Below are 48,132 nucleotides of genomic sequence, written 5' to 3' on the forward strand. Positions count from 1 at the left end.
ATGAACTCCAGATTGCCATCGTCATATACCTTGAAAAAGTCGCAGCCGTCCATTACCTGGCTCTCTGCATGGGACTTGGCAAAGTCGACCGTTGACGCACTGTAACGGGGGGCATCAGTCATTGTGGAGGCCAGCACAGCACCCTCCGGATCCGTAACAGCAAAATCCACCTTTGTGATAGCACATAATCCGTCTATCGTCTTTTGTAAAATCTGATTAGTGATCATTATAACCCCCATTGGTAAATGTGCACTAAAAATGCCTGTCATTTTTGAGCAATATTTACAAGTACTCCTTATAGTTTAATACAATCTGACGAAAAATAAAAGACCTTTTTGTTACTTTTTATGCATTATGCGTGAAAAACAGCATTAAAAAAGCACCCCCTGTGAGGGGGTGCCACCTTTATAGGATCAAAGTACACGACGGACTGCTGCTATGTTTCTGTAATTTGCATTAGAGATCTTGATACCGTCACGGGCATTTGATGCATGAACGATACGTCCTCCGCCGATATAGAGTGCTACGTGTCCGCTGTAGCAAACAATATCACCAGGCTGCATCTCTGATGTGGAAACTCCTCTTCCTACGCTTCTGTCAGCTGATGATGAATGAGGAAGACTAACACCGAACTTCCTGTATACACTCATTACAAATCCTGAGCAATCAGCTCCATTTGTAAGAGATGTACCGCCCCATACATACGGATTCCCTACGAACTGGCAGGCATAGCTTGCAACTGAGCTTCCGCTGCCGCCTGAAGGAGCCTGATATGATGAGCTTCCTGATGACTGGCTCGATGATGAAGACGAAGAAGATGAAGATGAAGACGAAGAAGATGATGCGGATGAATCTGAAACCTCATCTCTTACTACTGCTCTTGCTGCCTTTGCCTTCTTAGCTGCCTTAATAGACTCTATTGTCTTAGCATGTGAGAAGGTATCTCTTACTGTGACATAATCAGCTGAAACATATCCCTTGTCATCATCAGCCTTTACCTTGATCCAGCCATCCTTCTCATCTGCTAAAACCTTAAGTTCTGAGCTGCCAGGTACAAGATCTAAAACCTCTGAATCCGAATCAGCCTTTGCACGAACCTTGAGTGTTGTGGTATTTACTGTAGCTACAGGAACAGCTGCCTTCTCGACCGCGTCCTTGCTTCCTACTGTAAGATACTCATTCTTGACCCAGCCTGTAACCTTTCCGGACTTGATCTTGGTCCAGCCCTTCTTTGTATCGATGACATGACCGAGATTGTCATTGTAGATATGGCCTACAAGCTTTGAGCTCTGGCTTGCATGCTTTCTTACATTCGCAAAATCTGAAACCCTTGCGATCGCGAGCTTGTCATACTTCTGCTGCTCGGCTGCTTTCTCTGCAGCTGCCTGATCCTCCTCAGCATCAAGCTCATCTGATGTATCTGAAACTATATCTGCAAGAGCTCTGTTGACACCTGAAAGAGTACTTCCAGTACCTGTAACAGCCTGATCTGCTGTATCAGCCTGACTGGCATCCGTATCATTAGTTGCAAGCCTTACCATTGCGGAAGCTCCGGCAACCGGTGCTGCCTGTGTCGGAAGTGCTGCTCCTGCAAGCATGATCCCTGCTGAAAGTGTAAGTGCTGCCGCCTGTACCTTGCGATTACGATTCATTCTTATAACCTCTTATAAATTTGTTATATTGTCATTAACAGTTATTACAAATTTGTTACATTTGTTAATATACACTGGTAAGAGGTTTTTGTCAAGCTATTTCTTAAAAAAAAATTGAAAAAATTTCAATATTTACTACTGCCTTTACTGCGTTATGTAATCATAGGCCGATGTAGCGGCATTGGCTCCGTCCGCTGCCGCCGTGATCACCTGGCGAAGCTTCTTGGTCCTTATATCTCCGGCCGCAAAGATCCCTGGAATGCTTGTAATGCAGTCCTCGCCGGCCTTTATATAGCCTCTTTCGTCCATATCAGGAAGTCCATCAATGCCATCGGTTTTTGGCCTTGTCCCGACAGCCATGAACACTCCGTCTACAGGGATAAGCACGGTCTCTCCTGTCGTCCTGTTCTCTGTTTCAAGACCTCTTACCTTATCCTCACCCCCTACAGACTTTACTACAGTATCCATAACAAGTGTAACATTTGAGATCCCCTCCACCTGTCTTGCCAGGGACCTGGCTCCGCGGAACTCGTTTCTTCTATGGATCAGATATACCTTTTTTGCAAAGCGTGACAGATAGATGGCGTCACCTAAGGCCACATCTCCGCCTCCGACTACAGCGACATCCTTTCCTCTGAAAAAGGCCCCGTCGCAGGTCGCGCAGTAGGATACTCCCTTTCCTCTGAACTTTTCCTCTCCCGGCACACCGAGCTGCCTGTGATCTGCTCCCATAGCAAGGATAACCGTCCTTGTCTCTATCTCCTCCCCGCTCTCAAGGGTCACCTTAGAAGCTGTAACTGCCTTAGCAGTTCCGTCCATAAACTCGCATCCGAGCTTAGCTGCGTGTTCCCTGAATTTCATACCCAGCTCCATTCCGTTTATCCCCGGAAGTCCCGGATAATTATCGACTACATCGGTTGTAGCTATCTGCCCTCCTCCTACAGGAGTATTCTCTATAAGAAGAGTCCTAAGACCGGCTCTGACCCCGTATATGGCTGCCGAAAGCCCGGCAGGGCCGCTTCCAATGATCACTGTATCGTACATATGCTTCTCCTTTCTAGAATGCCTGATGCTTTACTACAGCATACTCATTATCAGATCTGTAAAACGGGCATTCCTTATAATGCGACGAAAAAAGACGGACCATATCATCCTCGTCTATATCCACATCGCAGACATAAGCCTCATCGTCCTCATCATAGACATAGTTATTACATGACTCACACATTCCGCTCATAGAAGGCCACCTCCATATCCACGCGTGATTAGTACCTTATCATAAACGAGGCTATTTTTCAAGAAATCCCAAGCCTTGTCACCATATATCATATCTGTTATTATTTTCATGTCTTACATTTGATAGGAGGTAAAGATGACAAAGCTTATCGATAGAAAAGATGCCGACAGGAAGTTTACCTGGGACCTAAGCTCCCTTTATAAAAGCGATCGGGACTGGGAGCATGCCTTTACGGAGCTTGATCAAAAGACCAGTGCTGTCATGGCCTTTCAGGGAAGATTAAAGGATGCCCCTACTATAAAGGGCTATTATGACAGCATGACAGACCTTTCACTTCTCCTTGACGACCTTTTCTGCTATGCCTCGCTTAGAAAGAACGAGGATAACGGAGCTGACAAGGGACAGAGGATGTATCAGAGGATCTATTCCGAGTATACACGTGTCTTAAGCGCGACCGCCTTTGCCGAGCCAGAGATCCTTTCGCTGGATCAGGACACCTTAAATGAAATAAAGGAAAGCGATGAGCTAAAGGACTACCGTTATACCCTGACCCTTCTTATAAGAAGAAAGGCCCACACCTTAAGCGCTGATCAGGAGAAGCTTCTGGCCTCATTTACAGCTGCACTTGGCGCTCCTAAGGATATAGCCAACACCCTTCAGGATGTGGATCTGACCTTTGATCCGGTGACAGACAAGAATGGGCAGCCCATCGAGGTGACAGGAGCTAACTATATCCTGCTCCAATCCTCTGACGACAGGATCCTGAGAAAGAATTCATTTGACAGCTTTTATAAGGGATATGAAAAGCATATAAATACATTTGCAGCAGCCTATCAGGGTGCCGTCAGATCTGCCTGCGCAAGGGCAGCTGCAAGGGGATATGTAAGCAGCCGTGCCATGTCCATGGCTGAGGAATGTATACCTGAAGATGTCTATGACAACCTGACCGCAGCGGTAAGGGATCATCTGCCAGCTATGTATGACTATGCTGCCTTAAGGAAAAGAATCCTTGGTCTTGATGAGCTTCACTACTACGACCTCTATGCCCCTCTTGTAAAGGGCAACGAAAAAAGCTACTCTCTGGATCAGGCAGAGGAAATGGTGCTTGAGGCACTCTCACCTCTCGGAAAAAGCTATACAGATACAGTAAGGAAGGCCTTCAAGGAAAGATGGATGGATGTCTATCCAAACAAGGGAAAGACATCAGGCGCATACTCATCCGGTACCTACAGGAGCAACCCTTATATACTTTTGAATTTCACAGGAACCCTTGACTCTGTTTCTACTATAGCACATGAGATGGGTCATTCCATGCAGACATATCTGTCAAACCATAAGCAGCCGCCTCAGTATGCCGACTATACGCTCTTTGTAGCCGAGGTTGCATCAACTGTAAATGAAAACCTGCTCGTATCCCATCTCCTGAAGACAACTGATGATCCGCGCGAAAAGCTTTGCTATCTGAATCAGTATCTGGAGGGCTTCAAGGGGACTGTCTACAGGCAGACCATGTTTGCAGAATTCGAGGATAAGGCCCACAGGCTATCTGAAAAAGGGGAGGCACTGAATGCCTCCGCCTTAAATGATATATATGAGAAACTGATAAAGGACTATTTCGGAGAAAATCTGACCTACGACAGTCAGGTAAGGCTTGAATGGGCGCGTATCCCTCACTTCTACAGGCCATTCTATGTATATAAATATGCGACAAGCTACTGTGCTGCAGTTGCCATCTCCGAGTCTATCCTTGATCATAAGGAGGGAGCTCTCGAGCACTATCTCGAATTCCTGTCAATGGGCGGGAGCGCCGATCCTATAGATGAGCTTCGCCATGCAGGAGTTGATCTGACAAGGCGTGATCCGATCGACGCTGCCCTTGACCGGTTCAAGGACTATGTGGATCAGGCATCTTCTCTTATTTAGTGAAGTGATCTCTGGCAAAGGTCATATCTGAAACGACCTCCATTGTTCCAACATATCTGCCTGTCCTGTCACGCACAGCCATATAGCGGATCAGGACAGGCCTGCCTTCGCGGTTGGTCCACAGATCAACCGAATCCTTTTCTCCGCTTTTAAGCTCACCTATCACCATTCTGACCATAGGCTCGACCTTTGGCGGATGGCAGGTATATACCTCCCTGTCTATCGCAGCAAGAGGTCTTTTGAAAAGCTTCTTTTCTTTTCCTGAATTGAAATATCTGTTTATATCATTTTCATCGATAAAGGAGATCTCTAGCGGGATCGTATCAAGCATGGCGTTAAGCTGCTCGACGCTCATATGACCTCCCGGGAATCTGACCTCTGACTCAGATGAAGACATCTCAAATGAAGGAGATGCCTCCTCCCACTGGGAGAACTCTACTCCAGGCAGGGACTCATAATCAGACAGATCCCTTGCAATGCCCTTCCAGACCTGCTCGCTGAAATTCTTTGCGCAGAGAGGGAAAAGGATATTATCCTCCTTATAGACCATCTCCTCTGCCCTGGTAAGGACCCTGTCTATCCTCTCCTGCCAGGCGGTCTCATCCATTCTCTTTGGATTTCTTTCTGCTTCGCCAGTCAGAGTACGGAGCTCATCTCTTATCTCGTCATCCACACCCCACATCACATCTGAGGGACCTCTGAAGCCATAATCCTTTTTAAGGACTGGATATATCAGGTCGCCTTTTTTTGCATAATGAAGAGCTATCTGTCTTGTTCTTTCAAGAACAGGGAGAATGTCCTTCTTTTCTGAAAGTGCCCTTCTGGCCTCCGAAAGCTGCTTTTCCACAGCACGGTTTTCAAGATAGAAAATATTCAGAGGATGTCCCTTTATCTCTCTTAGTCTGGTGAATTCCTCGCCGGCCCCGTCACTTCTCTTAAGCCTTTCAGATATTCCAAGCGATTTATTAACCGCTTTTTCCGCATTATCTATCCTCTCCTGGACAGTAGCTCCATGAAAAAGAGCCGAATGGACATCGCAGAGTCTCTGTACATCAGAGATCTTTGTTCCTGACTCTATCATAGCCTGCTCTGCCTTAGCAATCTCTGCCGCATCGACATCGCTGAAGTTTGCGATGAACTCGGCCTTTACCCTTTCAAGGTCCTCTCCCTCACTAAGTCTCTTTACATAATCCTTAAGTAGCTCTGCTCTGTCTGCCATGTTATTTTCCTCCATTTCTTATCTTCTGGAAAAAATATAACACCGCAGACTGACCTTGTACGTTGCAAATCCAACATTAAATTTTCCCGCTGGTTATAGAGACATTCTCCTCTCCTGCGAATTTCCTGACCTCTTCTATCAGATCCTGATCTATCCTTATATGAAGGCTTGAATATTTCTTCATAAGCTTCTGGTCTGCAATAAAGGCAACTATGGTATCATCGCCCCCTGGCCTTCCCTCAAAGATCGACAGGAAGCTTTTTTCTATATCAAGAAAGGTCTTCTTGTCAGAAAACCTGACCCAGAGCTCCTTTGTCAGATCCTTGAAGCTTATCACCTGATCAGCAATAAAGGTCGCGTCCTCCTCGTCATCAACAGAGGCATGACCCTTTATCAGATACTTGCCGTCCTCAACTATTGAATTCCTGTACTTATCAAAGCAATCCGGGAAAAATATGATCTCCATAGAGCCATAGAGGTCCTCAGCGGTGACAAATGCCATGGCTCTGTCTGTCCTTGTATATTTGACCGAGATCTCATTTACTACTACACCAATGACACCACGCTGATTCTGCACCACATCAACTGTCCCGGTCTCCTCGTTCCTGTGGAAATCCCTCGAATAAAGCGTTACATTCTTCTTTATCACAGGAAGATATTCCTCAAGAGGATGACCGCTTATATAGATACCCATGACCTCCTTCTCGAAGGAAAGCAGCATATCCCTGTCAAACTCAGGCGTGACAGGAAGTGAATGCTCAAGCTTCCTTCTGTCCTCATCCGAGGAGATAAGGTCCATAAATGACATCTGGCCTGTGACCATATCCTTCTGCTCACGGGAGATATCATCCATTATGGTGCTTATCCCTGCATACATTGACCTGCGGTTGGCCCCGAAGCAGTCGCAGGCTCCGGACTTGACCAGATTTTCCATGGTTCTCTTGTTGAGGCCAAGCGGAATGCAGCGTCTGAGGAAATCCTCATAGGAAATATATTTTCCTCCTCTTTCTCTTTCCTTTACTATATTGTCAGCCATCGCTGACCCAAGAGCCTTCACAGCATTAAGCCCGTATCTCAAGCTTCCATCGCTTACAGAGAACTCTCCTCTTCCCTCATTCACATCAGGAGGCAGGACCTTAAGTCCCATATCCCTGGCTGCATTCAGATAATCATAGAGCTTGCCTGAGGAATCGATCACAGAGGTAAGGAGGGCTGCCATATACTCAGCAGGATAATAATATTTTAAAAATGCTGTCTGCATACTGAGAACTGCATAGCAGGCCGCATGAGATTTATTGAAGGCATACTGGGCGAAATCCAGCATGGAATCGTAGATCTCGTTTGCTACCCGCTCCGACTCCTGATCACTGTCGCAGATATGGTTCTTGATGCAGCCCGGCACATATCCCTTCTCACCGGGATTTCCGCTTCCATATACAAAGGAGCTTCGGCCTGCCTGAATCTCATCCTGATGCTTCTTTGACATGGCACGCCGCATGATATCGGCCTGGCCCATCGAGTAGCCGGCCAGTGACTGCACGATCTGCATGACCTGCTCCTGATAGACTATGCAGCCATAGGTATCCTTAAGGATAGGTTCAAGAGCCTTACATTTGTATACTACAGAATCCGGATCCTTCTTTCCCTTTATATAATCAGGTATGAACTGCATGGGACCCGGACGATATAGGGAGATACCGGCGATTATATCCTCAAACGATGACGGAGCAAGCTCCTTCATGAAGGACTGCATTCCGGCTCCCTCCAGCTGGAAGACACCTGCTGTCTTTCCTGTGCCTATGAATTCAAGAGTCTTTTTGTCATTTAAGTCAATGTGGTCGATATCCACATCTATGCCACGGTTTTCCTTTATATTTTTTACAGCATCCTTTACAACTGTAAGTGTACGCAGGCCAAGGAAGTCCATCTTCAGATAGCCGAGCTGCTCGAGCTGTATCATGTTGTATTCACAGGCAGGAGTCCCGTCCTTTGATCTGCCCTGAGGCATGCACTGATCGGCCCTTTCAGGATAGATGACTACACCGGCTGCATGCACTCCTGTGGACTTTGGAATACCCTCAAGCTCCTCTGCTGCCTTAAACCATTTTATATTCTCGGGCGACTTTCTGGCCGTCTCAGCCAGATCCGGCACCTTCTTAAGGGCAGCCTCAAGTGTGATATTGAGCTCATTGGGAATAAGCTTTGACACCCGGTTTGTCTCGGAAAATGGTATACCCATTGCCCTTCCCACATCCTTTATCACTGCCTTGGCCTTCATATTCTGGAATGTAGTGATAAGGCTTACGTGGTCAGCTCCGTACTTGGAGAATATATAGTCGCTTATGACCCTGTTTCTCTCACGGTCCTCGAAATCCACGTCAATATCCGGCATTGATACACGCTCTGGATTAAGGAAGCGCTCGAAGAGAAGGTTATATTTCACAGGATCAATGGCAGTAATACCTATACAGTAGCAGACCCGGCTTCCGGCAGCCGATCCACGGCCCGGCCCTGTCTTGCAGCCATGGGTATTTGCCCAGTTGATGTAATCCCATACTATAAGGATATATTCGACGAAACCCTTCTCCTTTATTACGGAAAGCTCTTTCATCGTATCCATATGGATCTGCTGGCGCTGATCATCGTTATAATCAGGGTTGTTTACATATCTTTCAACGAAACCCGTTTCGATAAGTTCCGTAAGAAAGTCCAGAGCACTCTGTCCTTCATGTCCCTCAGGCAGAGTATAATTAGGTTTCTTGTACTGGTTGAATACAAAGTCAACCTGACATCTGTCCGCTATCTTCTGTGTATTTTCTATTGCATCGTCAAAATCCGGGAAGAGCTCCCTCATCTCTTCCTCGCTCTTGACATAATACTGGCCGCCCTCATAGCGGATCCTGTCCTGGTCTGTGACCAGCTTGTTCTCCTGCATGCATAAAAGCACATCATGGCTCTCTGCATCCTCAGGCAGTGTGTAATGGCAGTCATTTGTCACGACAAGCGGTATACCTGTTTCCTTACTTATCCTTATTACTGTCTGATTGGTGATCTTCTGCTCAATCGAACCATCCAGATGATTCTGCATCTCAAGGAAATAATTACCCTCTCCGAACACCTTCTGATACCAGAGCGCCGTCTCCTTAGCCTTGTCATAGCTTATCATCGCGCTTCTCGCGACCTCTCCGGCTATGCAGGCTGACAGGGCAATAAGTCCCTCGTGATATCTTTCAAGACATTCATGATCTATACGGGGCTTGAAATAAAAGCCCTCTGAATTGCTTATAGAAACAAGCTTTATAAGATTCTGATATCCGGTCATATTCTCGCAGAGAAGAATAAGGTGGTAATATCTGGCATCGCCCTTCCTTGCGTTCTTATCAAGCCTGCTTCCTGTGGCCACATAGACCTCGCATCCTATAACCGGCTTTATGCCTGCCTTTCTGGCCTTCTGGTAGAACTCTATGGCTCCGTACATATTTCCATGGTCAGTGATAGCAGCCGCATTCATTCCCAGGGAGCTTACTCTTGCTATATAGTTATCTATCTTGTTGGACGCATCAAGTATAGAATACTGTGTATGCGTATGCAGATGCACAAAAGACATTTGTTACCTCCGATTTTAACAGCTCAGGTAATTATACCATAAAAGCGGATTCTTTTGTCCTCTTGATCAGTTATTCTCCTAGTGACAAAATTCACAAAGTTTTCTATCTTCAAAGACCGCAATCAACAGAATTACATCTTGACGGATAATGAGTATTCAGGAATCTGTGGCATCACAGAGGATGAGCCTGCAGCAGGCTTTGATCCTTAGATAGAGCAGTTGTCTATAAAAAAATTTCGGAATGGCTATATTCGTTGTTATAACAACATAAAATCGTTTCATCCCAAACTATACTAGGGATGGTTACAAAAAAAGCAACAGACAACAGGAGGAATATTCACGATGGACAAAGTAATAAATTTGAAAGATAATGTTGCAGCAATCTGCGATGCATATCCTGAGGTAGTTGATGTTCTGGTAGGATTAGGATTTACTCCTCTCGCAGATCCAGAGCACAGAAGGATCATGGGAGTTCATGTAACGATCCCTGAGGCTGCCGGAAGACATGACATACCGCTGGAGACAATTCTGCATGCACTGAAAGAGAAGGGATTTACCTTTGAGGAGTAATCAGGATTTCATATAAATCCTCTGGCTACTAAGGCCGAAAGCACAGAGACAAGAGCGAACGTAAGCGAAGCTCTTGTCTCTATGCTTTTGGCCATAATGAAGTTCTGCTCGCTAAGCTCAAGCTGCGCCTACGGCTTGCTTTCGCTAACAAGGAAGTTCTTTTCGCTAAATTCGAGCTTCGCCTATGGCTCGCTCTCATTAACAAGGAAGCTGTCTTCGTTAAGCTCGAACTTCGTCTTCGACTCGTTCTCGCTAATCTCAGACAGCGGCCTCGCACCTCGCACCTCACACCTCTCACCTCTCCCCTTATAACTCCCTTATCAGATTTACCATCTCGATTGCGCTCTCCGCACAGTCTGCTCCCTTGTTCCCTGCCTTTGTGCCTGCACGCTCTATGGCCTGCTCGATCGTATCAGTAGTAAGCACTCCGAACAGAACAGGTATGTCCGTATTAAGCGCCACATTCGCAACCCCCTTTGATACCTCACTGCATACATAGTCATAGTGGCTTGTTGCCCCGCGGATCACAGCGCCAAGCGCGATCACAGCATCATAGTTTTTACTGTTTGCCATTTTCTGAGCTATGAGAGGGATCTCAAAAGCTCCCGGAACCCAGGCTACCGTTATATCACCAGCGTCGACTCCATGACGGAGCAGGACATCCTGGCATCCTCCCAAGAGCTTTGAAACTATAAACTCGTTAAACCTGGCACATACTATCCCAATCCTTATTCCTTCTCCTGTAAGCTTTCCTTCTAATACCTTCATTTATTCTGCCTCCTTATTATCAGTATCAAAATTCAACAGATGTCCCATTCTCCTCTGCTTTGTCTTCAGATAGAAAAGATCCTCTGTGGTAGCGGGTATCTGAATAGGAACCCTTTCTTCTATCTCAAGGCCGAAATCACAAAGCTGGTAAATCTTGTCCGGATTATTGGTAAGAAGCCGCATGGTCACAACTCCAAGATCCTTTAGTATCTGTGCTCCTGTCCAGTACTCTCTTAAGTCCGGTGCAAATCCCAGTTTCACATTTGCCTCAACCGTATCAAAGCCCTGCTCCTGGAGAGCATAGGCCTTAAGCTTATTGATAAGCCCTATCCCGCGGCCCTCCTGTCTCATATAAAGAAGCACTCCCCTGCCTTCCTTCTCGATTGCTCTCATGGCTGCCGCAAGCTGGTCTCCGCAGTCGCATCTTTTCGATCCGAACACATCACCAGTCAGACATTCGGAATGGACCCTGCAAAGCACGCTTTTCCCATCACCTATATCTCCCTTTACCAGGGCCACATGGTGCTCGCCTGTAATATCATTCACATAACCATAGATTCTGAAATCCCCGTAGCGGGTCGGCATCTTTGCCTCTGCCTCACGGACCACATGCTTGTCATGAAGACGACAGTAATCCTGAAGCTGCTTTATCGTGATAACTGAGATGCCCCATTTCCTTGCATTCTCTAAGAGCTCACTAGTCCGCATCATGGTACCGTCCTCACGCATTATCTCGCAGCAGAGTCCGCACTGCTCAAGGCCAGAAAGCCTGCACAGATCAACGGTCGCTTCGGTGTGTCCGTTTCTTCCAAGCACTCCTCCCTCCCTTGCCACCAGCGGAAATACATGTCCCGGGCGACGCAGTTCCTCAGGTTTTGTCTTCGGATCAGCACATTTCCTGCATGTATATCCTCTTTCCTCGGCCGAAATACCGGTAGTAGTGTCTACATGGTCTATTGATACGGTAAATGCCGTATTGTGATTGTCTGTATTTACCTTTACCATCTGCTCTAGTCCCAGACGACCAGCCACCTCAGAACTCATAGGTGTGCATATAAGTCCTCTGGCATGACTTGCCATGAAATTCACATTCTCAGTCGTTGCAAACTGTGCCGCACAGATCAAGTCTCCCTCGTTTTCCCTGTCCGGATCATCGATCACCATTAAGAGGTGTCCGGCCCTGATCTCCTCTAAGGCTTCTTCAACAGTACAATAATCTTCTTCCATTTTTCCTCCTAAAATCCATTTTCCTTAAGAAAATCCAACGAAATACCGCTTTTCTTATCATTAAGCAGCCTGTCTATATATTTACCTATTATGTCGGTCTCTATATTTACTATATCAGAGGCCCGCTTTTCTTTAAGTATGGTAACAGAGGCCGTATGGGGAATTACCGATACTATAAAACCATCTGTCATAAGATCAGCTACAGTAAGGCTTATCCCATCTATCGTGACAGAGCCCTTTTCTACTATATGTCTTAAAAGGCCCTTATCAGCCCTTATGGTATACAAAAGTGCATTGCCATCTGCTCTAACCGAGCTTATCACTCCGGTCCCGTCGACATGTCCTGTGACAATATGTCCTCCGAACCTTCCATTGCATGGCATAGCTCTCTCCAGATTCACATGACTTCCGATCCTAAGCCTGGCAAGTGAGGACCGGCTTACGGTCTCATGCATTACATCTGCCTTAAAGCCTCCCTTATCCACTTCTGTCGCGCTAAGACAGACTCCATTTACAGCCACGCTGTCACCTGTCACGAGGTCTGCGGCTATAAGCGGTGCACATATTGAGAGAGCTCCGTAGCTTCCATACCTTTCAATACTGCGGACAGATCCGATTTCTTCAACTAATCCTGTAAACATTGCTCTTGACCTCTCCTTCTATCAGGAAATCATTTCCAAGCTCCCTTACAGTCACATCCTTAAGAGCCATGGCCTGATCCGGATATCCGACTCCCTCTCCGCCAACAGGAGACTTAGCCAGCTCTCCACCGAAAAGTCTGGGCGCTATATAAGCTAAGACCCGGTTTACTATCCCGCTTCTCATCGCGCTCCAGTTAAGACTGGCTCCTCCCTCGATCAGTATGCTGTCTATCTCCTCCTGGCCCAGGCGCTCGATAAGACTTGAAAGGTCTACCATACCATCCCTTTCAGGAAGACTATAAACCTTGCAGCCTGCCTCAATATAGGCTGCCTTTCTCTCACAAGAGACAGCTCCCGCCACCATGATAGTAGGAATCTCCCTCGCAGTTCTTACTATCCTGCTGTCCATCGGGGTTCTAAGATGCGTATCGCATATTATCCTGACAGGGTTCCTGCCTCCCTCTATCCTGCAGTCAAGCATGGGATCATCGGCTATGACAGTACCAACCCCGACCATTATGGCCCTGTAGTGGCTTCTCTGTCCGTGGACATCCCTCCTGGCCGCCTCTCCAGTAATCCATTTTGAGGCTCCAGTCCCTGTAGCTATCTTACCGTCCATTGTCATCGCATATTTCATTACGACGTAGGGAGTGCCTGTGGTGATATAGTGAAAGAAGACATAGTTTATAGCGTCGCATTCCTCCTCAAGGACTCCTGTCTCGACCTCTATACCATGCTTCCTTAAATATTCTATCCCTTTGCCAGCGACAAGAGGGTTTGGATCCGATGAGCCAATGACCACCCGGCTGATCCCAGCCCCGACCAGAGCCTCGGTGCAGGGCGGCTGCCTGCCTGTATGACAGCAGGGCTCTAATGTCACATACATGGTCCCTCCTTTTGGATCCTCACTGCAGGCCGCAAGAGCCTCCCTTTCTGCATGGAGTCCACCGCATCTGTGATGGTATCCCTCTCCTATTATCTTCTCATCCTTTACTATCACTGCTCCGACCATGGGATTGGGGCTGGTCCATCCCATTCCCTTCTTAGCAAGTGAAAGAGCAATCCTCATGTAATCCTTATCTTCCATTTTTCCTCCAAGAAAAAAACACCCTGAACAAATGTCCCGGGCGTTCATAAAATCAGCATATCATCTAAAAATAAGCTCCGGAATGATATCCATTCCAGAGCTTATGATCAGACGCATTATAATAATCCTGCGATTATATGATCTTCTTTCATCCAGACTATACTGTCGGCTCCGGAATCTGACCGGATCATGCCTTTCGGCTCGTGGGCTCTACCACCGGTGGGGAATCTCACCCCGCCCTGAAGACTTCTATTCATTTCAAAAAAGTATAAGGCTTAATTTCCATTTTGTCAACGATAAATTATTTTTCCTTTGCCATTGGCTGGGAGGCGATAAGGAGTATAGTACCTATATAGACTCCCATCATAGACAGTACAAGTAATGCGAATGCGACTATAGCTCCTCCGCTCAGGGCGTTCGGAAACATGGCCTCTATCACGAATGAGAGCGAATTAAAGCTGATATGGAGAATGATCGTGACTAGAAGGCTTCCTGTCCTGTGGGCTATGAATCCAAACATAAGGCCTAAGAGGAAGGCATAGACAAACTGGATCAGATTGCCATGTATCAGGCCAAAAAGGAGAGCCTGAAGTATATTTGCCCAGAAAAAGGACATGGACTTCTTGAAATAGCCAAGAGTAAGTCCACGGAATACAAGTTCCTCACTGATCGGCCCAAGGATGGCTGAGTATATCAGCATCAGAGGGGTAATGCCTCCTGAAAGACCTGTAGTCTTAAGAAGCTTCATATATCTTGCAAGCTCCTTAGGAAAGGCAGCACTCAGAAGTGATACCAGAAAGCTCGATATGATCTGTGCTCCGAATACGAAGAGGATCACACCGGCTATCACCATGAGTGGACGAAAGCCCTTAAGACTCATGCTCCTGCATTCGAAGCTGCATCTGTTTCTTTTGAACCAGGCCCCGAAGATCACAAGAGCGAATATACTGTATATAAACAGAGTAACAGAATAAAATCCCTTCCCTGTGAAGCATTTCATGAAGATCTTCATCAGATCATCGTAGCTGCTTCCGGAGAATGTAGCTCCATAGTAGACAAAGAAGAATTCAGCTACTATGATCGAGATCACATTCTGCAGGACAAATACGACAACAGTCGGCAGAATTCCAAGAAGTATATTTTTCCCTTTATTTGACACTTAAAAACTCCTTAAGCTCATCAACCCGCCTCTCGGCATCCTCTCTTCCGTTCTGATAAAGCTCCTCCATAATATCCTGATCGACCTTGTAAGTGCTGACCTTTATATCTGCGCTTGGAGAAAATGTAATGACCTTTCCCTGATCGCGCATCTGCCTGATCTTGGTGATCTGTCTGTTATAGAACTCATGACGATGACGCAGCCTGTAGATAACAGCCGGATACTTACGGAGGGCAAAGGTAAAGATCACTCTGTGCTTCTGAGGCTGCATAAGGTAGCCCTCAGGCTTTGAAAAAATGACCACTGCCTTTCTCACTCCCTTCTCCCAGGCCCTCTGTATAGGAAGCGAATCGCTTACTCCTCCATCGAAGTATTCTCTCCCGTCTACGAGCTGGGGATTACTCATCACAGGAAGGGCACAGCTGGCCTTTATGGCTGCATAGTCATTTCTCTTCATATCCTTTTTATTAAAATATGCAGCGTGACCAGTCATGGCATCTGTAGCAACGACCTCGAATTCGCATGGATTGGCCTCCATAGCGTCATAGTCAAGCGGATCAGCTCCATCCTCGTTGGTCAGCGTGCTGTAGATATAGTCAAGGCCGAAGAATGAGCCTGTACGGATCAGATTGTCAAGACTGGCATACTTCTTTGACATGGAGTGGATCGAATAGAATCTGCGGTTTCTCTCTCTCTGTCCGGCCACATAGGAGGCCGCACAGGCGCTACCTGCTGAAACGCCGTTTACATAGTCAAAGTTTATATCATTCTCCAGAAAAACATCAAGCACACCGGACGAATAGGCGCACTTCATGCCTCCGCCCTCTACTACAAGTCCTGTTTTCATCTGTACCTCCTTAATGGAAAAGGGACTGGTCCTTTTCACCTTCCACAGATAAGCTATGTGGAAACGAAAATCAACCCGTCCCTTTCTGAATAGTTCACTTTTCAGACTGCCTCGGAGTCTTTATCATCTGACTCTCACTCGACCCTGTCAGGATGCTCTTCAGCCCAGAGACGCTCCGCTACCGGCTTCCATGCCTTTGCATACGGAGCGGTCTTCTCGTAGAGAGCCTCAGTTGACTCAGGTGACTCAGGATCTGTAGGGAAGGCCTTTCCCTCCTTTACCAGCTGTCCTAAGATCTCAGGGTTCTCAAGCATAGGACAAGGGCGGAGCATATTCTTGTTGAATGGCTGCTGCTCCTTGTAGAGCTGGAAGATAGGCTGCTTGAAGCAGTCAAGCAGGCTGTCCTTACGGATATTGGCACTTGAATAGTGGATGAATACGCAAGGATCCACATCTCCTCTGGCATTGATATGGCAGTACTCTCTTCCTCCGGCAACACAGCCTCCCACGAACTCACCGTCATTCTGGAAGTCAAGAGCGAATATAGGCTTGCCGCCTTCGAAGCCTCTGATCTCCCTTACACGGTGGAACATATACTCACGCTCCTCAGGTGTAGGGCAGAGCTCCGGAACCCCGGCAGCGCCTGTAGGCATATAGTGGAAGTACCAGATATAGCGGGCTCCCTTATCTACGAGAAGATCAAGGAACTCATCGCTTGTGACATTCTTATAGTTGACATGGGTGTAGCAGATAGAGCATCCGAAGAAGAGCTTATGCTTCTTCAGAAGATCCATTGCATGCATTACCTTGTCGAATACACCGTCTCCGCGGCGTCCGTCATTAGCCTCTGCGAAGCCCTCTACTGAGATAGCGAAGCTCATGTTTCCACATTCAGCAACCTGCTTGCAGAAGTCCTCATCAATAAGGGTTCCGTTTGTGAAAGGCTGGAAATATGAGGTATTGTGCTTCTTTGCAAGCTTTATCAGATCAGCCTTCCTGACGAGAGGCTCTCCACCTGTAAACAGCCAGTTGTGGATACCCATTTCCTCACCCTCTGTGATAAGCTTGTCAAGCTCCTCGTAGGTCAGGTTCAGCTTATTGCCGTACTCTGCTGCCCAGCAGCCTGTACAATGAAGATTGCAGGCTGATGTAGGATCGACAAGGATAGACCATGGTACATTACAGCCTTCCTTCTCTCCAAGTGCTCTGGTGTCCTTATATCCTCTGAATGCTGACTCATATCCGAGATTCAGTGCAGCCATCTTTATAAGTCTTGGATCGACCTCATCAAAGATCTTGTTGGTGAACTTCATCCACTTACTGTCCGGATCAGAAAACTGAGCACGGAGTGCATCATATGCTGCGTCAGGCCAGGTGTCCTTGAGAACCTTCTGGACCAGATCGATCATCTGGCACATTGCCTTTCCTCTGCCCTTGTCCACATGCTTTAATGCTGCTGTTATAGCTACGTCAAAGGCAGCTCTTTCTGCCTTATGCTTTAAGCTGGCCATTAGAATTTCCCTCCTGAATACTTACTTATAATTTCCAATTACTACTAATAATAAAAGTACAGAGCCTATTTTTCAAGAAACAGATTTCAGAAAATGTAGCATGTAAAGCCTTTTCAGAGAAAATCGTAAAAAGAGACTTGACTTTTTATAGCTGTACTAGTATTATTAGTACAGTTCAAACGAAAGGAGTTGATTCTTTGAATTTTCTTGACTTGCAGGATCCACGTCCGATCTACGAGCAGATAGCGGATATGTACAGGAAGCTGATTCTTAAAGGCGCAATGAAGCCCGATCAGCCAATGCCATCCGTCCGTTCTCTCTCGGTAGAGCTTTCCACGAATCCCAATACCGTCCAGAAGGCCTTTGCCTCGCTTGAGCGAGAAGGGTATATATATACTGTAAAGGGAAGGGGAAGCTTCGTGAAGGACAATATAGATCTGAAGGAAAACAAAGTAAAAGAGCTTAGGGAAAGGCTTGCAGCCATCCTTGAGGAGGCCCGCGAGCTCGGCATAAGCAAGGAGGAACTGTTCGAATGATAGAAACAGTAAAATTAACAAAGACCTTTGGCGCTAATAAGGCCTTGAATGATATCTCTCTTCAGATAAACGAAGGAGAGATCACAGGCCTTGTCGGGACGAACGGCGCCGGAAAGAGTACCCTGCTTCGGATAATAGCAGGCATACTTCGTCCTGACTCCGGCCAGGTAAGTGTTGACGGGAAAGCTGTATATGACAACCCTGAGGCCAAGAGGGATTTTTTCTTTGTCCCGGATGAGCCCTACTTTTTCACAAATGCTAACGGCCTTTCCATGGCAGCCTACTACGAATCGATCTACCCGACCTTTGATATGGACAGGTTCAGAAAGCTTTCAGAGGCCTTCTCGCTTCCTGTAAAAAGCAGGATATCCACTTATTCCAAGGGGATGAAAAGACAGCTTTCTATCCTTCTTGCGGTCTCCTCAGGGACTAAGTATATAATGCTTGATGAGACCTTTGACGGGCTCGACCCTGTCATGAGGACAGCTGTCAAGTCACTTTTCGCGGAAGAGATGTCAGAAAGAGGACTTACACCCTTTATCTCTTCCCATAGTTTAAGAGAGCTTGAGGACATCTGTGACCATGTCGGGCTACTCCATAAGGGAGGGCTTTTACTCTCGGAGTCGCTTGACGATATGAAGACAGGCCTTCTGAAGCTCCAGTGCGTCTTCTCAGATGAAGGCGATATTTCTACTGTAAAGGAGAGCCTGCATATAATGGCAGACGAAAGACAGGGTATGCTTCATGTGATGACCGTAAAGGCTGACAGGGCTAAGGCTCTTGAGGTATTCTCTCATATCGACACAGTATTTTTCGAGATACTGCCTCTCTCACTCGAGGAATTATTTATTGCAGAAACGGAGGACAATGGCTATGATGTCAGGAAACTCATCATCCAGTAATTATATAAAAATGCAGAAAAATCTGCTTGGAAACAGGAAATGGCTTGTGATCCTTGCCTTTCTTACCTTCATTCTATACAACGGAGTATTTCTGGCTCTGGCTCTATCTACATATGATGCAAAGCCTGTCATGACAGCAAAGGATCTCTTAAGCTACAGTGGCTTTGACCGGATCATCACGATCGTCGGCGCCATCCTGCTTGGACTGGAGAGCTTTCACTGGTTAGACAGCCGGACAAAGCTGGACTTCTACTGGAGTCAGCCAGTCAGCAAAAGGTCTCTGTTTGTTTCTACTGTAATAAACAGTATAGGAATCTACACAGCCTCATATCTGCTGTCATTACTTATTGGACTTGTGATCGCAGGGATAGGAGGAGGCATGAATGGCTCCGTACTTCTGCTAGCCTTCATTGGCTTTATAAGGAATTTCTTCCTTTTCCTGTCTGTGTATTTCTATGCTGTTCTTGCAGTGATGCTTACAGGAAATATCATAGTAGCCGTGATAGCAGACGCAGTCCTGCTCACATTTGGGCCCATATTCGACTGGAGCATAAACCACTGCATGGGCTTTCTTAAGACCAGGGCCTATGGCAGTGCCTTTACTACACATGGTATCCTTAGTCCCCTTTATACCGTTACTGACTCAATGAGCACTAATGGAGCCATATTACGAAACCTCTTCTGTGCTCTTCTCTCACTCGTCCTTTCATATCTGCTCTATAAGCACAGGAAGGCAGAAGACGCAGGAAATTCGGTCCCACTGCCTGTCGTAAGACGCATAACAAAGGTGATCCTGATCTTCCTCTGCTGTATCTTAAGCACTGCTTTCTGTTCAGACAGCAGTACAATAACTGCAGCCACAGGAGCTGTCATTGCTGTAATGATAATAAGTGCCGTCGTAGTCGGAGGCATAATGGAGACCATATACAATTCAGACGTCAGGGCCGCCTTCAGGGGATACGGATATTCTATAGCAGGCTGTGCTGCTGCCCTTATCCTCTTCCTCGGATGCTACTACGATATAGCCGGCTACAACAGATGGGTGCCTGCTGCACAGGACGTAAAGAGCGCCTATATCACTCCTGAAGGAATAGAAGACAGCTACCGCAGCAGCTATTCGAAAAAATACATGAAGCTTACCGATATAGACACCTTAAACTCCCTTCTTACTATAGGAGAGCAGACCATAACAAGGGATCCTTATGCTAAAGGTATCAGGCTAAATATAAGCTACAGGATGAAAAACGGCCATACAAGGACCCGCAGGGTGATAATACCAGGAAGCGCCTTTTCCAGCATGAACTCGGTGTTTAAAAGCCAGAGCTTCAAGGAGGGGTTTTTCACGGTCTACCACGACAGTCACTTTACATCACAAAAAGACTTCGGAATAACCTACTATTACATGGACAAAAACGCCGAGGAAAACAGGACAAAGACTTTAACAGGGAGCAATATTGATACCTACAAAAAGATCAGGGAGGCCTATATAAAGGATCTCGATTCATATGATATAGATACAGCAGCCTTTGAAACCCAAGCAGGCAAGATAGAGATCATAACACTAGAAAATGGAGTTGAAAAGGAGCGTACCTTCCTTCCTGTATACAAAAGCTTTACAAACACTATAAATGCCCTAAAGAGCGAGGATATGTATGCAGATGTCACCCCTTTATCTGATTATTACGATTCTGATTCGATGCCATTCTATTTAGGTCAGAAAAGCTCTTTTCTAGGCCACGAAAACGACAAATGATCCATTCATTAGTACGAAAAAAGGACCTCTCCGGGATTTAGGAGAGGTCCTTTTTTCAGAAGAACATCATGACAGTAGAGAAAAGCGTAGTCGCAACTACAGTTATCACTATTATCATTGCTATAAGCCTTGTATGTCTTTTTCTCAAAATATCACCTCAAATCCACCTGTAAAGGTCTCTGCCGGCTTTAAGGCCTGTGAATACTTCCTGTCGGCAAGCTCTCCGTCAAAATCGACTCCGTCGGCTCTTCCGAACCACGGCTCTATACAGATAAAAGGAGCATGCTTTCCGACCGGCGACCAGATACCAAGCAGAGGACTGTCAAATACCACTGTAAGGTAAGCCTTACCTGATGGTCCTAGAAGAGACACCTTATCAGCCTGTCTGTCCTCTATAATAAGCGCATCATCTGCGAAAAGCTGATCGGATGGAGTAAGCCTTCCCTTATCCAGCTCTATCTCCTTAGTCTCATTATTTACAAGTCCCTCAGATGAGAGAGTATGTACTGTAAGATGAGACGGAGCAAAGCCCATTTTCTCAAAGTATATACCATATTCACTCCAACTGCCCTGACCATTTACAGGACACATAAAGGCCGGATGTCCGCCGATAGAAAATGGCATATATACATCTCCTGTATTTGTGACCCTCCAGGTAAGCTTAAGACCCCTGTCTGTAATGTCATATTTTATCCTAAGATCAAATTCAAAAGGATATTTCTTCAGAGTCTCCTCCGATGAGAGCAGCTGATAAGTGATTGAGTCGTCCGTCCTTTCAAGAAGACAAAATTCCATATCACGGGCAAAGCCATGCTGTCCCATACTATATGACCTGCCATCAAGCCTGTATTCCTTATTCTTTAAGGAGCCTACAAAGGGAAAAAGCACCGGTGCGTGCCTTCCCCAGAATGCCGGATCTGCATTCCACAGATACTCTATTCCTCCCTTTATCAGGGAGACTGCCTCTCCTCCAGCCGTATCCGTCGTAAGAGTGCATCCGTTTCTTTCAATTACTGTCTGCATATCCTCTCCATCATCCGCATATATCGATTATTGCCTGAGCATAAACCTCTACTGCCGTGATCAGATTGTCGACCGGCATGAACTCGTCTGCGCCGTGCATCCTTGTGTCGATTCCCGGAAGAACAGCACCGAATGCTACCCCATTCTTCAGATCGTGGACATAGGTGCCGCCTCCTATGCCTATTGCCCTGCCAGTAAGTCCTGTCACGTCCTGATAGGCATTTAACAGCTTCTTTACGAAATCAGAATCACCAGGAACATAATGCACAGGTATCATGCCAGGGCACTCGAAGGTAAATCCGGCCTCCTCTATATATCTCCTGGCTGTAAGCAGACAGTTGTCCTCAGTCGCACAAAGAGGCACCCTTGAGTCAAAGGTAAAACTCATCCCCTTTTCATCCACCTTGAACAGATCAAGTGTAGCTGTAAGGGATAGCCCCTCCCTGTCAGTCATGTCTATCCCGATCCCTCTGCCGTCATATACTCCGTATGGAAAAAGCTTCGGCACCATCCCAAGAAGCGAGTTCCTTCTATTATCAGCCATAGGAAGATATGAAAGCAGCATAAGAAGCGCAAGACCGGCATTCACTCCCTTCTCCGGAGTAGAGGCATGGGCGCTTTCGCCTATGATCATGATCTCCCTGTCGTCATAAATCTGATAATCCACAGGGACCTTTTCCTTAAGCTTTTCTAATGCAGAGGCAAACATTTGTCTGCTTGTCCCGAGAAACTCAGCTCTCGCCCTGTTAGGGACTGCATTTGTGGCGACTCCAGCAGTCATTGAGACAAGCTCCACTCCCTCTCCCTCGCAAGAGGCACAAGCGGATAAGTCCCCGCGGAACATACCTTTTTCTATATTTATCAGAGGAAACTCAGCATCAGGGGAAAATGTGCATTCTGCCTCTTCCTCCTTCTCATAGTACTTTTCTATATCGATGGAGCCTGTTTCCTCATCCGAGCCCATTATGATCCTGACTCCTCTCTTAAGAGGAATGGCTGATTCCTTTATGGCCCTCATAGCATAGAGAGCACAAAGAAGGGGGCCCTTGTCATCGCTTGTACCACGGCCATAAAGCCTGCCGTCCTTTTCTATCACCTTGAAGGGTTCTGTGACGCTCCAGCCCTCTCCGGCCGGAACTACATCTGTATGTCCTAGGATATCGAGATATCTGGGCAGATCCTGATCAAAATCAGCCGCTATCACATAGTTATCGTAATCTGTTGTCTTAAATCCATATCTCTCGCATAGCTTGCCGCCGAAACGAAGGGCTCTTCTGCACTCCTCTCCGAATGGTGCTTGAGGAGCAGGATCTGAAAGCACCGAAGGTATAGCGCACAGATCCTTTATATCTTTTTTCAGTTCATCAATATGATCCTCTGCAAAGCTCTTAATTCTCTGATCCATAGTTCACCTCATACATATCTTATGCTTTCTATATACTCTCTTATAGTATACACAGTTTCGTCAAAAACCGGAACTATCTCTTCTATGCCCGACTTCCTTGTGACTTCTCTCTGAGTCTTGAAGGCCCTGTCAGCAAGCTCCATAGCTCCTATATTGAGGGCCAGATAGGCAAGAGGATGACAAACCTCATAAACCTCAGAGGCCGTCTTCCTGTCAAGATCCCTCAGCTCATCCTCTATATGAGAAGCATAATCGAGACAGATCTCAAGTGCTGTCCTGTAGTCTCCCAGATCATCGGCGAAATAGGACAGTCCTGCCTTTGTATCAAGTATGGAGCCCCTTCTCAGTGTGATCCTTCCACCTATCTTGAGAGGAAGCTTTACTATGAAGCTGCTCCCCTTTCCATAGACGCTTTTTACATCTATAGTCCCCCTCATCCTCTCCACCAGGGAGGAAACTATGGAAAGTCCAAGTCCTGTACCCTGGATATGCTTTGTCACATCAGAATCGAAGCGGTGGTATCTTTCGAAAAGATACGGTATATCCTCCTCCTTTATACCTATTCCTGTATCGGATACATCTATGACCAGATTCATATTATCGTCAACAGAAGCATAGATTTTTACTGCGCCCTCACTTGTATACTTTATCGCATTGGCTGCCAGATTGATCACGATCTGCTTTATTCTGTCGTCATCACCTATCCATACATCAGGTGTCCCCTGTGACACTGTGGTCTCAAACATGAGACCGCTTTCCTCTGCCATTGTGCCCATCATGTTCCTGATTTCATTTAACAGCCCCGAAAGATGGAAACGGCGGTTATTCAGCTTAAGGCTCTGCCCGTTCAGGCTTACCATATCGAAGATATCCCTGATAAGAAATGACAGCATCTCCTCAGAAGCAAGTATCTGCCTGGCATATTCCTTTGTCTGTGATCTCTTGGAAACCTGCTCCATATGGGTTGCATCTACCCGGATCAGATGAAGCGGAACTGATATCTTATCGGAGACATCTGAAAAAATCCTTTCCTTCTCACTGATCTCATAGGATGCCTCCTTATTTTCCTTGTCCACCCTCTCCTTCAGGATGCTTATCTGCCTGTAGTCCCTTGACTCAACTGCCAGGAAGCAGAAATAGATATAGAAGGAACAGAATGCGGTCACGAACTGTCCCTTTCCATACAGCATGTCAAATGTGATTATCACTGCGACAATGCAGCCAAGGGAGAGGATAATATTTGCTCTTATACCTTCTGCTGATTTCCTGTATGTATAGAGATATACTACCATAGCAGCTACCGAAAGCTCTACCAGAGCAAAGGATCCCCAGAATATCAGGCTGTTGATGTATGGTAAAAAAAGGAGACCTCCTGACAGGACAGCCAGGCCCGCATCAGCAAATGCTGCAACTGTAGTAATAAAAAGCCAGATACGAAATGCCTTGCTGTGACTTGTCGTCCTCCCGTACTGGAGATCAAGGAAGATAAGAAGCACCAGGTCAAATACCCCGACTGCAAGATTAAGATAGGGATCAGGTGGCAATCTAAAAATCCTCATAGAACTTCCTTACCTCCTATCGCTTGACTTATTACCGAAAACAGCTCATCCTGCTTTACCGGCTTTCTCACATATCCGCTGAATCCGGCCTTCTCGTACATCCTGGCGTACTCCTCGCCATCGTTACCTGTGACCATTATAACCGGAGTATGTTCTGCAAGTCCTGACTCAGTCATCCTTCTCATAGTGGCCATCCCATCCATGACGGGCATCTGATGATCTATAAGCACCAGATCGAAATGCTCCCTCGTCATAAGGTCAAGTCCCTCACGTCCCCCTGAGACAGAAGTAACACTTGCTCCGGTATGGTTTAGAAGTCCCTCGATAATTCTTAGATTGATAGGAGTGTCGTCAATGCTTAAGATATGCTTCCCGCTAAGATCCGGCATACCTGTCTTCTGATGAAAGACCTGATCCTCTGTCTTTGCCTGATTTAAGATCCGGTTTACGACCTTTAGCACAGATTCGCCCTCCCTCTTTATCTTGCCGGTAAGCACCCCCACTACAGGGTCCTTATCCTCCTCAGCTATAAGCTGGTTTATCCCAAGGACAGCATTAAGCGGTGTCCTTATCTCATGAGTCATACCGGCAAAGAGATCCTCTCTGGCCTTCTGTGCCTCCTTTATCCTCTCCTGAGCCTTCCTGCTCTCACCTAGCAGGGCTGACATCCTCTTGTAGTCGGGTGATTCCAGTGAGAAATAAAGGATCACAAATGACAGGATCCCTGTTGCATGAGCTAACAAAACTCTGGCATTTATACAAGCCTGTATCAGACATCCGATCACAACGACCATATATCCTGCAAAAATAGTTTTCTTCTGTTTGCTTGAAAAATCCTTATTAAACACGACCATCATAAATATTGAGCTTGTCACTATAAAAAGTGGAATACCATAGCCTATGATATATGAGAAAGGTGTCCTTACAAACCTCTCTGTGCTGAAATCATAGTCTATGATAAAGTGACCCGGCCAGAATATGCTTATTATAAGAAAGACCATATAGACTGAAAAGATAAAGTCCGCTACATTGGTCATCGTATGGATAAGCTTGTTTGGCTTGAAATAGCTTTTCAGATAACGGAAAAGCACATAGGAAAGCAGTCCGAACCCAAAATAGTTCAATGTATTTAATAATACAACTATGAATTTCGAGTAAAAAAGCTCGCTGTCTACCGAAAAGGTAACATAGGTCGTAACAAGATCAAATATATCACTTGCTACAGCCGTAACCGCAAGTACACGAAAGGATTGTAGGTTATGCTTCCTGTCTATCATGATAAATACAAGCAGTATTATCCCGAATATGGCAGCCACACCCTCTATATTCATATTGACCCTGCTGGTGACCTCTGCAAATACATCCTCTTTTCTCATAATACACTTCCCTTCAGTGCCAGCACTCCTCTGATACGACGCTTGAGAATGATCTCGTCAACCGGCCGCTCGATTATATCGTTTCCACCGCAGGAAATACTCCTGACCTTTGATGAACGGTCTCTTTCATCTGTGATGAATATCACAGGAACGTTAAGCTCCATAAACCTCTCTTCATTTCCGAATATCATTGCTGAATCAATGAGGGCGAGATCAGGCTTGTCATTCCTTAATAAATTAAATCCCTTTACTATATCAGATGCCTCGGTCACCTCATAATCCTTTCCCAGAATATATGAAAGTATATTTCTCTCCAGATCATATGAGGTCGCAAGAAGGATCCTTGTCCTTTCCTTATGTTTAGGAGCAGGCGCCTCTTTCTTCTCCTGCTTCCCCTCACTTGCCGGATGGATAGCAGAATCCAGATCGCTTAAAAGCTTTCCATAAAGCTCCATTACCTCTTCATGATGCGCCCTTATATAGTCTGTATCAGATGCCTTGCAGGCGTCCTCAAGCCTCTTCGCCTGGTCGGAAAGCTCTCCCGCTCCTATGGTCCGGCTCGAGCTCTTCAGTGAATGGACACCTATACGGTAATTTTCCAGATCTCCGTCAGAAAGCTCTTTTGATAGCTTCTCCCTTGTATCTCCCTTGATGTAATCGTTTATTATATCAAGATAGAAATCTTCTGCTCCTCCGCAATAGGCAAGTCCTGCCTTTGTATCTACTATATCAGAAAGAGACTTCATAGGATCAGACGATGTATCAGTTCCCCTGACAGTTTTTTCGATGCTCTCCTGGTCAGGCACATCATTTTTTGCTGTAAGCTCATGATCTGTGCCTGTTCTTATTACAGAGCCTTCACCGCAGAGTCTGTCTATAGTATCAAACAGGCCGTCTTGGGTCACAGGCTTTAGCATATAAGCAGCAAAGCCATGTGATCTGTATTCTCTCTCTACGTCAGTTACAGCATTTGCTGTAAGGGCAACGACAGGAGTATCAGGGCAGAGGTTTTCAGTCCTTATCGTATCCATGGCCTCAATGCCATCCATGACAGGCATCAGATGATCCATGAAGATGATATCATAGGCAGTATTCCTTTCCCTGATACGCGAAATTGCCTCCTCCCCGTTCATGGCCGTCTCTACATGACATCCTCCTGATGTAAGGATACGGGCCGTGATATCGATATTGATCTGGTTATCATCGACGACAAGGACATCGAGCTTCTTTGCCACCTCTCTTGTCTTCTTCTCAAATGAAGCCAGGGCAAGAGCCTTTTCTTCTCCTATATGGTCATCTGACACATCACCCTGACGAAGAGTAAAGTAAAACCTGGATCCAATATTGTAGGCACTCTCATATTCAAGCTTTGACCCCATAAGATAGAGAAGCTTTGAGGCAAAGGCAAGACCTAAGCCAAGGCCTGATACTGTTCCCTCCCTGTCTCCCCTGAAAAAGCTCTCAGATATCCTCTTCATCTCGGCAGGCTTGATGCCCTTTCCAGAGTCCTCTACAGTAAAGCCGATAGCACTTATGCTGTCCTTCCACTCAAGTGAGATATCCACCTCCCCCTGATCCGTATACTTTATCGCATTGGAGATAAGGGTATCCATAAGCTGGCCAATCCTGATCCGGTCTCCATAGAGCCTTGTCGGAAGTGCCGGATCTATTACCAGATGAAGCTTCAGCCCCTTATCGGCATTAAGGAAGGCCGTCCTCCTCTTCATATCCTCGACAAGCACGCAAGTCTCATAATCATCATTTTCTATAGAGACATCCTCGTCCTCTATCTCAATGAAGTTCTTTATGTTGTCAGCTATCGAGAGAAGATCACGGCTGGCCTGGCGGATATTTTTCACATCGGAAGCTGCAGCCTGTTTTTTTCTGTCCGAAAGTATAAGCTCAGAATACCCTATTATTGCATTGAGCGGGGTTCTAAGCTCATGGGATAGATGGAGAAGGAAATCTGTTTTTGAACGGCTTCTTCTATTTTCAAGCATAGCCTGCTGCCTCATCTGGCTCTGCGTATCGCGAAGCTTATCCATCACAAGAAGCATGCCCTGATAGTCAGGTGTCTCCATAAGGATCATAAGGAAGGTAAGCCCGATTGCAACCGCAAAGATAGATAGGAGAACCTTTGTGAAAACAAAAAGCTGCAGGGCCGCAACAGACATACAGAAGGAAAAATATATCCATACAAGGATACGCCTGTTATTGGTCCGAAACTCCTCTGTAGTCATGACAACTCTCGCAAAGGCAAAGCCGACCTCTACATACGGGAAAAAAAAGAGGACAAAATACAGAGGTCCATGTATATAGACCCCATTTTGAAAAGACATAAGGATTCCGGTAGGAAAATTTATCAGCAGAAGAATAACATATGCGAATATAAGAATATAGTCTATCCTGTGTAGAGACAGAAGACTGCGTCTATTATCATCAGGATCACTATTTTCTGAAACCTCCTCTGCATACTGAAGAAAGAGTATACCTAAGAAAGCCAGGACAAAATAATAGAGCTCATTAATAGCCATATTCAGAAATACCGGAACTCTATTGGCATTGCTTATAGTAAAGGCTGTAATAATGTCAAAAATGTCTGCGACAAGCACAAATACTATAAGCTGCAAAAAGCCGCGGTTCTTCCTTACCTTCAGGTCATAGGAGAAAACTATGTAGAGAAGGAAAATACTAAGAAAAACAGCCGCAGCTATTGAAAAATCGATATTATAAAGAAGTTTCATGATCAAGCACCAGCGAGGATCTCCTGAACTCTCGCTATCAGATTTTCTGGAATAAATGGCTTTACTATGTATCCGGAAGCATTCAGGTTGGCAGCCTGAATCACAGATTCCTGTGTCGAATCACCTGTGAGAAAGGCTACCCTGACGTCCTTTGTAGCAGGATTGTTCCTGATATAGCGAAGGGTCTCAAAGCCATTCATTACAGGCATTTCTATATCCAGAAGGATCAGATCATAATACTCATCAGAAAGCTTCTGTAAAGCCCGGTTTCCGGACTCTACAGCCTCAACAAAATATCCCTCCTTTGTCAGGATATAGCTGGCAGTCTTTCTGGTGATAAGATCATCATCAACTATAAGTACTCGTTTCATCTGTGAAAAGCCTCCGTTTCTATAATCATTCCTCGCCGGTCAGCTTGTCTATGCTTGCGATCCTTACACATATGGTAAATATCTCAGCAGCCTGCTTCAATTCTTCAAGCGGCGGATAGGAAGGAGCTATCCTGATATTCCTGTCATCAGGATCCTTTCCATATGGATATGTAGCCCCTGCCGGTGTAAGAGTAACTCCGCAGTCCTTACACATGGCTACTATCTTCTTCGCACATCCTGGAAGTGAATCAAAGGAAATGAAGTATCCTCCGTTTGGCTTTGTCCACTCACCAACGCCTAAGTCTCCAAGATTCTTCCCGAAAATATCCCATACAGCCTCGAACTTAGGGCGGAGGATAGCCGCATGCTTTCTCATATGCTGCTTCATATTGGCCATATTTCCGAAGAAGCGGACATGGCGGAGCTGATTTAGCTTGTCATGGCCTATGGTCTGGGCTGACATATATTTCCTGATATCATCGAGATTCTTCTTTGAGGCAGCAAGAGCAGCAAGTCCTGATCCAGGGAAGGTCACCTTGGATGTGGATATGAACTTATAGACCATATCCGGATGTCCTGCCTTACGGCACTCATCAAGGATCTCAAGGATCACATCCTGCTTCTCCGGAACATCATAGAGATGATGAATGGAATAGGCATTGTCCCAGTAGATCCTGAAATCCTCGGCTGCAGGGGTAAGGGCAGCGAATCGCCTTACTGTCTCGTCAGAATAGCTGTAGCCCTGAGGGTTTGAGTACTTTGGCACGCACCAGATTCCCTTTACGGCCGGATCGTTATTTACAAGGTCCTCTACCATATCCATATCCGGGCCGTCCGGAGTCATAGGTATATTTATCATCTCGGCGCCGAAAAACTCCGTGACCCTGAAATGCCTGTCATAGCCAGGTACAGGGCAGAGAAACTTCCACTTGTCAAGCTTGCACCACGGAGTGCTTCCGCAGACTCCCTTGGCATAGCTCCTTGCCACCTGATCGAACATGATATTAAGAGAGGAATTACCAAAGATGATCATATCATCAGGACTTACCTCGCTCATCTCTCCCATCAGGGCCTTAGCCTCCGGGATTCCCTCTCCGACTCCGTAGTTCCTGCAGTCGGTTCCTGTCTGATCGTTGAAATAGCTCTTTGAGCTTAATACGTCCATCAGCTCATTAGACAGGTCAAGCTGCTCTGTCGACGGCTTTCCTCTGGCCATATTAAGGGAAAGATCCTTTTTCTTCCAGGCGTCATATTCCTTTACAAGCGCCTGTCTCTCCTCGAGAAGCTCTTCTTTTGTCATTTCCTGATAAGTCATCTTTTTCCTCCAGCTAAAGCTTAACATTTCTTATTTAGTCTATCACTTAATATCCCAATTCGCAATACAGGGAGACTATATTTTCATTTTTCTGATATAAAGCTCCGCAAACTCTGCTGAATCTCCAAGCCTTACCTCCCGGCTGATACTGCATATCCTTTTCATCCTCTCTCCTGCATCCTCTCTTTCTGATAGAAAGCTCACTGCCCCCTTAAGGGAGGTATTTCCGCACGGGATTATATCCGTATCATTTAGTTCCTCAGGAAAAAGCCCTATATCGATCGCATCAGGAACAGACAGTCCTTCTCCGAATCCACCTGCAAGATATACTCTGACAGGATGCATGTGAAGACTATGAAGCAGTACGGTAAGACCTGCCGATATGGCTGCCTTTGCCATCAGAAGCTCCCTTATATCATCCTGAAGGAGCCTTATATCATCCCCTCCTCTTCCTCTCCAGAGAGGATATCCCCTTTTGATCCATTCATCCCTCACATAGGTCCCGTTCTGGTCTATTATGCCCTCTCTTTTCATAGAAGCCACTGCACTTATAAGACCGCTTCCGCAAAGGCCGGCAGGACGCTTCAGGGAAAGCCTGGCTTTCCTTTGCATCAGCTCACCAGGTGAAAGTCCGGCGGTCTCCTCCTCCCAGGGGATGAGGGATAGCCTTACTCTTCCATTCACAAATGAAACTTCCCTTATGGCCCCGGCTATACCGGCGCAGCCACAGCTTATATTTGCCGCCTCGAAGGCAGGACCGGCTGCAGTAGATGCCACGACAAATCCATCCCTGTTTCCAACGGCCATCTCACCATTTGTCCCCAGATCTAGAAGAAGCGTACATGAGTCATCCCTGTCCATATCAAGGGAGTAGATACCGGATACTATATCTCCTCCTACAAAGGCACTTATTCCAGGAAGCAGATAGGCCCTTCCATTATCCAAAAAAAAGAGGTCGGTCAGATCCCTAAGACCTATGTCACCCGGATCAAATGGAGCATGCCCGAGTGGAGAGACGTCATCTCCGGCAAGCAGATGACCCATAGTCGTATTCGCTGCCACAGCAAGAGCCTTTGGGATTCCAATCAGGCCATAGCGTCCTGCAAGCATGGAAAGCTCACCTTGTATGGTGCTCTCAGCCAGGCGCTGCATATCAGAGCCGGCAATACTTCCTGCTGATGCTGCCTTTATCCTTGAAAGCACATCTGCCCCGTATGTCCTCTGAGGATTTTCAAGCCTTACAGACCCTATTATACTGCCGCAAGGACTTACTGCCGCCGTCTCTATAGTAGTAGAGCCCAGATCGGTCGCAGCATACCACTGTCTTTTACCCTGACCCTCAGAAGAGACTTCAGGTATATCTGCGATCTGATCCGGCTCCACATCTATCTCTGCCTTATCTCCGGTCAGATCCCCTATCCTGGTCTGGCAGGCGAGGACCTGTCTGCTTCCGGAACCATCCCTTACATTTATATGACAGCCTCCGCAGCTGCCCATACCTCCGCAGGGCAGAACAAGACGGATCCCCTGCTTTCGCAGGAAATCCGCCAGTGTCATTTCATTATCAGCTGATCCGTCATTTATCAGTTCTATCTTCATCTGTAGAGATCGACCTTGCTCAGATCGTAGTTGGCGAGATTATCAACTACTCCTCTGTCATCAGCCTCAGCAAACAGGGTTTCCCTGTCCTTGGCGAAAAGAGGAGCCTCTCTGTATGCTGATGGGCCTCCTACACAGCCTCCAGGGCAGGCCATTCCTTCGATAAAGTCGAAGTCTGCCCTTCCGACCTTGAGAAGGAGAAGCTGCTTCTTGCATTCATTAGCTCCGTTAGCTACACATACCTTGGCGTCGAAATCCTTGCCTTCCTCCTTTAATACCTCAAGGACGGCATTAGCAACTCCACCTGTCTGTGAGAATCTCTTTCCAAAGATCGAGCTCTCCTGATACTCGTATCCCTCGTCCTCCTCGAGAACCACATCCCTGGCTCTCATCATGGCTCTTACCTCTGAGAAAGTCAGTGCATAGTCTGCATTTCCCTCTATGTCCATCTCCATGGCCTCACTCTTCTTTGCTATGCAAGGTCCAATGAATACGCATACAGCCTCAGGATCCTTTGCCTTTACAAGCCTTGATACAGCACACATCGGAGAAACAGATGTGGATATCAGCTCGTCGGCAAGCTCAGGATAGTGCTTTCTTATCATATTTACAAAGGCCGGGCAGCAGCTTGTAGACTTCCTCTCGCCCTTCTCGTGTGCCTCATACCACTCAGCCGCCTCTGCCTTTGCAGTCAGATCTCCGCCTAAGCCGACCTCGATGAAATCCTTGAAGCCAAGCTTCTTCATGGCCTTTTTCCATGAATTCATGGTGATCTTCGGACCGAACTGACCCTCTGTAGCAGGCGCAGCCATCGCATAGACCGGTCTTCCGGATCTGATCGCATTTATCACAGGAACTATAAATGACTTAGAGGCAATGGCTCCGAAAGGACATCTGTGGATACACTGACCGCAGCGTATGCACTTCTCGTCATTGATACGGCAGATACCGTACTCATCATACTCTATCGCATTTACAGGGCATGCGAACTTACATGGACGCTTAAGAGCAGCTATCGCATGATAAGGGCAGGCCTGGGCACATTTTCCGCACTCCTTGCACTTCTGCGGATCTATATGGCTTCTGGTCTCTCCCGGCTGGCAGGCACCGAACTTGCAGGCAGATACACAGGCCTTGCCAAGACAATTCTGACAGTTATCAGTCACTACATATGAGGAGATAGGGCAGTCCTCACAGGCCGCATGCAGCACCTGAATAATATTACCGTTATCCTCCGCGTCAACAGACTCGCCGCATGCCAGACGGACTCTTTCTCTTATGATCTCCCTCTCCTTATAGATACAGCAGCGGAACTTTGCCTGAGGGCCAGGGATAAGCTTTTCCGGAAGGAATTCCTTCTCGGCCTCGAGATTTCCCTCGAAAGCAAGCTTAGCTACTGCTCCAAGAACATCATGCTTAATCTTTATCACACCTTCGTCAGCGTACATAGTTATCTCCTTCTAGATTTATTTATAAATACTTTCCATAGCTTGTTTCTTTTTTCATAGCATACAATCTCGCCTCTGCCCTGTTATAGACATCCTCCGGTGAGCGGGCCGCTTTCTCATCTGATGAGGCTGCTCCATAGCTTATCCTGATATCATATTTCCTCCTGAATTCATAGCGGGCCTCGAGTCGCTTCATCCTTGAAAGAGAGGTCTTCACATCCCTGTAGCTGCCATTCTCTATAAGGACTATAAACTCATCTCCTCCCATCCTTATTACCGTTCCGCACCAGGAGAATGAGTCCCTTATTATCTCGGCCGCATCCATTATAAGCATATCTCCGGCCTCTCTGCCAAAGGTGTCATTTGTCTTTGAGACACCGTTGATATTGAAGCAGACGATCTGATATGAAAGCGGGGCCTCTTCTCCTGTTAGCCTCTCAAACAGGTCGTTGCAGTAGGTCCTGTTATAAAGTCCTGTAACAGCATCACGGAAGGCTATCTCCTCTCCTATCTCCCGTGTCGCCTTACTCATGGCCTGGTTTTTTAGCCTGATAAGATAGGCAGCTCCAATAAGAATGATAAAGCTCAGAATGATCTGAGGCAGGAATGAATAGAAAAGGGCCCTGCTTCTTATCCTGATATATACGGCAAGATACTTCCTTAGCATATCCGCTAAATATCCGGCCGAAAGCACGAGGATAGCCAGATCATCTATCAGCACAGGAGAGCTACGTTTCGCTGCTGTTCTATCAGAGGCCAGAATCATCAGAATGATCACGGCAAGAATCATTAGCTCTGACAGGATCATCAGATCCGCCGGATGGACAAGCCCGGTAAGGGTAAATATCCATGATGATGCCACAAATACGACGCTTATGATTCCGGCGATCCTGCCGCATATCCTCTGATATCTCCTCTTACCCGGCTTCCTTATCAGATAAAGTATCGACATAAATGGCAGCACAAGGGTATAGGCTGACAGATACCTCAGAAGGGTATTCACATAAAAGTCGGCCGAGAAAATCTCTACCATATGCGTAAAGCACATAGTCCAGACAGCTGATATAAAAGCAAGTGCTCCTATAGAAAAAGTAAGCCCGTAGTTTCTTCCCCTTATGCCAACGGCTATTGATAAAAGCATAAGCACTGCTCCGAGTGTGAACAGAAGAAAGGCTACAGTATAAGTCTCCACATGCATGTACGAATAGCAGCCGACTTTGTTCTTTGCCGGAACCAGCCTTACCGGAGAAAGTACCCTGAACGCATTATCTATGCCGGGAGTGATCGTTATACAGCATTCCCTTCCAGCTGCATTGGTAGGAAGCAGGACCATATGCAGTCCGTTACCCGGTGTCTGCTTTTTTCTTAACAGATCATATCCGTAGCTGTATGTCGTTATCCCGTCTATATTCACCGTAACGGCTGAAAGCTCCCCGTCAAAGGAAAGTATGACATCCTCACCCAGAGTCCTGGGAAGTCGCTTATTAAGGATTATCATATCACCCTTTTTTATGGCTCTGTCAAATCTGTATGTATACAGATCAGCATTTTTAACCGTTTTTCCAGAAAAGCTTACCTGCCATCCTTTAGAATAATCCCTGACATTCGAATCTAGTATACTGTCAATGAACAGTATAAAAACCGTCATGGCAATAAGTGCAACTGCTGTGGCTGTTATATACCTGACTACGAGTCCGGCCCTTGTCCTTTTCCTGATCATTGGCCGCTCCTTTGGTTATTCATATCCGTTTTCATCATGTACAATCTCTGCTTTAAGACCTGAATAGCCCGTTCGGTATCCTTATCCCTTATCTCACTCGAAAGAGCATATCCGTATGCGGCATCCAGCTCAACTCCTGCCCGCACGGATACCCCTTCAAGCTCCTTTTCAAGCTGCTTTGCCCTTTTCTCAATCTCATAAACAGAGATCATATTTTTTTCGAAAACAATAAAAAACTCGTCTCCTCCTGTCCTTGAGATCAGGTCAGCATCATAAAAGACCTTCCTTAAGCCATCAGCAAATCCCTTTATCACCAGATCTCCAATGTGGCTTCCCCTTTCCCGGTTTATAACCCTAAGTCCATTCAGATCATAGATTATGAATACATAGTCACTCTTATCTGCTGATATCCTTCTCAGAACAGACTCACCTATTATATTATCCTTGAGTCCTGTAAGTGTATCTGTTCCCGAATTCTCTAAAAGCCTTTGTCTCTGGGCCTTTTCAGCCATCTGCTCCAGAACGCCTTTCACATATCCTATGAATATCAAGGTCGTCATCAGAAGCAGTGATAATGGTATAAAGAACATGTCTAAAAAGTTATAATAGACATGAGTCATTGGATCCACACAGTATACCGGCGTATAGATACCTGCTGCTATTGCCGCGACAAAGATACCGGACTCAAGATACTTCTCAGACACCCTCGACCTCTTCCAGTGATAGAGTGACAGAACGACCAGGAAGACAACATCAAAGGCCATTAAAGCGTGAAATACCGGAAGCAGATAATCGACATTTACAAGCCTTAGCTTCTGAAGGACAATAGCAGCTGCACTAAGACCTGTATAAGCACAGGCCGATCCTGTCATGACAAGCTTCTGCCAGGTCGCCAGATTATAAAAGCAGGTCAGCACCAGGATCAAAAGAGGTATAAAGAGCAGGTATATCGACATATACTCTATCATACTGTTGGTACGCAGATTCCTCGAGAAAATCTGGACCATCTTCGAGGAGCACATGCACCATAGCGATGAACATATGGAAAAGAATCCAAGAAAGATCATCCTGAAGAATCCCGGATCAAACACCGTCGCAAAAAGTGACAGGAATATGACCAGCGCTCCCGCTATAAATATGTAGAATGAGACAAATGCCACAACGGCTTTTCCTTTTACAAATACAGCCAGCGCATCATTAAAGGGAGTGATAATGACCTCCGGCACTTCTACGATTGCACCGTTCTGTGAGCTCATCTCCATTATCTTAAGGATCTTTCCCGTACTTCCCTGAGGAAGCTCGACAAAGTTGTAACCGCTGCCTAAGAATGCTCCCGGATTGAGTCCTGTATAGTTATTATATCCATAATAATATACCTGCTTCTCATGGCCTCTGCTATCTATCAGGCTGACCCTTACCGATGACAGACGACTGTAGACCATGACCGTAAGCCGGCCGGTATACTCCATGTCTATCTTCCTCTTCATCACAATGGTCTCATTCCTCTTCAGATCAAGATGTCTGAATTTCCTGTCCTTTATCGAAGCATTCCTATATTGCCTGCCGGAAAAATCTATGTCCCATCCATTGTCAGTATCAAACACCTTGCTGCCGCTCTGATCGACCACAAGATATATAAGCATCCATATGATGCAAAAAACTGCCGCCGAAAATAGGCATACCTTTATTATATTATTAAAGATTCGTCTGCTCTCTATCATTTCTTTAGTCAAAAAAGCCCACTGTAATGGTAGCAAATGTATTCTACCATACCAGCGGGCTTTTTACAAAGGGTTATTGACAAATATCACTTATTTGTCAGATCATCTCCGAAATACTTCACCGAAAGTTTCTTCAGGGTTCCGTCTGAACGCATATCCGAAAGAGCCTTGTTTATCGCTTTTTTAAGTGAGGCGTTATCCTTCCCCTTTTCCATAGGGATAGCATACTCTGTGGCCTCCTTGTCTGTATCAGCCACGACCAGAGGATCCGACGGATTCTGCTGCATATAGTCTCCGAATGAGGTGGAAGCGTTTATAGTCGCGTCGACCTGACCGTTCTTTACCATCTGCAGAGTCTCGACAAGAGTATCGACACCCTTTACACTAGCTCCGTGCTTCTCTCCGATCTCCTGATATGTCGAGCCGATAGAATTTGCCGTCGTCTTCCCTCTCAGGTCATCAAAGGTCTTCACATCGCTACTCCCCTTCTTTACTATAAGAACTGTATGGTCATAGCAGTATGGATCAGAAAAATCATACTTCTTCTGTCTCTCAGGGGTCACATCGACTCCGTTTACCACTATATCATATCTGCCTGAATCCATGCCGGCGAAAAGTCCGTCCCAGGGGCCCTCGACTATGTCAGCCTTTACCCCCAGTCTCTTTGCTATATTCCTTGATACCTCGACGTCATAGCCGACCAGCTCGTCCTTTTCATTATGAAACGAAAACGGCTGCCAGTCTCCTTCGAGACCTATGGTTATCTTCCCGGCATCCTGTATCCTCTTCAGATGATCTGACTTCTGATCAGCTGTTTTCCCCTTAGAACTGCAGGCAGCCAGCGCAAGAGCTGATACAGTTATAAGAGCAGCGATTATCCTTTTCTTCATAAATACCTCCTGTCATTATTCTACAGAAGGAATTATATAATAGATTGTGTGCAATGTAAACTAAAACTTTACTAAAATGCCATTTCCTGCCTTAAATCACCGGCAGAAGGATCCGAAAGACTGTACCCGGCTCATCAAGCAGGCATATGCTTCCGCCATGCAGCTCAACCACCTGCTTTGCGATTGAGAGGCCAAGCCCTGTTCCCCTTCCGCTGGTTCTCGATTCATCTCCTACTACAAAGGGCTCGAAGACACTATCCCTGTATTCCTCAGGTATTCCCGGACCATTATCACCAATCCTTATCTCCATATATCTGTCTTGCTTTTTAGTAACTACAGACGCATGGATAAAGATAGTGTCAGGGGCTGCTGCGTACTTCAGGGAGTTGCCCAGAATGTTTTCAAAGACCCTCTTAAGCTGCATCCGGTCAAATACAGCCATGACCTTCTTATCCGGCAGATCTGCATCCAGCTTAAAGCCGGCTATCTCAAGCTCACTGTATCTTGCCGCGACATTTTCCCTGATGAATTCGCAGAGATCTCCCCGCCTTTTGTCAAGCTCGAACTCAGGATGATCAAGCCTTGAGAAATCGCTTATGCTGTTTACAAGCTCAGTAATAAGCTCTGCCTTTTCCCTTATGATCTCCATATACTTAGGCCTCTCCTCCTCCGGGATCAGACCGTCATTCATGGCATTTATATATCCGGAGATCACGGTTACAGGGGTCTTTAAGTCATGGGAAATATCGGCGACTATCTTTCTTCTCTGATCCACAAGCCTTGTCTCCTCCTCATGACCCTTTCTCAGGGCATCCTCCATTTCATTGAAGGACCGGATCACCTCGATCATCTCCTTAGGCTCCTCTCCCTCGGATATCTGAATCCAGCTTCCCCTGGATGTCCCCTCTATTGCCCTTGAAAGCTTCTTTATAGGTGAAACAACCCTTGATGAAAGCTTCCTGCCAGACAGCATTATAATAAGTGCCATAAGTATTATATAAAGAATGACAGCCGACATCACAATGATCCTCTGAGTCCTGATGAAGCCATTCTCATAGGAATTACTGTGGATCAGCAGGAATCTTTTACTGCCAGCGGAATTCGTGAACTCATATTTCTGTATGAAGAGGTTGCTGCTGTCCACCTGATAGAAGAGATAGTTCATGGTCTCAGATGAAATGCTGCTGTTCTTCAGTTTCATATTGCTGAAGAGTATCCGGCCCTTGCCATTTACTACAGCTATTCCTGTGACCTCATCATTATTATGTCTCACCAGAAGGAAGCCGTCGTTTTCCTTCTGTTCAAGACGGATCATGTCATAGACCACATTGGCATCAGCCATAGGCAGATACTGCAGGATATCCTTATTGTAGGTATTCTTCCTGTCAGAATCACTCGTGTATATGACTCTGGCCCTGCTGTCAGTTATCTCGAAGTATCCGTCCTTTCCGAGCGACCTCCCCGTATTTATCGAGGAATAATCATCACCTGAAACATTGTTTACCTGTCTGATAAGCCGTCTGATACCGGCCGGCTCAACCTTCTCCGGCATCAAAAAAAAGGTACAGACAGCAAGCACTACAGCAAGTATCAGCACCGCTATTACCAGTACTATGGAGTAATGAAGTATTATCGAATATATGCTGCTGTTCCCTTTTGCCTTAAGTCTTCTGAGCTTATTTACCATCGACTGCTCCAAGCTTATATCCGAGTCCTCTTACTGTAATGATGTATTCAGGATCCTTAGGATCATCCTCTATCTTGTCCCTCAGATTCGAGATATGGACCATTATAGTATTCTCGTCATTCTCAAAGTATTCTCCGCGCAGATACTCGTAGATCTGCACCTTGGTATAAACCCGTCCTGGATTTTTCATAAGAAGCATAAGGATCTTTATTTCAGTAGGCGTAACCCTTATCTCCTGTCCGTTCTTAAAAAGCTGCATGGTCTGCCTGTTTAGCTCTAGTCCTCTGTAGCTTATCAGATCCTGCTCTTCTATCTCCTTATTTCCGCTGTTCAGATCATAAAAGCGCCTTAGGGAAGCCTTGACTCTGGCCACGACCTCAAGCGGGTTAAAGGGCTTTACTATATAATCATCAGCTCCCAGATCAAGTCCAAGTATCTTGTCACTGTCCTCCTTTTTTGCCGAGAGTACTATTATAGGAAGGTTATATCTCTGTCTGGCCCATCTGATCAGCTCATAGCCGTTCATCACAGGCATCATTATATCAAAGATACCCAGATCGATCTTTTCCTTTTCAAAAACCCTGCAGGCTTGCTCACCGTTTCCAGCGGTAAGCACCCTGTATCCCTGGTTTTCCAGATAAAGCTTAAGGACCTGTGTTATGTCCGTATCATCCTCTGCAATAAGGATGCTCTGCTGTCTCTTATCCTCATCCATTATCCTGTCTGTCTCCCAAAAGTCTTATTGCGGATCCTTTTTATTTCTTTAGCAGCATAGTGATAGTATCTGTCTGAAAGCTTATCCCAGCCAGCATAGGCTCCGTCCGGCCTGTGATCAACAAGTCCCTCCCTGTCAAGAATCCTCTCAATATATGCAGTGGTCTTTTCTGCTCCTGATATGTTCAGATGGTCGCCTCCGTCAGCTGTATCCCTTCTCCAGTCTATACCCAGTTCCTTCATGTTCATATCAATATAGTGCAGATGATTTTCAGATGCAAGTCTTTTCAGCCTGTTGTGCTTTTCCATATTGTAATTCCTGGGGGAAGGAGCACTGTAAAGCACAAGCTTTGCCCCATGCTTTTTGCAGAGCTCAAGCATCTTATAGAATGCATCCTTATTGGCACGGGAAATCTTCTTTTCCTTTCTGGAGAGCTTCATATAAGAACCATCGCCCTCATAGGGTTTTATGTCCGTCCTTATCACGAACCCCTTGTAGTTCTTCTTTATATTCACATTTCCAGAGCCGTTTATCAGATGCTTCCAGAGATTATGATACTGAAATACCGGGATGACAGAGGCCACTCTTTCCGCCATCATATCCTGAAGCTGATCCAGATCATGCTTAGTCCGAAAAAGTGCATTAGTCTCCATAATGACCACCTTGGGCTTCTGCGTAGACAAAGAAGCAGAAAGAACCTCAAGCATACCGGCTGTGGTCTGACCCGGCTGTCCGCACATATAGACAGAGTAGCCCCTCTCCCGCCATATCTGCATAGGAGAAACGGATGTATAGCTTTCGCTGTCTCCTATGACAAGAACATCTATAGAATCGTCCCTCTCCCTTTCTACCCTCTCCTCCACCAGACGGATATCAAGAGGATTGGTGCCTATCTGCTTTTTCTGATATATATTAAATGGTATGGAAACAAGTAGCAGGAGGATGGCAAGCCCCGCTGCGAACAGAGCTTTTTCCCTTGCTGATATCTGTTTTATATCCATTGTAACAGCCTTTCCTAAAATCCTGCATAGATAAGATCCACCGGACGATAACCAGCTCCATAGGCTCCGAATATGATAAGTCCGAAGATAAGCGCATAATAGGCGCCAAAACGGATCACTACATTCCTTTTAGCAAGATAAGCCTTAAGATCTATCTGCTTTTCCTTTAATATATCTGCTATAAATACTACGATCGTCCCTGCAATTACTGCAAACCAGTCGGCCTTGTCAAGTCCCAGACCAAGAAGACTTCCATCAAAAAGCCGGCTTATGCCTATATTGGTAAAGCCGCTTATAAACATAGAAAGCCCTGCCATGAATCCCTCTGCACGAAAGAAAAGCTCTCCGGTAAATATGATAAGCCAGGTGCGGAGTATCCTTATAAGTGTAAAGGCCCTGCCATTCTTATCGAATCCGGTCTTTTTATAAAAGGCCTTCTTTACAGGCTCAAGGATCACCTCCAGCATCAGAAGAGCCAGATAGTAAAGCCCGTAAAAGATATAGTTGAAGGCTCCTCCGTGCCAGAGTCCGTTAAAGAGCCATACCGGAGTAAGCGCCAGGAAGGATGTGCCTATCTTAGTAATATATCTGCCGAATTTCTTTCTGGCAAAACGGTTCCACCTCATAGTCATCTCAGAGGTAGTGACCGGATAGAATACATAGGTCTTAAGCCAGACTCCAAGTGTGATATGCCATCTCCTCCAGAACTCCGAGGCGCTCTGTGAGAAGAATGGCTGCCTGAAGTTTTCAGGAAGCCTGATCCCGAACATACCGGCTGATCCTATGACTATATCCATCACTCCGGAGAACTCCATATAAAGCTGCACGGCATAGGAAACAGCCGCAATAGGGATCATTATACCGTCATAGGCAGCATGGTTGTGATAGAGCTCATTTACTACGATAGAAAGCCTGTCGGCTATTACAAGCTTCTTTATCATACCCCAGATGATCCGGCACAGCCCGTCAAATATCTGTTGCTCGCTAACAGGGTTTCCTGCATTAAGCTGACTGGCAGTATCCTGATATCTTGCTATAGGTCCCTCCATGGTCTGCGGGAAAAAGCTAAGGAAAAGAGTCACGCTACCAAGGCTTCTGTCGGCATTTATCCTTCCCCAGTAAACCTCCAGAAGATATCCGACTGCCTCAAGCGTATAGAATGATACACCTATAGGTGCTAAGATCCTTACTTCCGGTAAGGAGGCCCCGCTGGCCTGATCTATTATCCTGATAAAGAAATTAGTATATTTCAGATAAAGAAGGATCGCAAAAAGTCCTCCGATCCCTGTCGTAGCCAGAAGTCTTCTCAATCCCTTCCTATCTCCTGCCTTTTCTATAAGAAGGCCGATTCCCCAGACTCCTGCTGCTGTAAGAAGCAGGTAAATGATAAGCTGTCTGCTCCACAGAAAGAAGTAAGTCAGTGAAAAAGCAAGAAGGACATACCTCCTGTATCTCCTGGGACTTAGCTGATATACGATCAGGGAAAGAGGAAGAAATATAAAGAGGTAGGGCAGAGTATTGTATCCCATATCAATTATCCTGAAGCTTCTTTATCATCGAGGCCATTCCCTCGATAGAATTGAAGTTCTCAGGCACCATATCAACTGCATTTATCTTTACATCGAACTCCTCCTCCAGATCAGAGACCAGGGAAATGATCCCGAATGAATCCAGGAGCCTGTCATCAATCAGATGCTTTTCATTCTTATAATCTATACTGTCATCCTCGTCCATAAGTATCTCTTCTATTCTTTTTTCTATTGTATCCATCTGTTTCCTCCATGATTTCCTTAAAACATCTCCTGTGAAGCTGTATTGAAGCAGTAGCATTCCTTTGACTTTCTCAATACCCTGATGCCCTGATCCCTGCTGTAGCTTATGATCTCAGGAAGCTCATGACTAAGAAAGAGTGCCATGCCCTCTACGCATGAATATGCTCCGGCATTTCCAAACACCAGCAGATCTCCCACTGACAGAGGACCTGTAGCTGCCTCTCCGCTTATCACATCATTAACAGTGCAAAGGCAGCCGCAGATCGTCCACCTCTTAGTCTCCTCTCCCTCCGGGACAGATGCACTATCATCCTTTCTTATGACCTCTATAAAAGGATGGTACATGCCTCGCAGCTGGCCATCGTAATTCAGCTGATGCATACCTCCATCGGTAATAGCATAATTGATACCGCCGCTTCGCTTGGTATCTAAAACCCTTATCACATAGGATCCGCAGGATGCCGCAAAGATCCTTCCCATCTCAAGAGTAATATGTCCCTTCCATTCCATCCGGGAGATTGCTTCTCTTATCTCTGTAAAGAATCGATCTGAGAGATCCTCCTTCTGATCCATAAAGTATCTCGCAGGTATTCCAGGGCCGTACTCTATCTCACCTATCCTTATGCCTGCCTCCTGCTCAAGTTCTCTGATAAACTTATCAAGCTTTTCTATCTCCCTTACTGGCTTTTCTGGCTTCCTCTTCTGGGAGCCTGAATAATAATGGATCCCAACAAGCTCTATGGACTGAGATCCTGCGGCTATCCTTAGTGCCTGTCTTACTCCGTCCTGATCGAGTCCGAACTGGTTTCCACTTGAAAGCCTGATATAGATACAAAGTCTCTCCTTTTCCCTTTCTGCCAGGTCTATAAGAAGCTTTAGCTGATCTGTCGATTCTACGGTATATCTGGCCTTTGCTCCACATTCCTCTACTATCCTGCCAAGCTCTAATGGCTTTTTAAGCACTCCTGATATCAGAAGCTTTCCTGGATCGACTCCTGCCTGTCTGCATATACAGTATTCTCCGTATGAGCAGACCTCTATCCGATCCACCAGAGCAGAGGCCTCCTTTACCAGGAAGGGATTACATTTCATTGCAAAGCAAAGCCCCGCCACGTCTGTCATCTCTCTTATCCTTCTGATATTATCCCGAAATACATCCAGATCAAAGAAATAAAAAGGTCCGGTAGAGCTTAGTGCCTTTTCTCTTAATGCTTCGTTCATCTTTCCTTTAATCCTTTCCTCTCACTGTCCAAAAAAGGGCATTGCGGTCTATCTTGCCATGGGCTGTCAGCTTAAAGCCGCTTACCTGCCTTAGTCTGTTCGGCACCATATATGATGGCAGCTCCTTTTTCATCTTTCCTTTAATCCTTTCCTCTCACTGTCCAAAAAAGGGCATTGCGGTCTATCTTGCCATGGGCTGTCAGCTTAAAGCCGCTTACCCGCCTTAGTCTGTTCGGCACCATATATGATGGCAGCTCCTTTTTCATCTCTCTTCTAACATCCGCTTCAGCCGGGCTTCCCTGATAGAAGCCGTAGATCAGGCTCTTGTCCTTGTCAAAGATGCAGCAGGCTCTTTTGACTCCCTCCATATCCTCGATTGCACCCTCAAGCTCTCCAAGCTCTATCCTGTGTCCCATATGCTTGATCTGGAAGTCCCGTCTGCCTGTAAAGTAAAGGAGACCATCTGTGCCGAAATATCCCATATCGCCTGTCTTATATGCCCTGCTGCCGTCAATAGTGACAAAGGACTGGGCTGTCCTCTCCGGATCGTTATAATACCCTTTGGCCAGAGACTCGCCGCTTACACAGATCTCTCCCCTCTGATCCTTATTCCTTATCTGCTTTCCATTCTCATCGACAAGGAAGACCCTGCGGCCTCCAAAGGGCTTTCCTATAGGAAGCTCTCCTTCTGCCAGTCCCTGTGGCAGCCTGTAATAGGTGCAGTTGCAGGTGATCTCAGACGGCCCGTAGAGATTTATGAACTCTGTGCCAGGCAGAGCCTGCTGCCATATCCTAAGCTGCTTTATCGGCATAACCTCACCTGAAAACATAACCTTCTCAAGCCTATCAGGCACCCTGTAATCAAAGCCTCCGAGCTGGGAGATCATACAGAGGGCCGAAACCGCCCAGATCAGCGTTGTGATCCTCTTCTCGCACAGATAATCAATAAGAAGCTTTGGCATGGCAAAATATGTCCTTGGTATCAGCACCAGCTTTGCTCCTGTCATACAGGATGAAAATATATCCTTGACTGACACATCAAAGTCAAACGGGGCCTGGTTTCCTATTACCTGATCACTTTCAATGCCAAGCTCCTCTGTGAAGTGACCTATAAAGTCATGCACCGCCCTATGGCTTACCAGGATGCCCTTTGGCTCTCCCGTCGAGCCTGATGTAAAGATCGCATACAAAGGATCCTCCTCCTCTGCCTGCTCCCTTATCCCTGCAAGTGCCTTACCATCTGTCTCTGTATCAAAGATCGTGCCTATATCAAGCACCGTGCCCTTAAAGCCTATAGCAGCAAGTCTTTCCTTCTGCTCCCTGTCGCAAACGACCAGGTCTGCCGACAGTCTCCTCATGATCTTACAAAGCCTCTGATCCGGCTGGGCCTTGTCTATAAATACATAGAAGCCTCCGCCATAAAGGACTCCGTACAGGACGGCCAAAGCCTTGGCCGACTTCTCGAGCAGGATCACAACCGGCTTCCTCAGGCATCCTGCCTTAGCCAGCGCGCTTCCGGCTCTTTCGGCCAAATCCCTAAGCTCCTTCCAGCTGTATGAGCTCTCCTGATCAGCTACCGCTGTCCTTCCCGGAAACCTCTCTACAGTTTTCTCAAATTCCTCTAAAATAGTACGCATATCGCCCTTCTCCCTTTCAACTCCTCTACTATAGTAAACCGCCAATCTAAAATCAGCCTTTACTTTTTCTAAAGAAATCTTTAGATAGAGATCAGCATAAGGGCATAAAAAAACCGGCACCCCGTAATCGGGATGCCGGTTTTCTATCCGATACATCTACCTGAATTATTCACAATACATTTTGATAGCTCCGAAAATCACTTGACCTTGTAAAGGAGAAACTCGCTTTTGCATACAGCTTAAAGGACTAAGATGAGATGGCTGAAACAATCATGGATATGTGCGATGCAACAGGTAATGAGCATTTCAAGTGTTTTCCAAATCTGCTCGATATGCACTTCTCCGGGATCATTGCACATGCACGATATCAAATATCAACAGGAAAGATTGAGGGAATCGATCAGAAAATAAAGACACTCAGAAGACAGGGGTAGGGATATCCTTACGATGAATATTTTTTCTTGAAGATTATAGACATGAGCAGAAATGATTATGTCAGGAATCAGAAATCACATAGAATCTGTGATTGAACCACTTTAATCTCCCTGTCCATCTCACTTTGCATCATTATCGTACCATATTATGGTCTGAACCGGTACTTTCCTTTGCCCATACCCTTCACTGGCTCAATGATTCCACTATTTTTCATACGACTAATCAGTTCGGAGGAGGGGGATGCTGTTATCCCCAAAGCCTCCATAACCTCAGTACGTCCAAATATTTTTTCTAACCCAAAATTCCAATAGAGCGTCTTGATATTAGAAAGCGTTTTCCCTTTTATGCTATGATCTGCAAGCTCTTTATAATACGGAAATTTATCCTGAATGTCCTGTTTTTTGTTTCCAATGTCCTGTTTTTCATTGTTAATGTCCTGTTTTTTCTCAACAAGACCCTGTATTTCATCACTCCATCTGATGTGAGTGTACCTGCTTTTCAGGACATTATGCTCTCCGAGAAGAAGATTCCTGAGAAAAAGCTCCAGATATTCCGTTGTTTCATGGACTCCTTTTTCCAAGTTGTTGTAATTTGCCCGCACCATTGCATTGCGGAAATACCAGGCATTCTCGGCAAATACGTCGTTTGTCACATCAAACCCAAGTGTCCGCAGATATTTGATAAAAAACACCGCTGTCGTCCGTGTGTTTCCCTCTGCAAATACATGGATCTGCCAGAGTCTTGAGACGAACCTGGCAAGATGAGCTATGATATCAGACATAGACATACCGTTATAGCTGAAATCTCTTTCCTGCTGCAGATCATATTCGAGTGTCGCCTTCAACTCTGTTGCTTCACCATAGATCACTGTATCCTCATCGAGAATCCATTCCTTCTTTGTCAGATTATAATCCCTGATCTTTCCGGCATGAGGAAAAATCCCCAGAAAAAGCTTTCTGTGGATAGAAAGATATTCAGGCTCGCTGAACGAAAAACCAGTCCCTGAGAGAATATCCGCTATACGCGAAGCCACCTTGTCGGCCTCCTCTGTCCGGTGCTCCTGAGAATGTTGCTTCCGTGGCTGCTCATAATAACACTCGATCAGGCTTTTCGCTTCATCAATAGTGATCTCGCCTTCTATATTCCTATATGCAGTTTCTTTCAGATAATCTGATGTCTCAAGACCGTCAACCTTCTGCAGTCCGATAGCAGTCTGCCATGCGTATCCACGCTGTCTCTTGTTCGGTTCCTTACTCCTCAGATATTCCTCGAATGGATCTTTTTCCATAGTGTTTACCATTTAATATCTAAAACTTCCCACACCCAAAAGGTGCGTTGAACCTTGAAAACTCAATAAAAAACGGATCAAAATAAGGCATAGAAGCCTTTTTATGGAATAAGATTAGTACATCAAACTACCAAAGAAAGGATTTTCTATGCCGAACTCTATTATACCACAGGAACAGGACGGACAAAACCTCTATAATGCAATTTCTTCATTTTTTCATGATTTTTTTTGGGGGGTAGGTAAGCTGCTTGGCAAGTGCAATGTCCATAAAGAGAAAGGCATTTCTGTCATGGACGTCTTCAGATACAAGCTTTGTAACGTCTTTCAACCTAAATTCCCGGTGTCTCCACACTAGGCTTTGCGTATAACGGTGTAACATCCATCGCTGTATACAGATCCACCTGCTTTTTCAGGACTTCGCCCTGAATTGGTGTTTTCCCTGGCTCAGTGAAGCTTTCGATAACATCCAGTTCATCCAGGAGTCCCTGGAGGGTGTACTTTGAAAAAAGTTCGTTTTTCTGCATCCGGTCCTTGATATAGGACAGATATATCAAAGAAACAAAGGT

General features: G+C 46.0%; 40 protein-coding genes, 1 pseudogene and 1 riboswitch (1 of these 42 cut by a window edge). Of the genes and pseudogenes, 6 read left to right on the forward strand and 35 right to left on the reverse strand.

What is annotated here, in order from left to right; genetic code table 11:
• The 4 genes from ACTNCK_RS05550 to ACTNCK_RS05565 form a co-directional block, all read right to left on the reverse strand.
• Window positions 1–227: the 5' portion of a PucR family transcriptional regulator gene (locus ACTNCK_RS05550; RefSeq protein WP_441081495.1), read on the reverse strand. Its footprint begins 865 nt before the window's first position; 227 of the gene's 1,092 nt are visible here — the first part of the coding sequence; its start codon is at window positions 225–227; the stop codon falls past the left edge of the window.
• Window positions 228–413: 186 nt separating this feature from the next.
• Window positions 414–1,652, reverse strand: a complete 1,239-nt coding sequence (locus tag ACTNCK_RS05555) for a C40 family peptidase (RefSeq protein ID WP_441081498.1) — start codon at window positions 1,650–1,652, stop codon at window positions 414–416.
• A gap of 144 nt (window positions 1,653–1,796) precedes the next feature.
• The gene (gene trxB, locus ACTNCK_RS05560) at window positions 1,797–2,696 is read right to left on the reverse strand and encodes a thioredoxin-disulfide reductase (protein WP_441081500.1); all 900 of its coding nucleotides are present in this window, start codon (window positions 2,694–2,696) and stop codon (window positions 1,797–1,799) included.
• Window positions 2,697–2,709: 13 nt separating this feature from the next.
• Window positions 2,710–2,889, reverse strand: a complete 180-nt coding sequence (locus ACTNCK_RS05565) for a DUF6472 family protein (protein ID WP_441081502.1) — start codon at window positions 2,887–2,889, stop codon at window positions 2,710–2,712.
• 135 nt (window positions 2,890–3,024) lie between these two features.
• Here ACTNCK_RS05565 and pepF point away from each other — a divergent pair, with 135 nt between their 5' ends.
• Entirely contained in the window at window positions 3,025–4,812 is a 1,788-nt protein-coding gene (gene pepF, locus ACTNCK_RS05570; protein WP_441081504.1) for an oligoendopeptidase F, read from the forward strand.
• On the opposite strand, the gene ACTNCK_RS05575 is transcribed toward pepF, so the two are convergent.
• Together ACTNCK_RS05575 and ACTNCK_RS05580 are read right to left on the reverse strand one after the other, a co-directional pair.
• On the reverse strand, window positions 4,805–6,031 hold the full coding sequence (locus ACTNCK_RS05575) for a DUF438 domain-containing protein (RefSeq protein ID WP_441081506.1): 1,227 nt from the start codon (window positions 6,029–6,031) through the stop codon (window positions 4,805–4,807). The genes pepF and ACTNCK_RS05575 overlap by 8 nt on opposite strands.
• A gap of 76 nt (window positions 6,032–6,107) precedes the next feature.
• Entirely contained in the window at window positions 6,108–9,638 is a 3,531-nt protein-coding gene (locus tag ACTNCK_RS05580; protein ID WP_441081507.1) for a DNA polymerase III subunit alpha, read from the reverse strand.
• A gap of 342 nt (window positions 9,639–9,980) precedes the next feature.
• On the opposite strand from ACTNCK_RS05580, the gene ACTNCK_RS05585 reads away from it, so the two are divergent.
• The gene (locus ACTNCK_RS05585) at window positions 9,981–10,208 is read left to right on the forward strand and encodes a DUF1858 domain-containing protein (RefSeq protein WP_441081508.1); all 228 of its coding nucleotides are present in this window, start codon (window positions 9,981–9,983) and stop codon (window positions 10,206–10,208) included.
• Window positions 10,209–10,514: 306 nt separating this feature from the next.
• On the opposite strand, the gene ribH is transcribed toward ACTNCK_RS05585, so the two are convergent.
• The 7 genes from ribH to ACTNCK_RS05620 all read right to left on the reverse strand — a co-directional run bounded on the left by ribH (window position 10,515) and on the right by ACTNCK_RS05620 (window position 17,448).
• Entirely contained in the window at window positions 10,515–10,976 is a 462-nt protein-coding gene (gene ribH, locus ACTNCK_RS05590; protein ID WP_441081509.1) for a 6,7-dimethyl-8-ribityllumazine synthase, read from the reverse strand.
• Entirely contained in the window at window positions 10,977–12,203 is a 1,227-nt protein-coding gene (locus ACTNCK_RS05595; RefSeq protein WP_441081511.1) for a bifunctional 3,4-dihydroxy-2-butanone-4-phosphate synthase/GTP cyclohydrolase II, read from the reverse strand.
• Window positions 12,204–12,211: 8 nt separating this feature from the next.
• Window positions 12,212–12,844, reverse strand: a complete 633-nt coding sequence (locus tag ACTNCK_RS05600; RefSeq protein WP_441081514.1) for a riboflavin synthase — start codon at window positions 12,842–12,844, stop codon at window positions 12,212–12,214.
• Window positions 12,825–13,931 carry a bifunctional diaminohydroxyphosphoribosylaminopyrimidine deaminase/5-amino-6-(5-phosphoribosylamino)uracil reductase RibD gene (ribD, locus tag ACTNCK_RS05605; RefSeq protein WP_441081516.1) on the reverse strand — a complete coding sequence of 369 codons (1,107 nt, stop codon included), beginning with the start codon at window positions 13,929–13,931 and terminating at the stop codon, window positions 12,825–12,827. Before ribD ends, ACTNCK_RS05600 begins: the two co-directional genes overlap by 20 nt.
• A 136-nt stretch (window positions 13,932–14,067) precedes the next feature.
• Window positions 14,068–14,182: riboswitch (FMN riboswitch) on the reverse strand.
• Window positions 14,183–14,232: 50 nt separating this feature from the next.
• A complete protein-coding gene (locus ACTNCK_RS05610) occupies window positions 14,233–15,090 on the reverse strand; it encodes a lysostaphin resistance A-like protein (protein WP_441081518.1) in 858 nt (285 codons plus the stop codon).
• The gene (locus ACTNCK_RS05615) at window positions 15,080–15,937 is read right to left on the reverse strand and encodes a patatin-like phospholipase family protein (RefSeq protein ID WP_441081520.1); all 858 of its coding nucleotides are present in this window, start codon (window positions 15,935–15,937) and stop codon (window positions 15,080–15,082) included. Before ACTNCK_RS05615 ends, ACTNCK_RS05610 begins: the two co-directional genes overlap by 11 nt.
• 134 nt (window positions 15,938–16,071) lie before the next feature.
• Window positions 16,072–17,448 (reverse strand): radical SAM protein, encoded by a 1,377-nt coding sequence (locus ACTNCK_RS05620; protein WP_441081522.1) that lies wholly within the window; start codon window positions 17,446–17,448, stop codon window positions 16,072–16,074.
• 197 nt (window positions 17,449–17,645) lie between these two features.
• On the opposite strand from ACTNCK_RS05620, the gene ACTNCK_RS05625 reads away from it, so the two are divergent.
• From ACTNCK_RS05625 to ACTNCK_RS05635, 3 genes are read left to right on the forward strand one after another with little or no spacing between them, the layout of a single operon-like run.
• Entirely contained in the window at window positions 17,646–17,984 is a 339-nt protein-coding gene (locus ACTNCK_RS05625) for a GntR family transcriptional regulator (RefSeq protein ID WP_441081524.1), read from the forward strand.
• Window positions 17,981–18,886, forward strand: coding sequence for an ABC transporter ATP-binding protein (locus tag ACTNCK_RS05630; RefSeq protein ID WP_441081527.1), 906 nt, complete (start codon window positions 17,981–17,983; stop codon window positions 18,884–18,886). The genes ACTNCK_RS05625 and ACTNCK_RS05630 overlap by 4 nt, the downstream gene beginning before the upstream one ends.
• 10 nt (window positions 18,887–18,896) lie before the next feature.
• Window positions 18,897–20,639, forward strand: a complete 1,743-nt coding sequence (locus ACTNCK_RS05635; RefSeq protein ID WP_441081529.1) for a DUF6449 domain-containing protein — start codon at window positions 18,897–18,899, stop codon at window positions 20,637–20,639.
• 144 nt (window positions 20,640–20,783) lie between these two features.
• Here the strand turns inward: ACTNCK_RS05635 and ACTNCK_RS05640 are convergent, their stop codons facing one another.
• The 20 genes from ACTNCK_RS05640 to ACTNCK_RS05735 form a co-directional block, all read right to left on the reverse strand.
• On the reverse strand, window positions 20,784–21,662 hold the full coding sequence (locus tag ACTNCK_RS05640; protein WP_441081530.1) for an aldose 1-epimerase family protein: 879 nt from the start codon (window positions 21,660–21,662) through the stop codon (window positions 20,784–20,786).
• A gap of 10 nt (window positions 21,663–21,672) precedes the next feature.
• The gene (locus ACTNCK_RS05645; RefSeq protein WP_441081532.1) at window positions 21,673–23,067 is read right to left on the reverse strand and encodes a Sapep family Mn(2+)-dependent dipeptidase; all 1,395 of its coding nucleotides are present in this window, start codon (window positions 23,065–23,067) and stop codon (window positions 21,673–21,675) included.
• Between the two features lie 8 nt (window positions 23,068–23,075).
• Window positions 23,076–24,626, reverse strand: coding sequence for a sensor histidine kinase (locus ACTNCK_RS05650; RefSeq protein WP_441081533.1), 1,551 nt, complete (start codon window positions 24,624–24,626; stop codon window positions 23,076–23,078).
• Window positions 24,623–26,002: a response regulator gene (locus tag ACTNCK_RS05655; protein ID WP_441081535.1), complete on the reverse strand. Its 1,380-nt coding sequence runs from the start codon at window positions 26,000–26,002 to the stop codon at window positions 24,623–24,625. Before ACTNCK_RS05655 ends, ACTNCK_RS05650 begins: the two co-directional genes overlap by 4 nt.
• The gene (locus tag ACTNCK_RS05660; protein ID WP_441081536.1) at window positions 25,999–28,746 is read right to left on the reverse strand and encodes a response regulator; all 2,748 of its coding nucleotides are present in this window, start codon (window positions 28,744–28,746) and stop codon (window positions 25,999–26,001) included. Before ACTNCK_RS05660 ends, ACTNCK_RS05655 begins: the two co-directional genes overlap by 4 nt.
• Before the next feature lie 2 nt (window positions 28,747–28,748).
• A complete protein-coding gene (locus tag ACTNCK_RS05665; RefSeq protein ID WP_441081537.1) occupies window positions 28,749–29,117 on the reverse strand; it encodes a response regulator in 369 nt (122 codons plus the stop codon).
• 25 nt (window positions 29,118–29,142) lie between these two features.
• Window positions 29,143–30,432, reverse strand: a complete 1,290-nt coding sequence (locus ACTNCK_RS05670; RefSeq protein WP_441081538.1) for an aminotransferase — start codon at window positions 30,430–30,432, stop codon at window positions 29,143–29,145.
• A gap of 75 nt (window positions 30,433–30,507) precedes the next feature.
• On the reverse strand, window positions 30,508–32,031 hold the full coding sequence (locus ACTNCK_RS05675) for an ASKHA domain-containing protein (protein WP_441081539.1): 1,524 nt from the start codon (window positions 32,029–32,031) through the stop codon (window positions 30,508–30,510).
• A complete protein-coding gene (locus ACTNCK_RS05680; RefSeq protein WP_441081540.1) occupies window positions 32,028–33,479 on the reverse strand; it encodes a 4Fe-4S dicluster domain-containing protein in 1,452 nt (483 codons plus the stop codon). Before ACTNCK_RS05680 ends, ACTNCK_RS05675 begins: the two co-directional genes overlap by 4 nt.
• Window positions 33,480–33,501: 22 nt before the next feature.
• Window positions 33,502–35,199, reverse strand: a complete 1,698-nt coding sequence (locus ACTNCK_RS05685; protein WP_441081541.1) for a GGDEF domain-containing protein — start codon at window positions 35,197–35,199, stop codon at window positions 33,502–33,504.
• Window positions 35,196–36,842, reverse strand: coding sequence for a GGDEF domain-containing protein (locus ACTNCK_RS05690; RefSeq protein ID WP_441081542.1), 1,647 nt, complete (start codon window positions 36,840–36,842; stop codon window positions 35,196–35,198). The genes ACTNCK_RS05685 and ACTNCK_RS05690 overlap by 4 nt, the downstream gene beginning before the upstream one ends.
• 164 nt (window positions 36,843–37,006) lie before the next feature.
• Entirely contained in the window at window positions 37,007–37,810 is an 804-nt protein-coding gene (locus tag ACTNCK_RS05695) for a transporter substrate-binding domain-containing protein (RefSeq protein WP_441081543.1), read from the reverse strand.
• Window positions 37,811–37,901: 91 nt separating this feature from the next.
• On the reverse strand, window positions 37,902–39,497 hold the full coding sequence (locus ACTNCK_RS05700) for an ATP-binding protein (RefSeq protein ID WP_441081545.1): 1,596 nt from the start codon (window positions 39,495–39,497) through the stop codon (window positions 37,902–37,904).
• Window positions 39,487–40,212, reverse strand: coding sequence for a response regulator transcription factor (locus ACTNCK_RS05705; protein ID WP_441081546.1), 726 nt, complete (start codon window positions 40,210–40,212; stop codon window positions 39,487–39,489). The genes ACTNCK_RS05700 and ACTNCK_RS05705 overlap by 11 nt, the downstream gene beginning before the upstream one ends.
• Window positions 40,212–41,213 (reverse strand): SGNH/GDSL hydrolase family protein, encoded by a 1,002-nt coding sequence (locus ACTNCK_RS05710; RefSeq protein ID WP_441081548.1) that lies wholly within the window; start codon window positions 41,211–41,213, stop codon window positions 40,212–40,214. The genes ACTNCK_RS05705 and ACTNCK_RS05710 overlap by 1 nt, the downstream gene beginning before the upstream one ends.
• A gap of 14 nt (window positions 41,214–41,227) precedes the next feature.
• Window positions 41,228–42,742, reverse strand: coding sequence for an MBOAT family O-acyltransferase (locus ACTNCK_RS05715; RefSeq protein ID WP_441081551.1), 1,515 nt, complete (start codon window positions 42,740–42,742; stop codon window positions 41,228–41,230).
• Between the two features lies 1 nt (window position 42,743).
• Window positions 42,744–42,983: an acyl carrier protein gene (locus tag ACTNCK_RS05720; protein ID WP_441081552.1), complete on the reverse strand. Its 240-nt coding sequence runs from the start codon at window positions 42,981–42,983 to the stop codon at window positions 42,744–42,746.
• Between the two features lie 20 nt (window positions 42,984–43,003).
• A complete protein-coding gene (locus ACTNCK_RS05725; RefSeq protein WP_441081553.1) occupies window positions 43,004–44,206 on the reverse strand; it encodes an alanine racemase in 1,203 nt (400 codons plus the stop codon).
• 7 nt (window positions 44,207–44,213) lie between these two features.
• Window positions 44,214–44,339 (reverse strand): hypothetical protein, encoded by a 126-nt coding sequence (locus ACTNCK_RS05730; protein WP_441081554.1) that lies wholly within the window; start codon window positions 44,337–44,339, stop codon window positions 44,214–44,216.
• A gap of 7 nt (window positions 44,340–44,346) precedes the next feature.
• Window positions 44,347–45,843 carry an AMP-binding protein gene (locus tag ACTNCK_RS05735; RefSeq protein ID WP_441081555.1) on the reverse strand — a complete coding sequence of 499 codons (1,497 nt, stop codon included), beginning with the start codon at window positions 45,841–45,843 and terminating at the stop codon, window positions 44,347–44,349.
• Window positions 45,844–46,100: 257 nt separating this feature from the next.
• On the opposite strand from ACTNCK_RS05735, the gene ACTNCK_RS05740 reads away from it, so the two are divergent.
• A complete protein-coding gene (locus ACTNCK_RS05740; RefSeq protein WP_441081556.1) occupies window positions 46,101–46,277 on the forward strand; it encodes a transposase in 177 nt (58 codons plus the stop codon).
• A gap of 146 nt (window positions 46,278–46,423) precedes the next feature.
• Here the strand turns inward: ACTNCK_RS05740 and ACTNCK_RS05745 are convergent, their stop codons facing one another.
• Both ACTNCK_RS05745 and ACTNCK_RS05750 read right to left on the reverse strand, forming a co-directional pair.
• The gene (locus ACTNCK_RS05745) at window positions 46,424–47,566 is read right to left on the reverse strand and encodes a Fic family protein (protein WP_441081557.1); all 1,143 of its coding nucleotides are present in this window, start codon (window positions 47,564–47,566) and stop codon (window positions 46,424–46,426) included.
• 329 nt (window positions 47,567–47,895) lie between these two features.
• Window positions 47,896–48,132: pseudogene (locus tag ACTNCK_RS05750) on the reverse strand (hypothetical protein); the annotation flags it as partial.

It is taken from the genome of Candidatus Weimeria sp. HCP3S3_B5, assembly GCF_052064335.1.
In the GTDB taxonomy this organism is placed as follows: Bacteria; Bacillota; Clostridia; order Lachnospirales; family Lachnospiraceae; genus Weimeria.

Coding starts and splice junctions, on each gene's coding strand:
- ACTNCK_RS05555 (WP_441081498.1), bottom strand. CDS start 1,652: ATGAATCGTAATCGCAAGGTACAGGCGGCAGCACTTACACTTTCAGCA.
- trxB (WP_441081500.1), bottom strand. CDS start 2,696: ATGTACGATACAGTGATCATTGGAAGCGGCCCTGCCGGGCTTTCGGCA.
- ACTNCK_RS05565 (WP_441081502.1), bottom strand. CDS start 2,889: ATGAGCGGAATGTGTGAGTCATGTAATAACTATGTCTATGATGAGGAC.
- pepF (WP_441081504.1), top strand. CDS start 3,025: ATGACAAAGCTTATCGATAGAAAAGATGCCGACAGGAAGTTTACCTGG.
- ACTNCK_RS05575 (WP_441081506.1), bottom strand. CDS start 6,031: ATGGCAGACAGAGCAGAGCTACTTAAGGATTATGTAAAGAGACTTAGT.
- ACTNCK_RS05580 (WP_441081507.1), bottom strand. CDS start 9,638: ATGTCTTTTGTGCATCTGCATACGCATACACAGTATTCTATACTTGAT.
- ACTNCK_RS05585 (WP_441081508.1), top strand. CDS start 9,981: ATGGACAAAGTAATAAATTTGAAAGATAATGTTGCAGCAATCTGCGAT.
- ribH (WP_441081509.1), bottom strand. CDS start 10,976: ATGAAGGTATTAGAAGGAAAGCTTACAGGAGAAGGAATAAGGATTGGG.
- ACTNCK_RS05595 (WP_441081511.1), bottom strand. CDS start 12,203: ATGGAAGAAGATTATTGTACTGTTGAAGAAGCCTTAGAGGAGATCAGG.
- ACTNCK_RS05600 (WP_441081514.1), bottom strand. CDS start 12,844: ATGTTTACAGGATTAGTTGAAGAAATCGGATCTGTCCGCAGTATTGAA.
- ribD (WP_441081516.1), bottom strand. CDS start 13,931: ATGGAAGATAAGGATTACATGAGGATTGCTCTTTCACTTGCTAAGAAG.
- ACTNCK_RS05615 (WP_441081520.1), bottom strand. CDS start 15,937: ATGAAAACAGGACTTGTAGTAGAGGGCGGAGGCATGAAGTGCGCCTAT.
- ACTNCK_RS05620 (WP_441081522.1), bottom strand. CDS start 17,448: ATGGCCAGCTTAAAGCATAAGGCAGAAAGAGCTGCCTTTGACGTAGCT.
- ACTNCK_RS05630 (WP_441081527.1), top strand. CDS start 17,981: ATGATAGAAACAGTAAAATTAACAAAGACCTTTGGCGCTAATAAGGCC.
- ACTNCK_RS05635 (WP_441081529.1), top strand. CDS start 18,897: ATGCAGAAAAATCTGCTTGGAAACAGGAAATGGCTTGTGATCCTTGCC.
- ACTNCK_RS05640 (WP_441081530.1), bottom strand. CDS start 21,662: ATGCAGACAGTAATTGAAAGAAACGGATGCACTCTTACGACGGATACG.
- ACTNCK_RS05645 (WP_441081532.1), bottom strand. CDS start 23,067: ATGGATCAGAGAATTAAGAGCTTTGCAGAGGATCATATTGATGAACTG.
- ACTNCK_RS05650 (WP_441081533.1), bottom strand. CDS start 24,626: ATGAGGATTTTTAGATTGCCACCTGATCCCTATCTTAATCTTGCAGTC.
- ACTNCK_RS05655 (WP_441081535.1), bottom strand. CDS start 26,002: ATGAGAAAAGAGGATGTATTTGCAGAGGTCACCAGCAGGGTCAATATG.
- ACTNCK_RS05660 (WP_441081536.1), bottom strand. CDS start 28,746: ATGAAACTTCTTTATAATATCGATTTTTCAATAGCTGCGGCTGTTTTT.
- ACTNCK_RS05665 (WP_441081537.1), bottom strand. CDS start 29,117: ATGAAACGAGTACTTATAGTTGATGATGATCTTATCACCAGAAAGACT.
- ACTNCK_RS05670 (WP_441081538.1), bottom strand. CDS start 30,432: ATGACTTATCAGGAAATGACAAAAGAAGAGCTTCTCGAGGAGAGACAG.
- ACTNCK_RS05675 (WP_441081539.1), bottom strand. CDS start 32,031: ATGAAGATAGAACTGATAAATGACGGATCAGCTGATAATGAAATGACA.
- ACTNCK_RS05680 (WP_441081540.1), bottom strand. CDS start 33,479: ATGTACGCTGACGAAGGTGTGATAAAGATTAAGCATGATGTTCTTGGA.
- ACTNCK_RS05685 (WP_441081541.1), bottom strand. CDS start 35,199: ATGATCAGGAAAAGGACAAGGGCCGGACTCGTAGTCAGGTATATAACA.
- ACTNCK_RS05690 (WP_441081542.1), bottom strand. CDS start 36,842: ATGCTTATATATCTTGTGGTCGATCAGAGCGGCAGCAAGGTGTTTGAT.
- ACTNCK_RS05695 (WP_441081543.1), bottom strand. CDS start 37,810: ATGAAGAAAAGGATAATCGCTGCTCTTATAACTGTATCAGCTCTTGCG.
- ACTNCK_RS05700 (WP_441081545.1), bottom strand. CDS start 39,497: ATGGTAAATAAGCTCAGAAGACTTAAGGCAAAAGGGAACAGCAGCATA.
- ACTNCK_RS05705 (WP_441081546.1), bottom strand. CDS start 40,212: ATGGATGAGGATAAGAGACAGCAGAGCATCCTTATTGCAGAGGATGAT.
- ACTNCK_RS05710 (WP_441081548.1), bottom strand. CDS start 41,213: ATGGATATAAAACAGATATCAGCAAGGGAAAAAGCTCTGTTCGCAGCG.
- ACTNCK_RS05715 (WP_441081551.1), bottom strand. CDS start 42,742: ATGGGATACAATACTCTGCCCTACCTCTTTATATTTCTTCCTCTTTCC.
- ACTNCK_RS05720 (WP_441081552.1), bottom strand. CDS start 42,983: ATGGATACAATAGAAAAAAGAATAGAAGAGATACTTATGGACGAGGAT.
- ACTNCK_RS05725 (WP_441081553.1), bottom strand. CDS start 44,206: ATGAACGAAGCATTAAGAGAAAAGGCACTAAGCTCTACCGGACCTTTT.
- ACTNCK_RS05730 (WP_441081554.1), bottom strand. CDS start 44,339: ATGAAAAAGGAGCTGCCATCATATATGGTGCCGAACAGACTAAGGCAG.
- ACTNCK_RS05735 (WP_441081555.1), bottom strand. CDS start 45,843: ATGCGTACTATTTTAGAGGAATTTGAGAAAACTGTAGAGAGGTTTCCG.
- ACTNCK_RS05740 (WP_441081556.1), top strand. CDS start 46,101: ATGGCTGAAACAATCATGGATATGTGCGATGCAACAGGTAATGAGCAT.
- ACTNCK_RS05745 (WP_441081557.1), bottom strand. CDS start 47,566: ATGGAAAAAGATCCATTCGAGGAATATCTGAGGAGTAAGGAACCGAAC.